Consider the following 56,027-nt stretch of genomic DNA (forward strand, 5'->3'; position numbering starts at 1 on the left):
CGTGGGTCAGGTAAGTGGTGGGGATGAACTGGGTCTGCCCCATGGCGCCGGCCCAGGAGCCGCGCATGGCGTCGGGCTGGATGTCGCCGTTCTGCAGGATCTGTAAGGCGGCGATCAACTGGTCCTGGGCGAATTGCGGGCGGCGGCCTTCGTAGGCGAGGGTGGCCAGCGAGCGGATCACCGACTTGCTGCCCTGGAACTGGCCAAAGTTGCTTTCCATGCCCCACACCGACACCAGCACCGAAATCCAGCCGCTGCAAACCTTCCCCCAATGGCAGGCAGGCTTCCGTCAGCAAGCCCTGCAAGCCGGCATCAGCCCTAGCCTGTTCGACCGCGCCTTCCTGGGTGTCACCCCGGACATGGACGTGATCAAGGCCGACCGCAGCCAACCCGAATTCTCCCGCCCAGTCTGGGAGTACCTGGACGGCGCCCTGTCGCCCCTGCGTGTACGCAACGGCAAGAAGTTGCTGGAGCAGAACGGCGAGCTGCTGAGCCGCATCGAACAGCGCTACGGGGTCGACCGCCAGGTGCTGGTGTCGGTGTGGGGCATGGAAAGCAACTTTGGCCAGTTCCAGGGCAGCAAGTCGGTGATCCGCTCGCTGGCCACCCTCGCCTACGAAGGCCGCCGCCCGCAATTCGCCCAGGACCAGTTGATCGCCGCCTTACAGATCCTGCAGAACGGCGACATCCAGCCCGACGCCATGCGCGGCTCCTGGGCCGGCGCCATGGGGCAGACCCAGTTCATCCCCACCACTTACCTGACCCACGCCGTGGACTTCGACGGCGATGGTCGCCGCGATATCTGGAACAGCACCGCCGACGCGCTGGCCTCGACCGCGCACTACTTGCAAGCTTCCGGCTGGAAGCGCGGCCAACCCTGGGGCTTCGAAGTGCAGGTACCCGCTGGTTTCGACTTCTGGCTGGCCGACGGCAGCCAGCGCAAGAGCGTCAGCGAGTGGCTGCAACTGGGCGTAAAACTACCGGCAGGCACCCAGCTGCCGGCCAACAGCAGCCAGCTGTCCGCCGCCCTGCTGCTGCCCGCAGGCGCCCGTGGCCCGGCGTTCCTGGTGCTGGACAACTTCCGCGCGATTCTCAAGTACAACAACTCGTCGTCCTATGCACTGGCGGTGAGCCTGCTGGGCGATCGGTTCTATGGCTGGGGTTTCATTGCTGGCAGCTGGCCGAAGGACGACCTACCCTTGAGCCGCAGCGAGCGTATCGAGCTGCAGACCCTGCTCAATGCCAGCGGGCATGAAGCGGGTAATCCGGACGGGATCATCGGCGCCAACACCCGCAAAGCCATCCGCAATGCGCAGCAGGCGCAGGGCTGGCCGGCGGATGGGTATCCGACGCACAAGCTGCTGGATAGCCTGCGCCGCTAGTGGAATACGGGGGCCGCTCTGCGGCCCTTCGCGGGCAAGCCCGCTCCCACAGGCACTGCGCTTAGCCCTTGTGGGAGCGGGCTTGCCCGCGAAGGGCTGCAAAGCAGCCCCGGCCAGTTCAAGCCTTGAACAGCGCCTGTTCCAGCACCAGGCTTTGCTCGCTGGCATCCAGCCTCACCCGCGCCCCCAGCGGCAAGCACACATTCGGGTCGCAATGCCCGCTGCGCCAGCCGGCCAGCACCGGCACCCTGAGCGGCGCGAAGATATCCAGCAGCAAGGGGGTCATGGCCGCCACCGTCACCCCGGCAAAATCCCCCACCAGCACGCCACGCAAGCCTTGCAACTTGCCAGCCAGACGCAGCTGGGTCAGCAGGCGATCCACCCGGTACAACGGCTCGTTGACGTCCTCGATGAACAGAATGCCGCCTTCGCAATCGAGCTCGGCCACCGTCCCCAGCGTCGCCCCGAGCATCGACAGGTTGCCCCCGACCAGCCGCCCGCTGGCCACACCCGGCACGATCGTATTCAGTGGATAGGCTGCCGGGTGGCCGATGGCATCGCCCTGCCCCAACCGCCCGCCAAGCTGCTCGAGCAGCGAGCTCACCGTCGGTTCCTGCTTGCCACCCAGCAGGTCGGCATTGAGCATCGCGCCATGGAAGCTGACCAGCCCGGCATGCCGGTTGAGCACCGCGTGCAGCGCGGTGATGTCGCTGTAGCCCACCAGCGGCTTGGGGTTGCGGCGAATCAGCTCGACATCGAGCGCATCCAGCAGGCGCATGCTGCCGTAGCCACCGCGCATGCACAGGATGGCGTCGATCTGCGGGTCGCCGAAAGCCTCGTGCAGGTCCTGCAAACGCTGCTGGTCGCTGCCCGCCAGGTACCCATCGGCCTGGTTGACCCCTGGGTAGATACGGCACTGATGCCCGCGGCTTTCGAACCACCGGCGAGCCTTGTCGGCGTCCAGCCGTGCCGGCCCCGCCGGTGCGACGATGGCGAACCGGGCATTGGCGGATAGCGCCCTGGGCAGCAGGGGCTCAACGGTCTCCAGGCAATTCATCGCGCTACTCCTTGTAGCTTGTCACTTCAAACATGCAGCTAAAAAAAAGCCGATGCCGCCTCTCGGCGCGCATCGGCATGTTCATCTCAAGCCCGTATCAGAGCTTGATCTTGGCTTCGTGAGCCTGCTGGTCGGCGTGGTACGAAGAGCGCACCAGCGGGCCGGAAGCGACGTTCTTGAAGCCCATCTTGTAACCTTCCTCGGCGAACCAGGCGAAGGTGTCCGGGTGCACGAAGCGCTGCACCGGCAGGTGGTTGCGCGACGGTTGCAGGTACTGGCCGAGGGTGAGCATGTCGATATCGTGCTCGCGCATGCGGTGCATGACCTCGATCACTTCCTCGTCGGTCTCGCCCAGGCCGAGCATCAGCCCGGACTTGGTCGGTACGTGCGGGACCATCTGCTTGAACTTCTGCAGCAGGTCCAGCGACCAGTCGTAGTCCGAACCCGGGCGCGCGGCCTTGTACAGGCGCGGGACGGTCTCGAGGTTGTGGTTGAACACGTCCGGCGGGGTCTGGGCGGTGATTTCCAGCGCTACATCCATGCGGCCGCGGTAGTCCGGCACCAGGGTTTCCAGCTGCACGCCCGGCGACAGCGCGCGGATTTCGCGGATGCAGTCGGCGAAGTGCTGGGCACCGCCGTCACGCAGGTCGTCGCGGTCCACCGAGGTGATCACCACGTACTTCAGGCGCAGGTCGGCGATGGCCACGGCCAGGTTCTTCGGCTCGTCCAGGTCCAGTGGCTTCGGTCGGCCATGGCCGACGTCGCAGAACGGGCAGCGACGGGTGCAGATGTCGCCCATGATCATGAAGGTGGCGGTGCCACCGGAGAAGCATTCGCCCAGGTTCGGGCAGGAGGCCTCTTCGCACACGCTGTGCAGCTTGTGCTTGCGCAGCAGCTGCTTGATACGGTCGACTTCCGGGGATACCGGGATGCGCACGCGAATCCAGTCGGGCTTTTTCGGCAGTTCTTCGGTGGGGATGATCTTCACCGGGATGCGCGCCACCTTTTCGGCGCCGCGCAGCTTCACACCCGCTTCGACTTTCTTCGGAGCCTGGCGTGGGGTGACGTCTTGCGTCGGGATCAGGTTCGGCACGGCTTCTTGCACAGTTGTCATAATCAGTCGATTCCGCCCGTCAGGGTCGTCTGCTCAGCATAGTCGAGGTGCCTGACCAGCTGTCCGCGCAGCCTTGTCCTGACCTCGTCAAGTTCGATCGGGCCTGCCAGGTCGCGCAGCTGGGTCATGGCCAGCCCCGCATACCCACAGGGGTTGATTCGGCGGAATGGCGCAAGGTCCATGTCCACGTTCAGAGCAAGGCCGTGGAAGGAACGACCATTGCGGATTCGAAGGCCGAGGGACGCGATCTTCGCGCCATCGACGTAGACGCCAGGGGCGTCGGGTTTGGCCGCCGCCTGCACGCCGTAGCTGGCGAGCAGGTCGATCAGCGTCTGCTCGATGCGGCTGACCAGCTCACGCACCCCGTACCCAGAGCGGCGCACGTCCAGCAGCAGGTAGGCGACCAGCTGACCGGGGCCGTGATAGGTGACCTGGCCGCCGCGGTCGGTCTGCACCACCGGGATGTCGCCAGGGACCAGCAGGTGCTCGGCCTTGCCGGCCTGGCCCTGGGTGAACACCGCCGGGTGCTCGACCAGCCAGATTTCGTCCTGGCTGTCCGGGCCGCGTTGCTCGGTAAAACGACGCATGGCCTCCAGCACCGGTTCATAGGGCTGCAGGCCAAGCTCGCGGATACCGAGAACGCCAGGCATCACAGCACCATTTTCACGATGCCGGTGGCCCGCAGGGCGCTGTTGATGTCGTGCAGCTGGTTCTCGCTTTCGGCCACGATGTGCAGTTGCACCGTGGTGTACTTGCCTTCCTTGCTCTGGCGCTCGGCCAGCGTCGACAGGTCGACCTTGGCGTGCTTGCTGAGGATTTCGATCACGGTGTCGCGGAAACCGACAACGGTGTCGCCGATCACCTTGATCGGGTAGTCCTCGCAGGGGAATTCGATCTTGTGCGACTTGACGTCTTCTTCGCTCATGGCGGTAACGGCCTCGTAAGCCGTGGCAGCAACAGCGCCCCCGCCTGGTTCACGGGGGCGTTGCAGGTCACGTATCAGTTGAACAAACCGTAGAAGAACAGGCGGATGCTATCCCACATACGGCCGAAGAAACCAGCTTCCTCCACACCATCGAGGGCGATGAGGTCGGCGCTGTGAACCACTTTCTCGTCCAGTTTGACTTCCACTTTGCCGATCACGTCACCTTTGGCGATGGGCGCGGTCAGCTGCGGGTTCATGGTCATCGAAGCCTGGAGGCGTTTCAATTGGCCTTTAGGCATGGTCATGGTCAGGTCGTTGGCCAGGCCGGCTTTCACCTGGTTGGTCGCGCCTTTCCATACCTGGGCTTGCGTCAGCTCGGTGCCCTTCTGGTAGAAGGTCTGGGTTTCGAAGAAGCGGAAACCGTAGGTCAGCAGCTTTTGCGTCTCGGCGGCACGCGATTGCTCGCTGTTGGTGCCGAACACCACGGCGATCAGGCGCTGGCCGTCACGTACGGCGGAGGCGACCATGCAGTAGCCGGCTTCGTCGGTGTGGCCGGTCTTCAGGCCGTCGACGGTCTTGTCGCGCCACAGCAGCAGGTTGCGGTTGGGCTGCTTGATGTTGTTCCAGAAGAACTCTTTCTGCGAGTAGATGGCGTAGTGCGCAGGGTCTTCGTTGATGATCGCGCGCGCCAGCAGGGCCATGTCGTGGGCCGAGGAGTAGTGCTCCGGGTTCGGCAGGCCAGTGGGGTTCATGAAGTGGCTGTTGGCCATGCCAAGATCCGCGGCGGTCTTGTTCATCATGTCGGCGAAGGCGTCTTCGCTGCCGGCGATGTGCTCGGACAGGGCGACCGAAGCGTCGTTGCCCGACTGGATGATGATGCCGTGCAGCAGGTCGCTGACGGTGACCTGGGTGCCGACCTTGATGAACATGCGCGAACCACCGGTGCGCCAGGCGTTCTCGCTGACGGTCACCGGGTCGTTCTCGCCGATCTGGCCGCGACGGATGTCGAGCGTCGCGATATAGGCGGTCATCAGCTTGGTCAGGCTGGCTGGCGGCAGGCGCTCGTCACCGTTGTTCTCGACCAGCACGTTGCCGCTGGACGCGTCCATGAGTACGTAGGACTTGGCGGCCAGTTGTGGCGGTGCCGGCATCATCTGCTCGGCCGCGAAGGCGACGGGCGTGATCAGCAGCAGAACAGGCAGGCAAAGTCGTTTGGCAAGGTTGGTGATGTTCATCCGTCTCTCGTAAATCGCTAATGGTCTGATGTTCCGTGGGCCACGTCGTGTGCCCTACGCCCCGTCAGTCTGGTTATATGGCCTGTGGCCTGGCCCGCAAAAGTGCGACCTAATGCCGCTGCGGGCAAAAGCGGGCATTGTACATGGCAACGCCCGGTAATTCATGAACAAACCGACAGGTCGGCGTCGTCTGTTTCGCCGACTTCGAATCAGGCGCGCTCCCTGTAGGAGCGGCCTTGTGTCGCGAAAGGGCTGCGAAGCAGCCCCGGCGATATCTGCGGTGACGCTGAAATCTGGGGCCGTTTCACGGCCCTTTCGCGGCACAAGGCCGCTCCTACAGTAAGCGCACAGCCTTCAGTCGGTGACTACTTTGGCTTGACCCAGATTGGCCAGGCGAATGCTGTCCTGGGCCTGCTGGATCTCGCCCTGGCTGTTGATCGGCCCCAGGCGCACGCGGTGCAGCGTCTGCTGGTTGCGCACGACGGAGCTGATGAACACTGGCGCACTGACCATGGTGCTCAGTTTCGAACGCAGCAGCTCGGCGGCATCCGGGTTGGCGAAGGCGCCCACCTGCAAGATGCTGCCACCGCTGCTGTTGGGCACATTGTTGCCACTGACCTGCACCGGTACCACCGGCGCCGCGTGCTGCTGCGGTGGTGGGGTCCACTGCTCGACACGCCCGGTGCTGGCGGCGATCGGCTGGGCCTGGGCCACTTGCGGCTCCTTGAGCATCAGCGGTGGCTGCTGGCCGCGCTGGGCCCACCATTGCTGCGGGTCGATGCCCTCGACGCGCACGTGGGCGGTGCCACTTTCGGCATAGCCGAGCTTCTTCGCCGCCGCGTAGGACAGGTCGATGATGCGGTCGGAATAGAACGGGCCACGGTCGTTGACCCGCAGGATCACGCTGCGGCCGTTGGCCAGGTTGGTCACCCGCACGTAGGCCGGCAGCGGCAGGGTCTTGTGCGCCGCGCTCATGCCATACAGGTCGTACAGTTCGCCGTTGGCGGTGTTCTGGCCGTGGAACTTGGTGCCGTACCACGACGCGGTGCCCTCGGCGCGGTAGTTGCGCGAGTCCTGCATGGGGTAATAGGTCTTGCCCAGCACGGTGTACGGGTTGGCCTTGTAGTTGCCGGTATGCACCGTGGGGGTGGCGTCGGGGATCTTGTTGACGTCCACGTCCCACCAGGGCGCGCCGTCCTTGTGGGCGCGGTTGATGTCCAGGCCCGGCTGGGTGCGCACGGTGTTGCCGCTGCTTTGCGGGGTGGGGCGGCTGGAGGAGCAGCTGACCAGCAGCATGCCGACGGTCACGCAGGTCAGCAGCTTGAAGGTGTTGCCAGAGATGATCGCGCGCATTAGTTGACGCCCCGTGCTTGAACCAGCTGTTCGGCGAGCTGATGCACCGCCATGGCATACATCACGCTGCGGTTGTAGCGAGTGATCGCATAGAAGTTCTTCAGGCCCATCCAGTACTCGGGGCCGCTGTCGCCTTCCAGGCGGAAGGCGGTGACCGGCAGATCATCGCGCAGCGCATCATCGCCCGACCAGCCCAGCGCCCGCAACTGGGCAACGGTCTTGGCCGGCTCGATGCCGGTGGTCAAGCCCTCGTCGGCGCGCGCGCCGCTGACCCGCGCGCGCTTGACCACGGGCTCACCGGCCACCCAGCCATGGCGCTTGAAGTAGCTGGCCACGCTGCCGATGGCATCGTCAGGGTTGGTCCAGATATTGATGTGGCCATCGCCGTCGAAGTCCACTGCGTAATGGCGGAAGCTGCTCGGCATGAACTGCGGCAGGCCCATGGCGCCGGCGTAGGAACCCTTGAGCGTCAGCGGGTCGAGTTGCTCGTCGCGTGCCAGCAGGAGGAACTCGCGCAGCTCCTTGCGGAAGAACTCGGCCCGCGGCGGGTAGTCGAAGCCCAGCGTCGACAAGGCGTCGATCACCCGGTAATTGCCGGTATTGCGGCCAAAGAACGTCTCTACACCGATGATCGAGACAATGTACTGCGCCGGCACGCCATATTCCTGCTCGGCACGCGCCAGTACCGCCTCGTGCTGGCGCCAGAAGTCCACGCCACGGGCGATGCGCGCGTCGGTGATGAACATCGGCCGATATTCTTTCCACGGCTTGACCCGCTCGGCAGGGCGCGAGATCGCATCGAGGATCGCCTGCTTGCGCTGCACCTCGCTGAATACGCCCTGCAGCTGTTCGCTGGCAAAGCCATAGTCACGGGTCATTTCGCCAATGAACTCGGCCACCTTGGGTGAACCGTCGTAGTCGCCGGCATGAACCTGCGGGACAGCGCCGAACAGGCCCAACGCACCGATCCACGGTGCCAGTCGGGCAGCCCAGCCACGCACTGCTTGCATTGAAATCTTCACCTTTTTCAAACTTGCGCGATCCACTTGCGGTGTGTGTGGATCGACATCAGAACGCCAAACGCTGACAGCAGCGTCACCAACGAAGTTCCGCCATAGCTGATGAAGGGCAGCGGCACACCCACCACGGGCAACAGGCCGCTGACCATACCGATATTGACGAACACATAAACAAAGAAGGTCATGGTCAGGCTGCCTGCCAGCAGCTTGCCGAACAGCGTTTGTGCCTGGGCGGTGATCATCAGCCCGCGCCCGATCAGCAGGATGTAGATCAGCAGCAGCATGCAGATGCCCACCAGGCCGAATTCCTCGCCGAGCACGGCGATGATGAAGTCGGTGTGGCTCTCGGGCAAAAAGTCCAGGTGCGACTGGGTACCCAGCAGCCAACCCTTGCCGAACACGCCGCCCGAACCGATGGCCGCCTTGGACTGGATGATGTTCCAGCCGGTGCCCAGCGGGTCGCTTTCCGGGTCGAGGAAGGTCAGCACGCGCTGTTTTTGATAGTCGTGCATGACGAAGAACCACATGGCCACCGCCACCGGCACTGCGGCGGCGAGCACGCTGATGATCCAGCGCCAGCGCAGCCCGCCCATGAACAGCACGAAGGCACCGGAGGCGAGGATCAGCAGCGCCGTGCCCAGGTCTGGCTGGCGGACGATGAGGATGAACGGCACGCCGATCATCACCAGGCTGATCGCCACGTGCTTGAGGTGCGGCGGCAGGGTGCGCTTGGACAGGTACCAGGCGATGGTCGCCGGCATGATGATCTTCATGAACTCCGAGGGCTGGAAGCGGATCACCCCGGGGATGTTGATCCAGCGCGTGGCACCCATGGCGTTGTGGCCCATCACGTCCACCACCACCAGCAGGAACACCCCGGCCAGGTACGCCAGCGGTACCCAGCGCGCCATGAAGCGCGGCTCGAGCTGGGCGATGATGAACATCGACACCAGGCCGATACCGAACGAGCTGGCCTGCTTCATCAGCAGGTCCCAGTTCTTGCCGCTGGCCGAATACAGCACGAACAGGCTGCCGGCGGCCAGCGTGAGCAGGATGAGCAGCAAGGGGCCGTCGACATGGATGCGCTGCAGGAAGCTGGCGCGGCGGCGCATCACGTCCTCGCTGGAGAGCATGCGATCGAAATTGTTCTTCACGGGGCCGTTTCCTGGGCGACTGTGGCGGGGCCGAACTCGGGTTTGAGGCGGCCATTCTCGTCGAGCAGCCAGGCGTCCATCACCTGGCGTACCACGGGGGCGGCGACACCGGAGCCGGACTCGCCGTTCTCGACCATCACCGAGACCACGATCTTCGGGTCTTCGGCAGGGGCGAAGGCAACGAACAGGGCGTGGTCGCGGTGGCGCTCCTGGAGCTTGTTGCGGTCGTACTTCTCGCCCTGCTTGATCGCCACCACCTGGGCGGTGCCGCTCTTGCCGGCGATGCGGTATTGCGAACCGATGGCGGCCTTGCGCGCGGTACCGCGGGCACCGTGCATCACCTGCTCCATGCCGTGGGTGACCTTGGCCCAATCGGACTTGTCGCGCAGTACGATGTTGTCCATGGGGTTTTCATCGACCGGCGGCTGGCCTTCGATGGTCTTGGCCAGGTGCGGGCGGTTCCACACGCCCTTGTTGGCGATCAGCGCGGTGGCCTGGGCCAGTTGCAAGGGTGTTGTCTGCATGTAGCCCTGGCCGATGCCGAGGATCAGCGTCTCGCCGGGGAACCAGGCCTGGCGGCGGGTGGCGCGCTTCCACTCGCGGGAAGGCATAAGGCCTGGGGATTCTTCGAACATGTCCAGCGAGACCTTCTGGCCGATGCCGAACTTGTTCATGTAACTCGATAGCCGATCAATACCCATCTTGTGCGCAAGATCGTAGAAGTACGTATCGTTTGACCGCATGATCGCCACATCCAGATCCACCCAGCCATCGCCGGTGCGGTTCCAGTTGCGGTACTTGTGGTCATAATTGGGCAGTTGGTAATAGCCGGGGTCGAACACCCGGCTGGAGGCCGTCACCACGCCACTGTCGAGGCCGGCGATGGCCACGGCCGGCTTGATGGTCGAGCCCGGCGGGTACAAGCCGCGCAGCACCCGGTTGAACAGCGGCCGGTCGATCGAGTCGCGCAGCTCGGCATAGGCCTTGAAGCTGATGCCGGTAACGAACAGGTTGGGGTCGAAGCTCGGCTGGCTGACCATCGCCAGCACCTCGCCGGTGCGCGGGTCGAGGGCCACGATGGCACCGCGACGCCCACCCAGCGCCTGCTCGGCGGCTTCCTGCAGCTTGATGTCGAGGCTCAGGACAATGTCCTTGCCAGGCTTGGGGTCGGTGCGCTTGAGCACGCGCAGCACCCGGCCACGGGCGTTGGTCTCGACTTCTTCGTAGCCCACCTGGCCGTGCAGTTCGGGCTCGTAGAAGCGCTCGATACCGGTTTTGCCAATGTGGTGGGTGCCGCTGTAGTTCACCGGGTCGAGGGTCTTGAGTTCTTTCTCGTTGATCCGCCCCACGTAGCCCACCGAGTGGGCGAAGTGCGCACCTTGCGGGTAATGGCGCACCAGCTGCGCGGCCACTTCCACGCCGGGCAGGCGGAACTGGTTCACGGCGATGCGGGCGATCTGCTCTTCATTGAGCTCGAACAGAATCGGCACAGGCTCGAACGGCCTGCGCCCCTGCTTCATGCGCTTCTCGAACAGCGCGCGGTCATCAGGCGTGAGCTCCAGCACCTCGACGATCACATCCAGCACTTCCTGCCACTTGCCGGGGTTGCCGGCGCGTTCGCGGGTCATCACCAGGCTGAAGCTGGGGCGGTTGTCGGCGACGATCACCCCGTTGCGGTCGAAGATCAACCCGCGGGTCGGCGGGATCGGCTGCACGTGCACCCGGTTGTTCTCCGACAGCGTGGAGTGGTAGTCGTACTGGATGACCTGGAGGTAGTAGAGCCGCGCGATCAGCACGCAGACGAGCAGCACCACCGCCACGGCGCCCACGACGACGCGGTTACGCACCAGGCGGGCGTCTTTCTCATGGTCCTTGAGGCGGATCTGCTGCGGCATCGGGCGGGCTTACAGGTTCATTTGTGGTAGGGGTGCCCGGACAACACGGTCCAGGCGCGGTAGATCTGCTCGCCGATCAGTATCCTTACCAACGGGTGCGGCAGTGTCAGCGGCGACAGCGACCAGCGCTGTTCGCTGCGCGCGCACACCTCCGGCGCCAGCCCTTCCGGGCCGCCCACCATCAGGTTGACCGTACGCGCATCCAGGCGCCAACGGTCCAGCTCGCCCGCCAGTTGCTCGGTGCTCCACGGCTTGCCATGGACCTCGAGCGTGACGATGCGTTCCCCGGGCTGCACCTTGCTCAGCATCGCCTCGCCCTCCTGACGGATCAGGCGGGCGACATCGGCGTTCTTGCCGCGGGTGTTCAGCGGGATTTCCACCAGCTCCAGCGCAAGCTCCGGGGGCAGGCGCTTGGCATACTCATGCCAGCCTTCCTCGACCCACTTGGGCATGCGCGAGCCGACCGCGATCAGACGCAGACGCACGGCGCTTCCTTATTCCCGGTCTTTGAGCTTGTCGGTGAAGTAGTCGCTGGCGTTTTCCGGGCTGTGGTGCTTGGCATCGGCAGCACGGCTCTGCTCTGCACCCAGCCACAGGCGCTCGAGGTCGTAGAACTGGCGGGCAGCGGCGGTCATCATGTGCACGATGACGTCGTTGAGGTCCAGCAGCACCCAGTCGCTGTCGCCCTTGCCTTCTTCGCCCAGCGGCTGCGCGCCCTGTTTCTTGACCGTCTCGCGGACCTTTTCCAGCATCGCGTTGATCTGGCGGTTGGAGGTACCGGTGGCGATGATCATGTAGTCGGTCAGGCTGTGCTTTTCACGCACGTCGATGACCTGGATGTCCTGGGCCTTGACGTCTTCCAGCGCGGCGATGGTCAGCTTGACCAGTTCTTCGCCACTGATGCCGTTGATTTTCTGCTTGGTCATATAAAACTCGTTCAACTCATTGATTGAGGCGCCCACGGGCGCCGTCAGGTGGACGCACGGTACAGGCCGTGCGCCTCGATGTAGGCCAGTACTGCGTCCGGCACCAGGAACCGCACCGACTTGCCGCTGGCCAGCAGCTGTCGGATCTGCGTGGCGGACACCGCGAGCGGCGTCTGCCAGACGAACGAAATGTGCCCCGCCGGGCCGGACATGGCGGTGGGATCGCTCTCCGAGCGCGCAGCCAGAAGGTTGCGCAGCTCGTCAGGGGGTTCGACGTCAGCATCCGGGCGTTGCAGCACCAGGATGTGACAGTGTTGCAACAACTCTTCCCAGCGGTGCCAGCTGGGCAGGCCGCAGAACGCGTCCCAACCCATGATCAGGAACAACTGGTCGTGCCCGTTCAGCTCGGCACGCACCGATTCGAGGGTGTCGATGGTGTACGACGGCTTGTCGCGCGCCAGTTCTCGGTCGTCCACGCTCAGCTGCGGCACACCCTGCACCGCCTCACGCACCATGGCCAGCCGGTCCTGCGCCGCCACCTGGGGGGTGTCGCGGTGCGGCGGGCGGGCGTTGGGCAGCAGGCGCAGTTCGTCCAGGCGCATGAACTCGGCCACTTCCAGCGCGCTGCGCAGGTGGCCGATATGCACCGGGTCGAAGGTTCCGCCGAGAATGCCGACGCGCCGCACTGCCACAGGCTCGCTCAACTCAGCACGACCCCTGGCCGCGCAGCTGGCCGTCGCCGATCACCACGTACTTCTCGCAGGTCAGGCCTTCCAGGCCGACCGGGCCACGGGCGTGCAGCTTGTCGGTGGAGATACCGATCTCCGCGCCCAGGCCGTACTCGAAGCCGTCGGCGAAGCAGGTCGGGGTGTTGAGCATGACCGACGCCGAGTCGACCTCGGCGATGAAGCGCCGGGCCTGGCCCTGGTGTTCGGTGATGATCGAGTCGGTGTGGTGCGAGCCGTAGTGGTTGATGTGTTCGATGGCCTGCTCCAGGCCGTCGACCACGCGGATCGACAGGATCGCGTCGAGGTATTCGGTGTGCCAGTCGTCTTCTCTGGCGGGTTTGCTGTCGATGATGGCCTGGGTGCGCTCGCAACCGCGCAGCTCCACGCCCTTCTCCTGGAAGCGGCGGGCCATTTCCGGCAGGAAGCGCTCGGCCACGCGCTGGTCCACCAGCAGCGTTTCCATGGCGCCGCAGATGCCATAGCGATAGGTCTTGGCGTTGAAGGCCACCCGCCAGGCCTTGTCCAGGTCGGCGTGCTCGTCAACGAAGACATGGCAGATGCCGTCCAAGTGCTTGATCACCGGTACCCGCGCGTCGCGGCTGATGCGCTCGATCAGGCCACGGCCACCGCGCGGGACGATCACGTCGACGAACTCCGGCATGCTGATCAGCGCGCCCACGGCTTCGCGGTCGGTGGTCTCGACCACCTGCACCACCGCTGGCGGCAGGCCGGCCTCGGCCAGGCCACGCTGGATGCAGGCGGCGATGGCGCGGTTGGAGTGGATGGCCTCGGAGCCGCCACGCAGGATGGTGGCGTTGCCCGACTTGAGACACAGGCTGGCGGCGTCGATGGTCACGTTCGGACGCGACTCGTAGATGATGCCGATCACCCCCAGCGGCACGCGCATCTTGCCGACCTGGATGCCCGACGGGCGGTAGCTCATGTCGCGGACGGCGCCGACCGGGTCCGGCAGGCTGGCCACCTGGCGCAGGCCGGTGATCATGCCGTCGATACGGGCGGGGGTGAGCGCCAGGCGGTCGAGCAGCGCCGGCTCCAGGCCATTGGCGCGGCCCTTGGCGAGGTCCTGTTCATTGGCTGCGGTGAGCTCGGCGCGGGCGCCGTCGAGGGCGTCGGCGGCGGCCTGCAGGGCGCGGTTCTTCTGCGCGGTGCTGGCACGGCCGATCACGCGCGAGGCTTCACGGGCGGCGCGACCCAGGCGGGTCATGTAGTCAAGAACGGACTCAGTCATGGGCTCTGTGTCTTGGCAAAGGGGAAATCGGCTGATTATAACTGGCGCGCTCGGGTACGCCCAGCGGCGGGTGGCGGATGGTAGAAAATGGCGACCTTCACCAGTAGGAAAGATGTAACTGCCCGTATCGGAATTTTCTCCCATCCTTCGCGAGGCAAGCCCGCGCCCACGCCATCATTGGGCATCGGGCGTCTTCGTGGGAGCGGGCTTGCCCCGCGATGAGCCCTGCCTGATTCAGCCTCGATTAAGCCATTCATTGCTATCATCCCCGCCTTTATCGCCACGAACCGCCCGCATGCCCGAACCAGTCCCCTGCCCGGCCCGCGCCCTGCCCGACAGCTTCTTCGACCGCGATGCCCAGACCCTCGCCCGCGAGCTGCTGGGCAAGGTCATCCGCCACCGCCACGGCAACCTCTGGCTGGCGGCGCGGATCATCGAGACCGAGGCCTACTACCTGACAGACAAAGGCAGCCACGCCTCGCTCGGCTTCACCGAAAAACGCAAGGCACTGTTCCTCGATGGCGGGCACATCTACATGTATTACGCCCGCGGCGGCGACTCGCTGAACTTCAGCGCCCAAGGCCCGGGCAACGCGGTGCTGATCAAGTCGGCCTACCCCTGGGTCGACGCCCTGTCCGACGACAACAGCCTGGCGCAGATGCAACTGAACAACCCCGACGCCAGCGGCAACCTGCGCCCGCCCGAGCGCCTGTGCAATGGCCAGACCCTGCTGTGCCGGGCCCTGGGGCTGAAGGTGCCGCACTGGGATGCCCAGCGATTCGACCCCGAACGCCTGTATGTCGAGGACTGTGGCATCCCTGTACCGCGGGTGATCCAGGCCGCCCGCCTGGGCATCCCCCATGGTCGCGACGAGCACCTGCCCTATCGCTTCGTTGACGCAGCGTACGCCCGCCACTGCACGCGCAACCCTCTGCGCCGTGGGCAGGTCGAAGGCAAAGACTTCCACATTCTCGTACAAGGAAACTGACCCATGGGCCAATGGCTCGACAGCCTGACCGCCTGGCTCGGCGCCAACCCGCAGTGGCTTGGCCTGGCTATCTTCGTGGTGGCCTGCGTGGAATGCCTGGCCATCGCCGGCATCATCGTGCCCGGCACGGTACTGCTGTTCGCCGTGGCCGTGCTGGCCGGCAGCGGCGCGTTCACCCTCGGCGAAACCCTGCTGCTAGGGTTCCTCGGCGGCGTGCTCGGCGACGCGATCTCCTACGGCGTGGGCAAGTACTTCCACCAGAACATCCGCCGCCTACCACTGCTGCGCAGCCACCCCGAGTGGATCGGCAGCGCCGAAACCTACTTCCAGCGCTATGGCATTGCCAGCCTGCTGGTGGGCCGCTTCATCGGCCCGCTGCGGCCGATGCTGCCGATGGTCGCCGGCATGTTCGACATGCCCCTGCCGCGCTTCATCGCCGTCAGCCTGGTGGCCGGCGCTGGCTGGTCGGTCGCCTACCTGCTGCCGGGCTGGGCCACCGGCGCGGCCATGCGCCTGCCGTTGCCGGAAGGGTTCTGGCTGGATGCCGGGATCGTCGTCGGCACGCTGGCCGTGCTGATCGGCCTGAGCCTGAACAGCAGTATCCGCGACCAACGCCACGGCACCCGCCTGATCGCCGCCCTGAGCGGCGTGGCGGTGGCAGCGCTGTTCATCGGCTGGCCTTACCTGAGCGAATTCGACCAGGGTGTGATGACCCTGGTGCAAGAGCATCGCAGCCAGGTCATCGACGGCGCCGTGGTGCTGGTGACCCGCCTGGGCGACTTCCGCACCCAGTTCTTCCTCGGCGGGCTGCTGACCGGGTTGTTGCTGCTGGCCCGCCAATGGCGCCATGCGCTGTTCGCAGGTGCCACGCTGATGGGCACGGCTATCGCCAATGGCACGCTGAAATGGTTGTTCGCTCGCGCCCGCCCGGAAGTGCTGAGCGACCCGCTGACCAGCTACAGCATGCCCAGCGGCCACAGCTCGGCGGCGTTCGCGTTCTTCCTGGTGCTGGCGGTGCTGGCCGGGCGCGGGCAACCACCGCGCATGCGCCTGACCTGGGTGATGCTGGGGTGCCTGCCGGCACTGTCGATCGCCCTGTCACGGGTGTACCTGGGCGCGCACTGGCCGACCGATATCCTGGCCGGCGCGCTGCTGGCCTGCTGCGTGTGTGCGGCGAGCTTGACCCTGGTGCAGTATCGCCAGCCGCTGACGGCGTTGTCGCTGCGGGTGTGGTGGTTGGTGCTGCCGGCCTGCATCGCCTTGCTGGCGTTCTTTGCCCTGCATGCGCTGCCCAAGGCGTTGTTGCGTTACCAATATTGAAATCGCGGCGCCTGATTCGCCGCGGTCCGTCACCACGGCAAGCCGATTTGTGTCTTGCGCGGCCTCTGTAGGAGCGGCCTTGTGTCGCGAAAGGGCCGCAGAGCGGCCCCAGCGATATTGGGCGTACTCCAGATCCTGGGGGCGCTGCGCACCCCTTTCGCGACACAAGGCCGCTCCTACAGGTTATGCGCAAGCCCTTTGAAAGCGGCTTCAGCCGCGAAGGGGCCAATGAAGCATTCAGGCAAACAACTCACCCTGGATCCGCTCCAGCAACGCCTGGATCGCCTCCAGCCGTTGCTGCGGTGAATCGATCGCCAGCAAATCGAGCTTGTCTTCTTCCATGAACGGCAGCAGGTACGCCAGCTGGTTGCCCAGCGACTGCCGCCCGTCCACGTCACGCGGCATGTCCAGCGCCTCGACCATCGGGTGTTCGCCAAGCGCCAGCAGCAACGCCAGCAGATCGTCGTCCTGTTCCATCAACGCGCTGTCCGGCTGATCGGGCAGCCACTGCACCTGCCCGACCAGCAACTGGTCCTTCTGCACCTCGGTCTGCTCGACCGTGAAACGCCTGACACCTTCGACGCGAATCCCCAGCAGGCCGTTGTCCTGCTGCACGAAGTCGCGAATCAGCGCTTCGCAACCGATCGAGGCCACGACAGGTGGTGCCTTGCCCACCTGCTCGCCTTCGAGGATGCACACCACGCCAAAGCCGGTGCCCTGTTTCATGCAACGGCCAATCATGTCCAGATAGCGCGCCTCGAAGATCTGCAAGTCGAGCAGGCATCCGGGAAACAGCACGGTATTGAGCGGAAACAGCGGGAGCGTCATGTCTATTCCTCAAGCCACCAGGCTGACCGCCAACGGCAGGAACACCGCCGTGGCCACCCCCATCAGGCTCATCGCCAGCGCGGCGAAGGCGCCGCATTCGTCACTTTCCTGCAAGGCCACCGAAGTACCCACCGCGTGGGCGGTCACCCCCAGCGCCATGCCCCGGGCTTCGGGGCTGAGCACACCGCAGCGGCTCAACAGCGCCGGGCCGAAGATCGCCCCGATCACCCCGGTGATCAGCACGAACACCGCCGCCAGCGCCGCCACGCCACCGATCTGCTCGGCCACCAGCATGGCGATGGGCGAGGTGACCGATTTCGGCGCCATGGTCATCAGGATCATGTGCTCGGCACCGAACCACCACCCCAATGCCAGGCAGGCCACTGTTGCGAACACCCCTCCGACTACCAGCGTAGTAAATGTCGGCCAGAACAGCTGGCGGATGCGCCGCAGGTTGAGGTACAGCGGCACCGCCAGGGCCACCGTGGCCGGGCCCAGCAGCGTGCCCATGATCTCGGTGCTCTTGCGGTATTCGGCGTAGTCGATGCCACACGCCAGCAGGATGCCGATCACCACCAGCATCGACACCAGCACCGGTTGCAGGAAGATCCAGCGGGTCTTCTCATAGGCTGCCAGCACCAGCTGGTAAGCCGCCAGGGTGATACCGATACCGAACAACGGATGGCGGATGACCGCCTCCAGCGCGCCGTGCCAGTCGAGGTTCATGGCTGCTCCTCATGCTTGCCCTGGCGATGGATCAGCTTCTGCATCAGCACCCCGACGACGACCAGGGTGACCAGACAGGAGATCAGCAACGCCCCGGCGATGGCCCAGAAGTCCGCAGCAATGTCTTTTGCATAGACCATCACCCCCACCGCCGGTGGCACCAGCAGCAACGGCAGGTAGCGCAGCAGGCTGCTGGCGGCCTCGTTGAGCGGCTTGCCGACCTCGCCGCGAATCATCAGGAACGCCAGCAACAGCAGCAGGCCGATGATCGGCCCGGGCAGGATGTGCAGGAACAGGTGATTGATCGCCGTCCCCAGCAGCTGGAACAGCACCAGCCAGGTCAAACCACGCAACAGCATACGGACCTCCTGAAAGCAGGCGGCCATTATAGGCACGCCCGGCAGGCGTCTATAAGGCGATATTCGCCGAAAAACGGGCAACTTGACTGAAACGGTTCGTCGTGATGATCTTGCACCTTCGTACCAAATGACAATCAGGAGTGTCGCGATGCCTTATGTACCGGTTACAGAGCTTTCGCAGTACGTTGGTAAGGAACTGGGACGTTCCGAATGGCTGAAGATCGATCAGCAGCGCATCAACCTGTTCGCCGAGGCCACCGGCGATTTCCAGTTCATCCATGTCGACCCGGTCAAGGCCGCCAAGACCCCGTTCGGCACCACCATCGCCCATGGTTTCCTCACCCTGTCGCTGATCCCCAAGCTGATGGAAGGCATCCTCGTGCTGCCCGAAGGGCTGAAGATGGTGGTCAACTACGGCCTGGACAGCGTGCGTTTCATCCAGCCGGTGAAAGTCGACAGCAACGTGCGGTTGAAGGTCGACCTGCACGAAGCCACCGAGAAAAAGCCCGGCCAGTGGCTGCTCAAGGCCACCGTCACCCTCGAGATCGAAGGTGAAGAGAAACCGGCCTACATCGCCGAACCACTGTCGCTCTGCTTCGTCTGACGCTGATTCTGTGGGAGCGGGTTCACCCGCGAAGCGAGCGGTGATTGCCCCCTCGCCTTCGCGGGTAAACCCGCTCCTGCAGACGCCCTCTCATTCACGCCCCCCTCCATCTGCTGGCATACTCGGTGCATCGTTCGTCCGGACTTCACCATGCGCCCACTGCTCCCCCTCACCCTGATCCTGCTGCTCGCCGCCTGCGGCGACGGCGAACCGCTGTCGCCACCCGACGCGCGCCTGCCCGATGGCGGCCGCTACCGGGGCCAGGTGGTCAATGGCCTGCTGCAGGGCGAGGGGCGCATCGACTACCCCAACGGCAGCTGGTACGCCGGCACCTTCAAGGATGGCCAGTGGCATGGCCAGGGCGAATGGCACGGCAGCAACGGTGAGGTGTACCGCGGCCAGTTCGACGCCGGCCTGTTCCAGGGCCTGGGTGACCTCACCACCCCCGGCAGCCACTACGCCGGCACCTTCAAGCACGGCCGGCGCGATGGCGAAGGCGCGTTAAAGCAGCACGACCAGACCTACCGCGGCCAATTCAAGGACGACCAGTACGACGGCGCCGGCCAGCTCGACCTGGCCGACGGCAGCCGCTACCAGGGCCTGTTCGCCAAGGGCAAGCCCAATGGCGCCGGGGTACGCAGCGATGCCAGCGGCAACCAGTTCAGCGGTCATTTCATCGACGGCGAGCTGCAGGGCGCGGGCACCTACGACAGCGTCGAGGGCGAGCAATACATCGGCGAATTCAAGGACAACCGCCTGGAGGGGCGCGGGCGCTACGAGAGCGCCGACGGCGACGTGTGGATTGGCCAGTTCAAGGATGGCTCGCTGGTGGGCGAAGGCGAACTGCTGGGCAGCGATGGCAGCCGCTACAAAGGCGGCTTCCGCGACTGGCGCCTGAACGGCAACGGCACCTTGCAGCTGGCCGACGGCAGCCGCTACATCGGTGGCTTTGCCGACGACGCCTACCAGGGCCATGGCCGCTTGATCCATGCCGACGGCCAGGTGGAAGGCGGCTACTGGGTCAACGGTGTGCGGGTGCGCGACGAAAAGGGCACGCTGCTCCCCGACCCACTCGACCTCGCCCTGCTCAACCAGGGCAAGCTGCTGGACGAAGCGTTGGCCAAGGTGCCGCGCTCGGCCCCGCCCGTGCAACTGTACAGCCTGGTGGTGGCCGGCGACGGCCAGCAGAGCGTGTTCATGCGCGAGGCCGACTACGTCAGCAACATGCTCAAGGTGCGCTTCGGCGCCCATGGCCAGGTGACCCTGGTCAACCACCGCGACCACCTGGCCGACCGCCCCATGGCCACCCGCGAGAACCTCACCCGCGCCGCCCGCACGATCGCCGAGCGCAGTGGCCCGGAAGACCTGGTGTTCATCTACCTGACCAGCCACGGCAGCCAGGACCATCAGCTGGTGCTGGACCAGCCGCGCCTGCAACTGGCCGACCTGACCGCCGACGAGCTGGCCAGCGCCCTGGCGCCGCTCAAGGAGCGCGACAAGGTGATTGTCATTTCCGCCTGCTATTCCGGTGGCTACATCGCCCCGCTCAAGGACGACCGCACACTCATCATGACCGCCGCACGTCCGGACCGGGTATCCTTCGGTTGTTCGGAAGAGGCCGACTTCACCTACTTCGGCGACGCGCTGTTCGCCCAGGCACTGAACCAGACCGACGACCTGAAACAGGCGTTTGAACTGGCGCGCCAAAGTGTTGCCGAACGAGAACGAAGGGAAGGTTTCGACGCCTCCGAGCCGCAGCTCTGGGCGCCGCCTGCGGTGATCTCGCACTGGCAGCGCCTGCGCCGGCTACAGGCCGAACAAGCCTTGCGCAATGAAGCACAACCAGCGGCGGGGCCACAGGCAAAAACACCTGGCGCCCACTAAGCTGTGTGTAACAAGGGAGAGACATCATGTACTTGACGCCTCAGCATGTCCTGCTTGCCGGTGCCACGGGTCTTACAGGTGAACACCTGCTCGACCGCCTGCTCAACGAACCCACCATCAGCCGTGTGCTGGCGCCGACTCGCCGGCCGCTGGCCGAGCACCCGCACCTGGAAAACCCCGTGGGTGACCCGGCCGTGTTTCTCCCGCAACTGGCTGGCCGCGTCGATATCGCCTTCTGCTGCCTGGGCACCACGCTCAAGCAGGCAGGCTCGGAAAACGCCTTCCGCGCGGTCGACCTGGACATGGTCGTGGCCTTCAGCAAGCGCGCCCGCGAGATGGGCGCGCGCCACCTGCTGGTGATCAGCGCCCTGGGCGCCGACCCGAAGTCGTCGGTCTTCTACAACCGGGTCAAGGGTGAGATGGAAGAGGCGCTCAAGCAGCAGGACTGGCCGCAGCTGACCATCGTTCGGCCTTCGCTGCTGCTGGGCGAGCGCATCGAACCACGACTGGGCGAGCGCATGGCGGCGCCCTTTGCCCGGCTTATCCCCGGCAAGTACCGCGGGATCGAAGCCTGCACCCTGGCTCGGGCGCTGTGGCGGTTGGCGCTGGAGGAAGAAGACGGGATTCGGATCGTCGAATCGGATGAGCTGCGCAAGCTCGGCAAGAAATAGCAGGTTCGCCGGCAAAGCCGGCTCCCTAAGGCTTGCACGACTCCTGTAGGAGCGGCCTTGTGCCGCGAAAGGGCTGCATTGCAGCCCCAACCATTTGTGGAGCTCAATCGATCACTGGGGCCGCTCTGCGGCCCTTTCGCGGCACAAGGCCGCTCCTACAAGACTGCACTTCACCAGATGGGGCCGATTTACCGGCGATTGGTATCTAAAGCCCGCCGGTGGCGTTGAAGCCTATCCCCGCCGCCGTCAGCAACGACAACGGCAGCAGCAAGGTATCCAGCAGCGCGCTCCCCGGCAGGTCCAGCCCCGGATAGGCCGGCGCCAGCGCCCCGAAATGATCTTCCGGGCAGCACCCACCGTTCATCACGTACAGGTCGAGCCGCGTGCCGGCATACACCACCGGCGCCCCCGGCTTGTTGGCATCCAGGGTACGCACCGTGGCGCAACCGCCAAGCTGGCCCAGTACCAGCAACGCCAGCAACATCCGCCTCAATCGTCGACCCCGAAGTGGTGCTCACCCCAGCGCGGCAACATGTCCTGCGGGATGTTCAGCAGGTTGAGAATGCGCGCCACGACGAAATCGACCAGGTCGTCGATGGTCTGTGGCTGGTGATAGAAGCCTGGCGCTGCCGGCAAGATCACCGCCCCCATCTGCGACAACTTGAGCATGTTCTCCAGGTGGATGGTCGAGAACGGCGCCTCACGCGGCACCAGGATCAACTGGCGACGCTCTTTCAAGGTCACATCGGCGGCGCGTTCGATCAGGTTGTTGCAGGCGCCGGTGGCAATCGCCGACAGCGTGCCGGTCGAGCACGGCACCACCACCATCGCCGCTGGCGCGCCGGAGCCCGAGGCTACCGGCGACATCCAGTCTTCCTTGCCATACACGCGGATCTGCCCGTCGGCGGCGCCAGTGTATTCGGTGAGAAACGCCTGCATCGCTTGCGGTTTGGCCGGCAGCGTCACGTCGGTCTCGGTGGCCATCACCAGCTGCGCGGCCTTGGAGATGAGGAAGTGCACCTCGCGGTCCTCACGCACCAGGCAGTCGAGCAGGCGCAAGCCATACTGCGCCCCGGAGGCGCCGGTCATGGCCAGGGTGATGCGCTCGGGCCCGCTCACTTCAGGGCCTCGGCCAGCTTGCCGTGCAGGCCGCCGAAGCCGCCGTTGCTCATGATCACCACGTGGGTGCCGGGACGAGCCTGGCCCTTGATGCGCTCGATGATCGCCTCGAGGCTGTCGGCCACGATGCTCGGCACCTTGCACTGGGCCGCGGTACCGGCCAGGTCCCAGCCCAGGTTGGGCGGCGCGTACCAGATCACCTGGTCGGCATCGTTGACGCTTTCCGGCAGGCCGTCACGGTGGGCGCCGAGCTTCATGGAGTTGGAACGTGGTTCGATCACCGCGATCACCGGCGCCTCGCCCACGCGCTTGCGCAGGCCGTCGAGGGTGGTGGCGATGGCGGTGGGGTGGTGGGCGAAGTCGTCGTAGATGGTCACGCCCTGCACTTCGGCGACCTTCTCCATGCGCCGCTTGACGCTCTTGAACGCGCTCAAGCCCTCGATGCCCATGGCCGGAGCCACGCCGACATGACGGGCGGCGGCCAGGGTGGCCAAGGCGTTGGCGACGTTGTGCTGGCCGGTCAGCGCCCAGTCCACCACACCTTGCGCCTCGCCTTCGAACAGTACCTCGAAGCGCGAGCCGTCGGCACTGAGCAGGCGCGCCTGCCACTGGCCGCCCTTGCCGGTGGTCTGCACCGGGGTCCAGCAGCCCATGCCGATCACCCGCTCCAGGGCCTGCTCGGTGGTCGGATGGATCACCAGGCCTTCGCTCGGGATGGTGCGCACCAGGTGGTGGAACTGCCGCTCGATGGACGCAAGGTCCGGGAAAATGTCGGCATGATCGAACTCAAGGTTATTGAGGATCGCGGTACGCGGGTGGTAGTGGACGAACTTCGAGCGCTTGTCGAAGAAGGCGCTGTCGTATTCGTCGGCCTCGACCACGAAGAACGGTGTATCGCCCAAGCGGGCCGACACCGAGAAGTTCTGCGGCACGCCGCCGATCAGGAAACCCGGGCTCATGCCGGCGTGTTCCAGCACCCAGGCCAGCATGCTGCTGGTGGTGGTCTTGCCGTGGGTACCGGCCACCGCCAGCACCCAGCGCCCTTGCAGCACATGGTCCGCCAGCCACTGCGGGCCGGACACGTAGGGCAGGCCCTTGTTCAGCACGTACTCCACCGCCGGGTTGCCCCGCGACATGGCGTTGCCGATCACCACCAGGTCCGGGGCCGGCTCCAGCTGTGCCGGGTCATAACCCTGGGTGAGCTCGATGCCCTGGGCTTGGAGCTGGGTGCTCATGGGGGGGTAGACATTGGCGTCGGAGCCGGTGACACGGTGGCCAAGTTCCTTGGCCAGCACTGCCAGCGAACCCATGAAAGTGCCGCAAATACCGAGAATGTGAATGTGCATGGTCGACCTCGCAAAACGTCGACGCAGGGTAGCCCAGGGCGAGGGAAATCGCACCCGCTGTTTCGTTCAGCCAGCCCTGGCGATGCCGTGTTTGCGCAGTTTTCGATACAAGGTATTGCGGCTGATCCCCAGGTGCTCGGCGACATGGGTCATGTGCCAGCGGTTGGCCTCCAGGACGGCCAGCAATGCATCACGCTCGGCATGTAGGAGCGGCCTTGTGTCGCGAAAGGGCTGCGAAGCAGCCCCAGCGGAATCGGCATCACCCACAAGATCCTGGGGCCGCTCTGCGCCCCTTTCGCGACACAAGGCCGCTCCTACAGGAACCGAGGCGCTACGGATGATGGCGGGGAGATCAGCGAGCTCGATATGGGACTGTTCGCACAACGCCACCAACGTGCGCAGCACGTTACGCATCTGCCGCACGTTGCCCGGCCAGGCGAAATCCAGCAGCGCCTGGCGCGCCGCAGGCTCGATGGCCACCGCCTGCCCTTCGGCTTCCTGTCGCAGCAAGAAGTCCAGCAACTGCCCCTTGTCACTGCGCTCGCGCAGCGCTGGCAACGCCACTTCCAGGCCATTGAGGCGATAATAAAGGTCTTCGCGGAAGCCGCCCTGTGCCACCCGCTCCAGCAAGTCCCGGTGCGTGGCGCTGATGATGCGCACATCCACCGCCTGGGGCTCACCACCAATCGGTACCACCTGACGCTCTTCCAGTACCCGCAGCAACCGAGTCTGCAAAGCCAGCGGCATGTCACCGATCTCGTCCAGCAACAAAGTGCCGCCATCGGCCTGCAACAGCTTGCCGCGCATGCCTTCCTTGCGCGCCCCGGTAAAGCTGCCGCCGCGATAGCCGAACAGCTCGCTTTCGATCAGGCTTTCCGGGATCGACGCACAGTTGATCGCCACGAAGGGTTTGTGCCGGCGGGCGCTGGCCTGATGCACGGCCTGGGCGAAGGCTTCCTTGCCGCAACCGGTCTCGCCCCGCAGCAACAGCGGTACATCGCGCTCGAACACCCGCACGGCGCGGCGAAAATCATTTTGCAGGGCCGGGTCGAGCAAGCAGATGCCGGGCTCGCCGGGCTGGGGCAACGCTGCTGGCACCGACCAGACGGGTGTATGCGCCTTGCCACGCAAGCTGGCGTACACCTGCCGGCCATCACGCGTATGCAGTGGCCACGCCGTGCTGCCTTGCGCCGTGGCGCGACTGAACAGTTCGTCATGACTACAGGCAAAGAACCGATCAACCGGTTTGCCCAGCACACCACCGCGAATGCTGCCCAGCAGGTTCAGCGCACTCTGGTTGGCCGCGCAGATACGCCCGTCGCCGTCGAACGCCAGCAAGCCCTCGCTGAACAACCCGACCGATTCGGCCTGCAGGTGGAAACGCAGCAGCCAGTGCTGCTCGAAGTGGCGCAGGAAGTAACAGCTCTCGATCATCTTCGCCGAAAGATTGACCAACGCCATGGTGTGGAACTGGCTCTGGCGCGACACATCGGGCCGCGCCGACGACACATCGAGCACCGCCAGCAGCTCGCCGTGGGGGTCGAACACCGGGCTGGCCGAGCAGGTCAGCCCGGTATGACGGCCACGGAAGTGCTCGCCCTGGTGAATGGTCAGCGCCTGGCGCTCGACCAGGCAGGTGCCGATGCCATTGGTGCCCTCGCGCGCCTCGCTCCAGTCCGCACCCAGCCACAGCCCGGCGCGTTCGAAGCTGCGCCGTTCGCTGGGCGCGGTCACGCAATTGAGGATCACCCCACGGGCGTCGGTGAGCAGCACCGCATGCCCGCTGCCGGACAACTGCTGGTGCAAGCTGGTCATTTCGTTGTCGGCGATCTGCAGCACCTGGTGCAGGCGCTCGCGGCTCTCCAGCAGGCGACCGTGCTCGAGCACCACCGGAGCCTGAGCCCGCGCGGGGTCGAGGTGGTAGTCCTCCAGGCAACGCAGCCAGGAACGGGCAATGGACGGGTCGCTGCCCGGCCCGCTGGCCTGGCCGTGGGCGACGGTCAGCACTTGCTGGGCATGACGGCTGAACGGATTGCTCTGCATGTGTTGTTGTTCTCCGCAGATAGCACGTTGCGCCAGCATCCTCCAGGCGCCAACGCATTGCAATGCCGGGCTGACCACCGAGTCACCGGTTGTGCCATGAACGGTACAAAGTGTCACCCGGCCCGTACCAGCGCTGGCACAAGGCCCTTCCAGCCTACTCATTGAACTGACCCAAGTCATTGATCCACAAGGGGCAGCCGGCGCTGGCCCGACCTTTGCTCTACGCTTGGTAACTCCGCAACAATCACAACGACCAGGAGACACACCATGCGTTACGCACATCCCGGTACCGAGGGCGCCAAGGTCAGCTTCAAGACCCGCTACGGCAACTACATCGGTGGTGAGTTCGTTCCTCCGGTAAAGGGTGAGTACTTCACCAACACCTCGCCGGTGAACGGCCAACCGATCGCCGAGTTCCCCCGCTCCACCGCCGAAGATATCGACAAGGCGCTCGACGCCGCCCACGCCGCCGCCGATGCCTGGGGCCGCACATCCGTGCAGGACCGCTCCAACGTGCTGCTGAAGATCGCCGACCGCATCGAGCAGAACCTCGAACTGCTGGCCATCACCGAAACCTGGGACAACGGCAAGCCGATCCGCGAAACCCTCAACGCCGACATTCCGCTGGCCGTCGACCACTTCCGCTATTTCGCCGGCTGCATTCGCGCCCAGGAAGGCGGCGCCGCCGAGATCAACGAAAACACCGTGGCCTACCACATCCACGAACCGCTGGGCGTGGTCGGGCAGATCATCCCGTGGAACTTCCCGCTGCTGATGGCCGCCTGGAAGCTCGCCCCGGCCCTGGCCGCCGGCAACTGCGTGGTGCTCAAGCCCGCCGAGCAAACGCCACTGGGCATCACCGTGCTGCTGGAGCTGATCGGCGACCTGCTGCCCAAAGGCGTGCTCAACGTGGTGCAAGGTTATGGCCGCGAGGCCGGTGAAGCCCTGGCCACCAGCAAGCGCATCGCCAAGATCGCCTTCACCGGCTCCACCCCGGTGGGCTCGCACATCATGAAATGCGCCGCCGAGAACATCATCCCGTCCACCGTCGAGCTGGGCGGCAAGTCGCCGAACGTGTACTTCGAAGACATCATGCAGGCCGAGCCGAGCTTCATCGACAAGGCCGCCGAGGGCATGGTGCTGGCGTTCTTCAACCAGGGCGAAGTGTGCACCTGCCCGTCGCGGGCGCTGGTTCAGGAGTCGATCTACCCGCAGTTCATGGAAGTGGTGATGAAGAAGGTGCTGCAGATCAAGCGCGGCGACCCGCTCGACACCGACACCATGGTCGGCGCCCAGGCCTCGCAGCAGCAGTTCGACAAGATCCAGTCCTACCTGAAGATCGCCCAGGAAGAAGGTGCCGAGCTGCTGACCGGCGGCAAGGTGGAAAAACTCGAAGGCTCGCTGGCCACCGGCTACTACATCCAGCCGACCCTGCTCAAGGGCAACAACAAGATGCGCGTGTTCCAGGAAGAAATCTTCGGCCCGGTGGTCAGCGTCACCACCTTCAAGGACGAAGCCGAAGCCCTGGCGATCGCCAACGACACCGAGTTCGGCCTCGGCGCCGGCGTGTGGACCCGCGACATCAACCGCGCCTACCGCATGGGCCGTGGCATCAAGGCCGGCCGTGTGTGGACCAACTGCTACCACCTGTACCCGGCGCACGCCGCGTTCGGTGGCTACAAGAAGTCCGGCGTTGGCCGTGAAACCCACAAGATGATGCTCGACCACTACCAGCAGACCAAGAACCTGCTGGTGAGCTACGACATCAACCCGCTGGGCTTCTTCTAAACCGCGTCGCGCCCTTCGCGGGCAAGCCCGCTCCCACAGGTATGCGCACCCCTGTGGGAGCGGGCTTGCCCGCGAAGAGGCCAGACCTGCAACCCCAGAAAACCATGGCGGCCACCCTGTTGTAACCGCTCTGGCTCGCTTCCTGCAGTACCTATCACCATCGGCCCGGACCCCTTCCGGCCACCAAGAAGAAAAACAGGTGAATCCATGCCAAGCGATCAATCCGCCGGCGCGCCGGCAAGCTCCTCCGTCGACTTCGAAAAGGTCGGTTCCGACTACTTCCAGCAACGTGAACTGAAAAAAGGCGCCGCCGGCTGGGTGCTGCTGGTAGGCCTGGGCGTGGCCTACGTGATCTCCGGCGACTACGCCGGCTGGAACTTCGGCCTGGCCCAGGGTGGCTGGGGCGGCATGTTCCTGGCCACCTTGCTGATGGCCACCATGTACCTGTGCATGTGCTTCTCGCTGGCCGAACTGTCGTCGATGATCCCCACTGCCGGTGGCGGCTACGGTTTTGCCCGCAGCGCGTTCGGGCCCTGGGGCGGTTTTCTCACTGGCACCGCGATCCTCATCGAATACGCCATCGCCCCCGCGGCCATCGCCGTGTTCATTGGCGCCTACTGCCAGTCGCTGTTCGGTATCGGCGGCTGGATGATCTACCTGGCGTTCTACATCATCTTCATCGGCATCCACATCTTCGGGGTCGGTGAGGCGCTCAAGCTGATGTTCATCATCACCGCCGTCGCCGCCATCGCCCTGGCGGTGTTCCTGATCGCGATGGTGCCCCATTTCGATGCAGCCAACCTGTTCGACATCGCCAAGACCGATGCCGTTGGTGCAAGCAGCTTCCTGCCGTTCGGCTATGTCGGCGTGTGGGCGGCGATTCCCTACGCGATCTGGTTCTTCCTCGCCGTCGAAGGCGTGCCGCTGGCCGCCGAGGAAACCAAGAACCCGAAACGCGACCTGCCGCGCGGCCTGATCGGCGCGATGCTGGTGCTGCTGGCCTTCGCCCTGCTGATCCTGGTGGTCGGCCCTGGTGGCGCAGGCGCAGAAGCCCTCAAGGCCTCGGGCAACCCGCTGGTCGAGGCGCTGTCGAAAGCCTACGGTGGTTCCACCTGGATGGGCGGCTTCGTCAACCTGGTGGGCCTGGCAGGCCTGATCGCCAGCTTCTTCTCGATCATCTACGCTTATTCGCGGCAGATCTTCGCCCTTTCCCGCGCCGGCTACCTGCCGCGCAAACTGTCCGAAACCAACAAGAGCAAGGCCCCGGTGCTGGCCCTGGTGATCCCCGGGATCATCGGCTTCGCCCTATCGCTGACCGGCCAGGGCGACCTGTTGATCCTGGTGGCGGTATTCGGCGCTACGCTGTCCTATGTGCTGATGATGGCCGCGCACATCACCCTGCGCATCCGCCGGCCGAAAATGGAGCGCCCGTACCGCCCCCCCGGCGGCATCTTCACCTCGGGCGTGGCCCTGGTGCTGGCCTGCATCGCCGTGGTCGCCGGCTTCCTGGTGGACCCACGGGTGGTGATTGGCGCAGCGGTGATCTACGGCGTGCTGATCGCCTACTTTGCGTTCTATAGCCGCCATCACCTGGTGGCCGGCACCCCGGAAGAGGAATTCGCCGCGATCCAGAAGGCCGAAGAGGCCCTGCACTGATCGTCGACTTACGCCGCAGGCCCGCCCTGCGGCGCTTTGGAGATTCTGTATGGCAAGTTTCGTACACACGGTAGGCCACCAGCTCTACCGTTTCGACAGCCTCAAGGACGTCATGGCCAAGGCCAGCCCGGCGCGTTCGGGCGACTACCTGGCCGGAGTCGCCGCCAGCAACGACGGCGAACGGGTCGCCGCGCAGATGGCCCTGGCCAATATCCCGCTCAAGCACTTTCTCAGCGAAGCGCTGATCCCCTACGAAGACGATGAAGTCACCCGGCTGATCATCGACAGCCACGACAGCAAGGCCTTCGCCCCGGTCAGCCACCTGACCGTGGGCGGGCTGCGCGACTGGCTGCTCAGCGAGCAGGCCGACGAGCACAGCCTGCGCGCCCTGGCCCCCGGCCTGACGCCGGAAATGGCGGCGGCGGTGTCGAAGATCATGCGTGTGCAGGACCTGGTGCTGGTGGCGCAGAAGATCCGCGTGGTCACCGCCTTCCGCGGCACCATGGGCCTGCGCGGGCGGTTGTCCACGCGGCTGCAACCCAACCACCCCACCGACGAACCCGCCGGTATCGCCGCCAGCATTCTCGACGGCCTGCTGTACGGCAATGGCGACGCCATGATTGGTATCAATCCGGCCACCGACAGCATCGCCTCGATCTGCGATTTGCTGGTGATGCTCGACAACATCATCCAGCGCTACCAGATCCCCACCCAGTCCTGCGTGCTGACCCACGTCACCACCAGCATCGAGGCGATCAACCGTGGCGTGCCGCTGGACCTGGTGTTCCAGTCGATCGCGGGCACCGAGGCGGCGAATGCCGGCTTCGGCATCAACCTCAACGTGCTGCAGGAAGGCTACGAGGCGGGGCTGTCGCTCAAGCGCGGTACCCTCGGGCAGAACCTGATGTACTTCGAAACCGGCCAGGGCAGCGCCCTGTCGGCCAACGCCCACCACGGCGTCGACCAGCAAACCTGCGAAACCCGCGCCTATGCCGTGGCCCGGCATTTCAAACCGTTCCTGGTCAACACCGTGGTCGGCTTCATCGGCCCGGAATACCTCTACAACGGCAAGCAGATCATCCGCGCCGGCCTCGAGGACCACTTCTGCGGCAAGCTGCTGGGCGTACCGATGGGCTGCGACATCTGCTACACCAACCACGCCGAAGCCGACCAGGACGACATGGACACCCTGCTGACGCTACTGGGCGTGGCCGGGATCAACTTCATCATGGGCATCCCCGGCTCCGATGACATCATGCTCAACTACCAGACCACCTCGTTCCACGATGCGCTGTATGCACGACAAACCCTGGGCCTCAAGCCCGGGCCGGAATTCGAAGCGTGGCTGGAACGCACCGGCATCTTCACCCAGGCCGATGGCCGTGTGCGCTTCGGCGACAACCTGCCGCCAGCCTTCCGCCACGCGCTCGCGCAGCTGGCCTAGGAGCGCCCATGGACCGACATACCCCCACCGAGCAAAACCCCTGGCTGGCCCTGCGCACCCTCACCCCGGCGCGCATCGCCCTGGGCCGCACCGGTATCAGCCTGCCGACCAGCGCCCAACTGGACTTCCAGTACGCCCACGCCCAGGCGCGCGATGCCGTGCACCTGCCCTTCGACCATGCCGGCCTGCGCCAGCAGCTCAGCGATCGTGGCCGCGACAGCCTGCTGCTGCACAGCGCCGCCAGCGACCGCAACCAGTACCTGCAACGCCCCGACCTCGGCCGGCGCCTGCACGCGGACTCCGCCCGGCAACTGCGCGAGCACGCCCTGGCCAACCCGGCGGGCGTGGACCTGGCCATCGTCGTCGCCGACGGTTTGTCGGCACTGGCCGTGCACCGCCACACCCTGCCCTTCCTCAGCCGCTTCGAGGAGCAGGCCGCCGCCGACGGCTGGACCAGCGCCCCCGTGGTGCTGGTGGAACAGGGCCGGGTGGCGGTGGCCGACGAAGTGGGTGAATTGCTGGGTGCGCGCATGACGGTGATGCTGATCGGCGAACGCCCGGGGTTGAGCTCGCCCGACAGCCTGGGCCTGTACTTCACCTACGCCCCCAAAGTCGGCCTGACCGACGCCTACCGCAACTGCATTTCCAATGTGCGCCTGGAGGGCCTGAGCTATGGCATGGCCGCCCATCGCCTGCTGTACCTGATGCGCGAGGCCTGCAAACGCCAGTTGTCGGGGGTGAATCTGAAGGATGAAGCCGAGGTCCACAGCATTGAAAGTGACAATACGGGCAAAAAAAACGGAAACTTCCTACTCGGAGAAGGGTAAAAAACATGTCACGGAAGTCGGATTGCACTTGTAGGCTGCTTTAGGCAGCATGCAGTTGACTGCTGGCAATCCGCCGTATCCCCCTAAATGGACACAGAGGCCCGCACATGCGAATCATCAAGGCAACCCTGGAGCACCTCGACCTGCTCACGCCGTTGTTTGTGAAGTACCGTGAGTTCTATGGCCAGCTGCCTTACCCGGACAGCTCCCGCAGCTTCCTGGAAAAGCGCCTCAAGCGCGGCGAATCGATCATCTACCTCGCCCTGCCCGTGGACGACGACAGCAAACTGCTAGGGTTTTGCCAGCTCTACCCGAGCTTCTCGTCGCTGTCGCTCAAACGTGTGTGGATTCTCAACGACATCTATGTCGCCGAAGACTCGCGGCGCATGCTGGTGGCCGACCACCTGATGCGCGAAGCCAAGAAGATGGCCAAGGAATCGAACGCCGTGCGCATGCGCGTCTCCACCAGCAGCGACAACGAAGTGGCGCGCAAGACCTACGAGTCCATGGGTTTTCGCAAGGACACCGAGTTCGAGAACTACATCCTCCCCATCAGCCAGGATTGATGCCAAGCGCTGCGCGAGGCTGCTCTCACAGGACTGCACAGTTGTAATTGATGTGGCTGGGCCTTGTGGGAGTCACTGCCTTGCTCACAATTCAAAGATCTGGCGCGACCCTGTGGGAGCGGGCTTGCCCGCGAACACGGGCGCAGCCCGTGCCAGGCTCCGCCGCCCCACAGGGTATACGTGGCATTGCGATCTCATTAGTCCGCCGTAACCCCTCGCTACAAACTGTGCGGGCACAATCGCAACATCGCCGTATAATCCCGCTCCAGTCATGTGTGAAAAGTTACCTCCCCTCAGGTAAGCCTGCCCACGCCCAAGACGCCGTCCGTCATCGCGCGCCCGTAGAAGCGGGTCAAGAACACAGGTGCTGTACATGGATTTCAACCCGCTGGACCTTATCCTGCATCTCGATGCCTACCTCGACCTGCTGGTCACCAACTACGGTCCGTGGATCTACGCCATCCTGTTCGCGGTGATCTTCTGCGAGACCGGCCTGGTGGTGATGCCCTTCCTGCCGGGCGATTCGCTGCTGTTCATCGCCGGCGCCGTGGCCGCAGGCGGCGGCATGGACCCCGTGCTGCTTGCCGGGCTGTTGATGGCGGCCGCAATCCTTGGTGACAGCACCAACTACGTGATCGGGCGCACGGCGGGGGAACGGCTGTTCAGCAATCCTGGGTCGAAGATCTTCCGTCAGGACTACCTGCAGCGTACCCACGAATTCTATGCACGCCACGGTGGCAAGACCGTCACCCTCGCCCGCTTCCTGCCGATCCTGCGCACCTTCGCGCCGTTCGTCGCCGGCATCGCCCACATGCATTACCCGCGGTTCCTCGCCTTCAGCGTGGTCGGTTCGCTGCTCTGGGTCGGCGGCCTGGTAACCCTGGGCTTCTTCTTCGGCAACGTGCCGTTCATCAAGCAGCACCTGTCGCTGATGGTGGTGGGCATCATCGTCCTGTCGCTGGTACCGATGATCCTCGGCCTGCTGCGCGGCCGCCTCGGCCGCACGGCCAAAGCCCACTGACCGCGGCATGTGGTCGTTCAGCGCCTGGCGCCGCCGGCGCACCCTGGCCCGCTATCCGGTGGACGCGGCGCTGTGGCAGGCGATCCGCCAACGCCTGCCGCTGCTCGACGGCATCAGTGACGAGGAAGACCGGTGGCTGCGCGAAGCCTGCGTGCTGTTCCTGCACGACAAGCACCTGACGGCGTTACCCGGCGTCGAGCTCGACGACGAGCAACGCCTGTTCCTCGCCGCCCAGGCCCAGCTGCCTCTGCTGCACCTGGGCGAGCTGAACTGGTACCAAGGCTTCCACGAGCTCATTCTCTACCCCGACGACTTCCTGAGCCCCCAGCGCCATCGCGATGCCAGCGGGGTGGAACATGTGTGGGATGCCGAACACAGTGGCGAAGCCTGGCAGCAAGGCCCGGTGATCCTCGCCTGGCCGGGTGTCCTGGCCGGCGGTGGCTGGGAAGCCTACAACCTGGTCATCCACGAACTGGCGCACAAGCTCGACATGCTCAACGGCGATGCCAATGGCCTGCCGCCACTGCACAGCGGCATGCCTGTCGAAGACTGGGCCGCCGCCATGCAGCAGGCCTATGACGACATGAACCGCCAGCTCGACGCCGATCCGGACGCCGAGACCGCCATCGACCCTTACGCCGCGGAGAACCCGGCGGAATTCTTCGCGGTCACCAGCGAGTACTTCTTCAGCGCGCCCGACCTGCTGCACCAGGCTTATCCTAAGGTCTACCAACAGTTGACGCTGTTCTACCGCCAGGACCCGCTGACCCGTCTGGCACGCCTGCAAGCCGAACATCCGGACTACCGCGAAAGCCACGCCTGACAGGCCCGCACATCAGGCGGGGCGTGGCACGCCCTGTCGGAATGTGCCTATAATCGCGCCACTTTTTTGATCAAACACGGGGGCACAGCCCAATGAGCTACAGCAATATTCCAGCGGGCAAAGACCTGCCGAACGACATCTACGTCGCCATCGAGATCCCGGCCAACCACGCGCCGATCAAATACGAGATCGACAAGGACTTCGACGCGCTGCTCGTCGACCGTTTCATGGCCACCCCGATGTTCTACCCGGCCAACTACGGCTTCATCCCGCAAACCCTGGCCGACGACGGTGATCCGCTGGACGTGCTGGTCGTCACCCCGTACCCGGTAGCCCCAGGCTCGGTCATCCGCGCCCGTCCGGTCGGCGTGCTGAACATGACCGACGACGGCGGCGGCGACGCCAAGGTCATCGCCGTCCCGCACGACAAGCTGTCGCAGTTGTACGTCGATGTGAAGGAATACACCGACCTGCCGGCCCTGCTGATCCAGCAGATCGAGCACTTCTTCGCCAACTACAAGGATCTGGAGAAGGGCAAGTGGGTCAAGATCGAAGGCTGGGAAGGCGCCGACGCCGCCCGCGCCGCGATCACCAAGTCGGTCGCTGCCTATAAAGGCTGAGCCTGACCTGCAAAAAAGCCCTGCTCCGGCAGGGCTTTTTTGTGTCACCGCAGAAAGCCCTACATCGTCCTAGGAAAATCCCTGCAAAAGCCGATAGTTCCCACAAGATGGATCGGCATCACGTTCATTTCCGCACAAATCCCATGGCGATAGACTCGACGCCATGAATACATCCGGTGACCGCCTCAAAGCACTGCTGCAGGAGTGCAACCTGACCTGCTCCGACTTTGCCGCCCAGCGCAACGTGACGCCGCAACACGTCAACAACTGGTTTAAACGCGGCGTACCACAGGCCCGGCTCGACGAAATCTCCGACCTGTTCTGCGTGCACAAACGCTGGTTGCGCATGGGCGAAGGTCCCAAGCATCCCGACCCGCTCAAGACCGCTTGCCAGCCAACGCTGCGCAACGAAGCGCCGCCCCCTTTGCTGGCGCTGGATACCGGCCAGGTGCAGTTGCCACTCCACCGGCTGGAACAGGGTTGCCTCGAACCGGTCAGCGGGCTTTACCAAACCATTCCCCGGCAGGCCCTCGACAGCGTGCGAGTCACGCCAGACAACGCCTTCTGCATCGGCATGCCCGCCAGCAACATGGCCCCGCAACTCCCCCTGGGCACGCTCCTGGCCATCGACAGTAGCCTCACCCAGGTGGTCGAAGGCGAGTGCTACGCCCTGCTGCACAATGGCAGGCTACGCGTGCACCAACTCAGCCAAGGCCCGCACAACGCGTTGTGCCTGCACAGCCATGACCGCCTCAACCACCCCGTCGAACGCTACACCGCAGCGCAACGCAAGGCACAGAACCTGCAAATTCTCGGCTGGGTGTTCTGGTGGGCCTGCTTGCGCCCGCAGCGGCCGTGCTGAAACAACTCGCACCACTTTTTGCTGGGCATCACTGGCCGGCCCTAGTATGCTACGCCGCACATCACGCCCCCTGATGGTGCAAGCCGCATTCCAGAGGGCCTGGCGACGCCTCACACAGCCGTCCGCCATCTTTTTCAGGCCATGTTGCCAACCGTTTAAGGCGATTGCGGCCCATCAAAAATGAGCCAAGACCGTCCCCAAGAAGCCGGCCACAAGCCGGCTTTTTAATGCCTGCCGCACTCCCATACCGCGAAGCGCTCAAGCGGCTGGGCTCGCCATCACCCCCTGCCCATACACATTCTCGCAAGCCTCAGCATGCAGGCCGCGCGCGGTCGGGCAGCTCAACTCGAGCCGGCGTCGAGTAAAACCACGCTGCAGCAGCCAGTACCAGCGCCGGCGCTCCCCCAGTGTCAGCCCGGTGTTCACATAACCGGCCAGGTGCAGCCTGGGCAGCAGCGTGCGAAGGTCGCCCTGCATGTTCACCCGCAGGTGCGTCAAGCGGCCCGCAGGCAACAGCGCCACCTCATCAACTTCCGGGCATTGGCTATCTTCGAGGGTCAGGTCCAGCCGCCGCTCGTGTGCGGACACCTGAAGCGCAGCGCCAACCGCCCCCAAAGCGCCGGGCGCTACGGAGCCGAAGCGGTCGAACAGGCCATCGAGCCACCCAGGGTAGACATCATCCGTTTTCACCCGCGGTATCGGCTGCCTCTGCAAGGGCAGCACAGCAAGGACGGCGCTCTCCCTGCCCTGCGTCAAGGGTGAATCGACATAGTCCAGCAACAACCCCGTGGTGATGAACCCCAGCGACAAGGCCAGGCGCTGCGACCACGCATGGCTGGACACGGCCTTGATGGTCAACAGCGCCATGCGCTGCTGGCGGGCGTACTCACACAGGCGCCTGCCCATCAGGCCGGCCAAACCAGCGCCCCTCGCCGAAGGGTGAACCACGATCATCGCAAGCTCTGCGCAGCCTTGATCATCCGGCATTTGCCTGAGCATGGCATGGCCCACCAGCCGTTCCCCCTGCCAGGCGACGACACTGTGCCATTGGCGTGTCTCGTTGTATTGACGAAACACCGACGGCAGGTAGACCTCCGGGTAGAAATAGTTCGCCCCGTAAACCGTCTTGAACAGTTCGCAGAGGTGGGGCGCATCACTTGCCCGAAACGCCCGGACGACGGTCATGACACTGCACCCTGGGCAGCCTGGCCATAGCTGCGCCGGTCGATGACTCGCAACAGCTTCCCGGTCCGCCCATTGGTCACGATATCTGCTGGCCGACACCACTGTATGCCGATACGCAGCGCGCCTTGAGACACCAGCTCGGACAGGGCGCTGTCCCGCGCCTGCAACTGCGCAATCAGGTCGTGCGCCTGCTGCGGGTCTGCATCATGGGCGATACGCAGCGTCACTCGGTCAACGCCACCTGCCTGCTCGATCAACAGCTGCCATTGGCAACGCCCCAGCCGCGCCTCGATCAATTGCGCCAAGTCATCCGGAAACAGCGTTGCATAGCCGACCCGCACGCGATGCCCCAGGCCACTGCGCCCCTGCAGGATGAATGCTCGCCCTGAACCGCCCGCAGGCTCGCACCAGGCCGCCAGGTCCCCCACCGGATAGCGGATCACTGGCATCAACGTGCGGCCCAGGTCCGTCACCAGCAGCACCCCGGTACGGCCCGGTTCCTCGATGGGTACCCCCGTGACCTCATCAACGATTTCGACCAGGGTCTCAGGCTCGAAAGCCCGATGCTCGCCCTGCTCGCCCACGGCAACACTGGCCCCGATCAGACCGGCGTCGACACTGGCACAGCCGATCGAGGCAACCCGCGCATTGGAAAACACGGCCTCGAACACATGAAGCTGCTCTTCGAACACACTCTCTCCGCCGTACAGCACTGCCCTGATACCCGGCAGCGTCTCCCCCGCCTGCGCCAGCGTCGAGGCGTACTGCAGCAGCTTTCCTGGGACGCCCACCAGCACGTTGATCCCGTGCTGCTTGATCTGCGCTGTCAACACATCTGGCTCGACGATGCCCGTGAAGGGGAACTCACAGACAGGTGTCCGCGAGCACGACATCGCGCCATGGGCGAACAGGAAGCTGGCATACAGATCACCGGCAAAAAACAGGTTGGCGACCCGATCCCCGGGTTGCAGCAAGGGGTGCAGGCTGCGCCCGAAGGCAGCGGTGAACCGCGCCCATTCGTCATGGCTGTAGACCGAATACTTGCCACCGCCAGTGGTGCCACCGGTCTTGAACACAATGGCATCCGTCATCGGGCCCGTCAGAACAGGCCAATCGCTCAACACCTCGGCCTTGTGCCAGTACGCGCCAGGTTCCACCAACGGCAGGTCCGACAGGGCCCACCCCTCAAGAGGAAGATCCTGGTAGAGCTGCGCGTAGTACGCAGAATGCGCCCGTGCGAAATCGACCAGCCGCTTCAGGCTGTGCGAAACGCTCATGGTGCGCCCTCCCCGTCACTGTGTTCAGCCAGGGTTTCGAGGGGGAAATGACGTTTGTCGATCACCAAGGGCGTCTTGCCAGACTGCGGGCTGCGCTCGAACGCCTCGGGCGAGCGCTGGCAGACCAGCAGCTCCAGCAAGCCGTCCTTCACCCCCTTGCCCAGATCAGGGTCGCTCAATACCCTGCCCCTGACATCGGCCGGCTCGCCAGCGACCAACAGACGAATACGCTCCGGCCCCTGCGCCGGGCTGTGCTCCAGAAGCAGCTGGGCAGGCACTTGTGCCAACAGCGCCAGTTGCTGCGGATTGATGAACAGCGAGCCGACACGCACCAGGCTGCCGTGACGCCCCAACAGCTCGAAACGTGGTTCGAGCGAGCCGCAACCACACGGCGCGGGCACCCAGCGCCCGCTGTCACCGATGTCGTAGCGTTCGATCTTCTGGCCCTCCCGGGCTCGGGAGGTGAACAACAGGCGCCCGGCCTGCCCCGGCGCAACGGGTTCGTCGCGCTCATGGGCGACGATCTCCAGCGACTGGGTGCTGGTCATCAGATGGAACACGCCTTGCGGGCTGCTTCGGCAGCCGTAGCCCAACGGCCCGGCATCCACCGAGCCATAGAGCGCCGAGTGAATCACCTCGACACCAAAACCGCGCAACACCGCCCGTTGCTGCTCGGCCATGTGCTCCCCGCCCAGCAGGACCTTGCGGATGCCACCATAGGCGCGCAAGGCTTGCGCCTCGCGACAGAACAGCTGGTACACCGTGGAGGGCATGCCAAGCAGGGTGTCGATGCCCTGGCTGACAATCAACCGCGCCACCTCGCTGTAGTCGTCGCCCTCGGGGCCTCCCATGGGGTAGTGCCTGGCCCCCAGCTTCTCCAGCACACTGAAGAAGCTCAGCAGGCCGCCATACAGGTTGCCCGCATACATCAGGTTGAGTACCCGGTCTTTGGCAGGGTCCAACCCGGCGGCGAACAGACCGTCCGCGGCGGCCTGCATCTGCCGCTGATAATCCCGATAGGTGTAGCCGGCCAGCTTGGGCACACCGCAGCTGCCACCACTGCGGAAGAACAACTGGGCGCCAGGGCTCATCGCCCCTCCTGCCAATGCGTCCCTGCCCATGATGGGCTGGCCCCCGGCGAACTGCACCGGTGTGCCGGGCACGTCCAGCGTCGCCGTACCGGGCAGGCAATCCGCCAGCGGACTCACCGAAACCCGGCGCGCCAGCATGCTCAGTGCATAGACGCCATCGTGCGGCTCGCCGCTGTAGCCGGCGTGCATGTGTTCCACTGCCGTCACGCGATCGACCCCCGCCGCCAGCAAACGCTGGCTGAGCTCGGCGAAATCAGTTGCCGGCGCCACCAGGCCACAGGTTTGCAGATGCCTGCGCCAGGGCAGCAAGACCTCCACCAGTTCCTTGCGCGGTAATGGCCGCAGCAGGATCGTGCGCATCAAGGGCGAAGGCTCGAGCGCCACCTTGAGCTGCAACACGATCTGCCAGCCCTCGCCACGCCAGACCCGACCCGGCACTGACCCGAATACCTGCTCCAGTTCGGCGCAGGCCAGGGCAGTGGTGATTTCGGCAGCCTGCGCCGCGTCAGGCTGGGGCTCAGGCCAGCACGCCTGACGGCGCGCCATCGCCAGTGCGAGGCATTCACCCACTGCCTGCACAGTGGTCTGATCGTCACTATCGACGAAGACGACCTGTGGACTGGAGCACGCTTGCTGATCGAAACGGCAGACCTCGTCAGCCAGCGCGTCCAACGCCGTTGGGTTCAACGCATCGGGCACCAGCCAGGCAAAGCTGATCTTGTGCCCCCAGGGTATCCAGCGGCACCCCGCTGGCAGTTGCCTGCGAATGGCATCCAGGCTGGCATTGCCGCCCCAGGCGGACACACCGTCGGCATAGGGCAGCAACTGGCCGAGCTGATGCTTCGCCACTGGCAGCACAGCCACCTGGCGGGCAATACGGCCCGATGGGTCGCACGCCACGAACGCCTGCAGCAAGCGGGTGGTGCGTCCCTGATCACGGCCGCTCAGACGCAGCCAGTTGATGTTTCCAGCCAGCAACCCCTCGACCACGGCGAAGAAGGGAAGCAGCGGTGCATTGGCCGGGGTGATGTGCAGCACCACCCCCAACGCACGCCAACTTTCGAAGTGGGGGCGCTGGTAATCGATGCGGCGCAGGGAGAACGGGGCAACGCCCAGCTCGTTTTCCACCTTGCCGCGCAAGGCGTCGGCCTGGCAAAAGTGCCGCACCTCATCGCGCGAGGCCACGTCCAGTTCGCCAAGGTAAGTGTCGCAGCGCAGTTTTTCGCTGAACCGTTCGGCACAGGCAATGACCTGTTCGACCGTACACGGGTCGGCCAGCCGCTCTGCCAGTTCGCTCACGGCGAACTCGATGGCCTGCTCCAGCGTCAACTCCGGGTGGTGGTGCCCATCGATGAAATACATGTCAGTTCTCCCGTATCAGTTCGGATGCCGCCAGTGCGCAACTACGGCCGGCATGGGTGCCGGCACGCCCTTGAATCTCGAACCAGTCGGTATCGAGGGCGCAGGGGCATGCGTGGCCAGGAAAGAGCACCGCCATGTCGCTCATCACGATGCTGTGGGCAGGGCTGGAGGTGATGTAGGGCGAGACGAACTGGATGAACCCCGGTTGGCCATAACCCTGCAGGGCGAATGTTCTGAAATGGCGGGTATAGGCGCGGGCGTACACCGGTACATGCAAGCTGTGGTGCTCACATTCGACATAGGGCACGCAATGCTCCACCGCGCCGTAGCCATCGCGGCACCGGGCAGGCGACAGGCCGAGTTGTTCGGCCATGCGCGCCAGCAGTTGCGCCTTGGGCACCTGGCGATCGGCATGGGTTTTCCAGCCGCCACCAAACAAGGCAAGCGAGCCGCCATCGAAGCTCAGCGCCGGCAGGCCCATTTCGCGCATGCGCTCGAGGGTGAACCACATGAACGCGGGAAACCCCAGGATGCGCAACGGCGCATCGTCTTGTGCGAATGCCTGGAGTGCGCGGATCACACCGAAAGGGTCGAACTCCATGCCTTTGCCGTTATGACGCAGCGCATGGAACGAGCGCTTGATGGGGGCGTAGCGACACAGGAACTCATCGGTGTGGGAGGTGCCCAGGGTGATCGTCTCGGCCGGCTCGTAACCCAGGATCAGGTAGTTGCAGGGCTGCCCCAGGGTCTCCCAGCCGTAATGCCGAAATACGCGGTCGACCATACCCTGCGCGGCCCCCAGGCTGCGTTGGTCATAACGCATGCGGCTTTGCTGCCCGGTGGTACCGGACGACGTCAGTTCACGTGCGCCAACCCCGGATTCACTGAGCACCAGGCGCGTCTTGAAGTAATTGGCAAAGATTGGTGGTAGTTGCCCCCAACTGCCATTGGCCACCTTTGCCGGGTCAAAATGTTGGTTGCGCAACCAATCTGCATAGCCCGGGGTCCGTTCGATATGGAAGGCCGTTATTTGTGCCATGGCGGCGTCGAAGAGTCGCTCGACACCGGGATTTAGTGCATAGGGAGTTTCGAGGGCGCACAGTTCGTCCACATGAAGAATATTCAAGTTTCAAGTTCCTTTGATTCAAGAAGAACTGCCGGATTGGCGATGCCAGTGCTCCGTCAACCGCACCGTTCAGCGACGTTGACGCCAGCAACTTGCACTCAGACGAATGACGGGGGTCATTAGCTTTTTGCAGGACAGCCTCAATACCCTTACGACCTTCATATATTCATTTGAATATTTGCTCGAAGTAACTTTAAGCAGATGCATTAATAAAAGTCTTAGGGCCATCCCCATGGCCGCACTAAATATTTCGCCATGCCGTGTAGGACCCTTTTCCAATCCATGGCATCCATTGACTCCATTCGGGTGGGAAACTCTTTTTTACACAGGCAGTACGCTGGTATGCCATGGCCATGGCCATGGCGCTACGCGCAGTCAGGCGTAGCGGGTGGAGTACCTGTCCAAGGTCAATGGCTTGCAGGTGCGCTTCCAGCGCTTCGATGGCCTGGGGCACGGGCCCCTGTTTCCAGCGTCGCTGAGCCAGGTGTTCGACAACCTGGCCCGGTGACACCATAGCCGGTCAGGGGTGCAGGTACTTGAGCACATACAGCGACAGCTCACGGAACACATCGGCCGGAATTTGCTCGTTCAAGGCCTGCGCCTTGCCCAGGGTCGTGCAGCAAGCCTTGAGCATCTTGCCGCGCACCTGCTCGTCGAGCATGCCGGTGTGCACCAGCTGGAAGAATTGCGGGTAGGTACTCGCGGCCTCCTCCTGTGAGCCACGACGGATCTCGAACACCCCGTTGATGTGCGGCGGCTGGAAGAACGGTTGATCTTCGCGGCTCGCCTGCGGCACCAGGCGCAGGTCCGCCGAGCAGACGCTATGACACAGCAGCCTGCTGTCGCGGTCGGTTTCCATGCCGCGCTGGTAGAGGCTGATCTGCGAGCCGGGCGTCCTCAGACAGGCTGCCTCGAACGCATCGATGATTTTCAGGGCATTGGCTTGCGACGATTCGATCTTGCTCAGCGAAACGAAGCGCTCGAGCTTGTCCTCGGCCACGCTTTTCACGCCACGCTCCAGAGTGTTCCAGTGGCCGAACTCCTTCTGGCAGGCGATCAGGTGCAGCTCCAGCTGGTAACCAGCCTGCTGCGCCAGGGCGGGCACGTCGGCGAACGCCACGTCGTCCAGCGCGGTCTCCATGATGATGTCGTAATGGTTGGCCAGCGCATGCTCGAAAATCTTGTTGCCCAGTTGCCAGATGAATTGTTCGGTGTGGGCATAGACATGGCGACCGCCGAGCGATTTCATCGCCTCGTATTGCGGGTGCAGCTTGCGGTACTCCGGGTCGTACAGGCTGACATAGTCGTCGTAGCGCTTGCTCGCCAGTAGTGTCTTGTTCAGCAGATAGGTCTTGCCGGAGCCTTCGGCACCGGCCACCACCAGCATCCTCGGCGTGGGCTTGCCATCCGCGTCGAGGCGCCGCTTGCGCTCGAACAGGCTGGATTCGAGTGCTTCAAAGGCGGTGACTACATCTTCGGGGGTAAAGCTATAAGGCTGGGTCATGATCGTCATTCCTGTTGACTACCCGGGATTGGGTTAGCCAACACGGTAGGGCGAACACAGGTGCCAACTGCGGTAGATAGCGCTGCGCCCGCCTACCCTTTGACGCACACCACCTGCCGCAGGGTGTGCACTACTTCGACCAGTTCACGCTGGGCCAGCATTACCGCATCGATATCCTTGTAGGCCATCGGGATCTCGTCGATCACATCCTTGTCCTTGCGGCATTCCACATGGGCCGTGGCACGCTTCTGGTCCTCGACGGTGAAGCGGCTTTTCGCCTTGGTGCGGCTCATCACCCGCCCCGCGCCATGGCTGCACGAGCAGAACGATTCCTCGTTGCCCAGGCCGCGCACGATGAAGCTCTTGGCCCCCATGGACCCCGGGATGATGCCCAGCTGGCCCTTCTGCGCCGATACCGCGCCCTTGCGGGTGACCAGCACTTCGCGGCCGAAGTGCTGCTCCTTCTGCACATAGTTGTGGTGGCAGTCGACCGCCTCGAGGCTGGCCTCGAACGGCCTGCCCAGTACCTTGCGGGTGGCCGCGACCACCGCCTGCATCATCAGCTCGCGGTTGTGCCGGGCGAAGTCCTGGGCCCACTCCACGGCCTGCACATAGTCGGCGAAATGCCGGCTGCCTTCCTCGAAATAAGCCAGGTCCCGGTCCGGCAAGTTGACCATGTGCTGACGCATGTCGGCCTGGGCCAGCTCAATGAACAGGTTGCCGATGGCGTTGCCCACACCCCGGGAGCCACTGTGCAGCATGAACCAGACCCGGTCGGCCTCGTCCAGGCAGACTTCGATGAAGTGATTGCCGCCACCCAGGGTGCCCAGATGGTGGCGGTTGTTGGTTTCCTCCAGGCGCGGGTAGTTGTCGGTGATGGCCTTGAAACGCCCAGCCAAACCACGCCATTGCTGGTCAGCGTGCTTGGGTACGTCGTCCCAGGCGCCTTGGTCGCGGCGGCCGAAGGTCTTGCCGTGGGGCACGGCCTGCTCGATCGCGCTGCGCAGGCCGTGCAGGTTGTCCGGAAGGTCGCGGGCAAGCAGCGAGGTGCGCGCGGCGATCATGCCGCAGCCGATATCCACGCCCACCGCCGCCGGGATGATCGCCCCCACGGTGGGAATCACGCTGCCGATGGTCGAGCCCTTGCCCAGGTGCACGTCCGGCATCACCGCCAGGTGCTTGAAAATGAACGGCATCCTGGCCGTGTTCATGAGCTGCTTGCGGGCATCGTCCTCGACCGGCACACCGTCGGTCCACAGTTTGATCGGCTTGCCGCCGGCGACTTGCAAGGTATCCATGTTGTCTGTTCCGTTGAGCCACAGCCGCCATGATACCGCCGAAGGTCGTAGACCGGCCGCTTGCCAGCGGGGTGGCAGCGTGCTGTATGCTTGCCCGGTCTTCAGGGCGGGGTGAAAGTCCCCACCGGCGGTAAATCGAAAGATGAGCCCGCGAGCGCCCCGGCCATGCCGGGGGTCAGCAGATCTGGTGCGACTCCAGAGCCGACGGTCATAGTCCGGATGAAAGAAGGCGTTTGGCAGGGGCCGTCAGGGCGCCCCTGCGCGCGCGTTTTGTTCGCCCCGAGACGTTCATCGATCATTCACGAGGAGCGTTTCATGTCCCCCATGCCACACAAAGCATTCCCCAACGTCACCGCCGCCATCGCCGCCTTCCAGGCCGGGCGCCCCGTGCTGCTGCTCGACGACGACGACCGCGAGGACGAAGCCGACATCGTCGCTGCCGCCGAAAACCTTTCGCTGCAGACCATGGCCATGATGATTCGCGATTGCAGCGGCATCGTCTGCCTGTGCCTGGACGAAGCCACCGTCGACGCCCTGCAACTGGCGCCGATGGTGCCGAACAACCAGGCCCGCCACGGTACCGGCTTCACCGTCACCATCGAGGCGGCCGAAGGCGTCAGCACCGGCGTGTCGGCCCAGGACCGAATCACCACCATCGAGGCCGCGCTGCGCTCTACCGCGCAACAGCGGCACATCGTCAGCCCGGGCCATGTGTTCCCGTTGCGCGCCCGCGACGGCGGCGTGCTGACCCGCCGCGGCCATACCGAAGGCTCGGTGGACCTGGCACGCCTGGCCGGCCTGCGCCCGGCGGCGGTGCTGTGCGAGCTGATGAACCCCGACGGCAGCATGGCCCGCGGTGAACAGGTGGCGGTGTACGCGCGCCAGTACAACCTGCCGGTGCTGACCATCGAGGAACTGGCGCGGTATCGCGAAGCGATGCTGGCGCTGGAGGCCGAACCGGCCTGAGTCCTTCTAGCGGCCCGATCGCCTGGTAGAAGCGGCCTTGCCGGGGCGCCAGATCGGTCGGAAAGGGCTGCGAAGCGCCCCCAGGATTTCAAGCACGTCTCAGGACTGCCGGGGCCGCTTTGCGGCCCTTTCGCGGCACAAGGCCGCTCCTACAGGACTGCGGCGAAAGACAGTCGCTCATCTATCCCCAATTTGCTCCCCCTGCCCCGCTCTGCTAGTGTCGCGCCGTTCTGAATACCACCGAGACCGTCGCCATGGCCCGCAAAAAAGCCTCCATCGATTTCGAGCAATCCCTCGCCGACCTGCAAGCCCTGGTCGAGCGCCTGGAGAACGGCGAATTGTCGCTGGAAGAGTCGCTGGCCGCCTTCGAGCAAGGCATCGCCCTGACCCGCGACTGCCAGGGCGCCCTGGCCCAGGCCGAGCAGAAGGTGCAGATCCTGCTGGAACGTGACGGCGAACTGGCCGCGCAGCCGTTCGATACGGAGCCAGAGGCATGATCGCCCAGTACCAGGCCAGCGCCCAGGCGCGGGTCGACGCGGCCCTCGAACCACTGTTCCAGGCCCCGTCCAAAGAGCTCGAACGCCTCTACGCCGCCATGCGCTACAGCGTGATGAACGGCGGCAAACGCGTGCGCCCGCTGCTCGCCTATGCCGCCTGCGAAGCCCTGGGCGCACCGCTTGAACAGGCCAACGGCGCCGCCTGCGCGGTCGAACTGATCCACGCCTACTCGCTGGTGCACGACGACCTGCCGGCGATGGACGACGACGACCTGCGCCGCGGCCAGCCGACCACCCACAAGGCCTTCGACGAAGCCTGCGCCATCCTGGCCGGCGATGGCCTGCAGAGCCTGGCCTTCAGCGCCCTGCTCGATGCGCGGCTGAGCCCGCAGGCCGACGGCATCCGCTTGCAGATGGTGCAAACCCTGGCCAAGGCCGCCGGCCCTGCCGGCATGGTCGGCGGCCAGGCCATCGACCTGGGTTCGGTGGGCATCAAGCTCGACCAGAAAGCCCTGGAATACATGCACCGGCACAAGACCGGCGCGCTGATCGAAGCCAGCGTGCGCCTTGGCGCCCTGGCCAGCGCCCGCGCCGAGCAGGCACAGCTCGACGCCTTGCAGACTTATGCACAGGCCATCGGCCTGGCCTTCCAGGTGCAGGACGACATCCTCGACGTGGAGAGCGACACCGCCACCCTCGGCAAGCGCCAGGGCGCCGACATCGCCCGCGACAAACCGACCTACCCGGCACTGCTCGGGCTGGACGCGGCCAAGGCCTATGCCCTTGAGCTGCGCGACCAGGCGCTGAGGGCGCTTGAAGGTTTCGGTGACAGCGCCGAGCCGCTGCGGGCGCTGGCCCGGTATATCGTCGAACGCCGTCACTAAAGGCAGCAGATGCACCTGTGGGAGCGGGCTTGCCCCGCGATCGCATCGCGGGGCAAGCCCGCTCCCACAGGGAACAACAGTGCCGAAACCACACCCGTCTGAATGGGCAGCTTTTCCCACAATGGGGTAAACTGCCGCGTCTTCAAACCTATAACGACTCGCCTGATGCCCACGACGTTTCAAGAGATCCCCCGCGAACGCCCGGTCACGCCGTTGCTCGACCGCGCCGACACGCCAGCTGGCCTGCGCCGCCTGGCCGAAGCCGACCTGGAGAGCCTGGCCGACGAGTTGCGCCAGGAGCTGCTCTACACCGTGGGGCAGACCGGTGGGCATTTCGGCGCGGGCCTGGGCGTCATCGAGCTGACCATCGCCCTGCACTACGTCTTCGACACCCCGGATGACCGGCTGGTGTGGGACGTCGGCCACCAGGCCTACCCGCACAAGATCCTCACCGGGCGGCGCAACCGCATGCTGTCGCTGCGCCAGAAGGACGGCATCGCCGCCTTCCCGCGCCGTAGCGAAAGCGAGTACGACACCTTTGGTGTCGGTCACTCCAGCACCTCGATCAGCGCCGCGCTGGGCATGGCCATCGCTGCCCGCCTGCAGAACGACCCGCGTAAATCGATTGCGGTGATCGGCGACGGCGCGCTGACCGCCGGCATGGCCTTCGAGGCGCTGAACCACGCCCAGGAAGTGAACGCCGACATGCTGGTCATCCTCAATGACAACGACATGTCGATCTCGCGCAACGTCGGCGGGCTGTCCAACTACCTGGCCAAGATCCTCTCCAGCCGCACCTACGCCAGCATGCGCGAAGGCAGCAAGAAGGTGCTGTCGCGCCTGCCCGGCGCCTGGGAGATCGCCCGCCGCACCGAAGAATACGCCAAGGGCATGCTGGTGCCCGGCACCCTGTTCGAAGAGCTGGGCTGGAACTACATCGGCCCGATCGACGGCCACGACCTGCCGACCATGATTGCCACCCTGCGCAACATGCGCGACCTCAAGGGCCCGCAGTTCCTGCACGTGGTCACCAAGAAGGGCAAGGGCTTCGCCCCGGCCGAGGTCGACCCGATCGGTTACCACGCCATCACCAAGCTCGAACCTGCCGACAAGCCAGTCGCGCCGAAAAAACCGAGCGGGCCGAAGTACTCTGCGGTGTTCGGCCAGTGGCTGTGCGACATGGCCGCCGCCGACAATCGCCTGGTGGGCATCACCCCGGCGATGAAGGAAGGCTCGGACCTGGTCGACTTCAGCGAACGCTACCCGGAGCGCTACTTCGACGTGGCGATTGCCGAGCAGCACGCGGTCACCCTCGCCGCCGGCATGGCCTGCGAAGGCGCAAAACCGGTGGTGGCGATCTACTCCACGTTCCTGCAACGCGGCTATGACCAGTTGATCCACGACGTGGCGGTGCAGGACCTCGACGTGCTGTTCGCCATCGACCGCGCCGGCCTGGTCGGCGAGGACGGCCCGACCCACGCCGGCGCCTACGACCTGTCGTACCTGCGCTGCATCCCCGGCATGCTGGTGATGACCCCGAGCGACGAGAACGAGCTGCGCAAGATGCTCAGCACCGGCCACCTCTACAAGGGCCCGGCAGCGGTGCGCTACCCGCGCGGCACTGGCCCCAACGCGCCGATCAGCGGCGACCTCGAGCCGCTGGAGATTGGCAAGGGCGTGGTGCGTCGCCGGGGCAGCAAGGTCGCCTTGCTGGTGTTCGGCGTGCAGTTGACCGAAGCGCTCCAGGTTGCCGAGCAGCTCGACGCCACCGTGGTCGACATGCGCTTCGTCAAACCGCTGGACGAAGCGCTGATACTGGAAATGGCCGCCAGCCATGAGCTGCTGGTGACCGTCGAAGAGAACGCCATCATGGGCGGTGCCGGCGCAGCGGTTGGCGAGTTCCTGGCCCGCGAGGCAGTGGTCAAGCCGTTGCTGCACCTGGGCCTGCCGGACATCTATGTCGAGCACGCCAAGCCTGCGCAGATGCTCGCCGAGTGCGGGCTGGATGCCGCCGGGATCGAAGCCGCCGTCAAAGCCCGAATGGCCAAGCTCGGCCTGTAAGACCCTTTCGCGGGCAAGCCCGCTCCCACAGGATTTCCACAGCTCTTGAGTACTGTGCATTACCTGTGGGAGCGGGCTTGCCCGCGAATGCTCTGGAACTGCCCGTGAATAAATCAGCCTGTGCCGCACTCCTGTGCACCCCCACCTTCTTGCTGGCCGCCGAACCCACCCGCGACGACGCCCTCAAGCTCCCCGACGTGCTGATCAGCGCCAGCCGCCAGGTCGAAGCGCGCAGCGCCACCAGCGCCGCCAACACGGTGTTCACCCGCAACGATATCGACCGCCTGCAACCGTCCAGCGTCACCGACCTGCTCAGCCGCGTGCCCGGCGTGCAGGTGGCACCGACCGGTGGCCGCGGTAGCCTGCCCGGCATTTTCATCCGCGGCACCAAGACCGCCCAGAGCCTGGTGCTGGTCGATGGCGTGCGCATCGCCAACGCCACCTCCGGCGACAGCGGCCTGCAATTCCTCGACGTCGACCAGATCGAACGGGTGGAAGTGCTGCGCGGTTCGCGCTCGGCCATTTATGGCAGCGATGCCATTGGTGGCGTGATCCAGATCTTCACCCGCCGTGGCGACGGCCAGGGCCTGCAACCCCGCCTGCGCCTGGCCGCCGGCAGCAACCAGACCTGGCAGCGCAGCCTGGGGCTGTCCGGCGGTGACGGGGCGACCCGCTTCAACCTCGGCGCCAGCCTGGACGAAACCGCTGGCATCGATGCGACCGGGCCGTCATTCGCCAGCGACGGCGACCATGACGCCTACCGCGACCGCTCGCTGAACTTGAGCCTGAGCCATGTGTTCAACGAACGCTTCGAGGCCGGCCTGAACCTGCTCGACAGCCGTGGCCGCAACGAGTACGACAACCCGTTCGGCCGTTTCGACCCGGTCACTTTCGCAAGCTTCGGCCAGAAGCCCTACACCGACTTCACCGTCAGCAGCCTGGGCACCTATCTCGACGCCCAGCTCAACGACGCCTGGCACTCGCGCCTGGAGCTGGGCCACAGCGAAAACCGCGACGACAAGCGCGACAAGCTCAGCGACGAACGCCAGGTGTTCAACACCTACCGCGACCAGCTGACCTGGCAGAACGACTTCATCCTGGATGCACGCAACAGCCTGCTGCTCGGCGGTGACTGGTACCAGGACCGGGTCCACGCCAGCACCGATTTCGACGAAGACAGCCGCTGGAACCGCGCGGCCTTCGCCCAGCATCGTTACACCGGCGAGTGGTTCTCCACCGAACTGGGCGTGCGCCGCGACCAGAACCAGCAGTTCGGCGGCCAGACCACCTGGAGCGGCAGCCTCACCCTGCCGGTCAACGAGGCCAACGACCTGCTGCTGTCGTACAGCGAGGGCTTCCGCGCACCGACCTTCAACGACCTGTACTACCCGCAGTACAGCAACCCGGACCTTACGCCTGAGCGCTCGAAAAGCTACGAGCTGCAATGGCGCAGCCAGCTGACCGCCGACAGCCGCCTGGAGGCCTCGCTGTACCGCACCGACCTGCGCGACGCGATCATCTTTGGCGCCGACTCGGTGCCGCGCAATGTGGCGTCGGCGCGTATCAACGGTTTCGAGATGAGCCTGGCGCAACGTTGGGGCGAATGGCGCAGCCAGCTGGGCCTGGCGCTGATCGACCCACGCGACCGCGACACCGGCCACACCCTGGCCCGCCGTGCCCGACGCACGCTGAGCCTGGACCTCGACCGGCAGTTCGACCGCTTCAGCCTGGGCGGCAGTTGGCAGGCCGTCAGCAGCAGCTACGACGACGAAGCCAACCGCAATGCCATCGGCGGCTATGGCCTGCTCGGCCTGCGCGGCAGTTGGGCGGCGAGCGATGAAGTGAAGCTGGAGATGAAGCTCGACAACCTGCTGGACAAGCAGTACAGCCGGGCGCTCTACAGCTTCGACGGCAGCCAGTACGGCTACCGCGAAGAGGGTCGTACCTGGCTGCTCAGCGTCACCTGGACGCCGGCGCTGTAGCATCGAGCAGCGCGCACAAGCGGGCGGTGGCCTCGATCATCTGCCCGCTGGGCCGCTCCAGGCCCTTGTCCGGCACCACCAGCAGGCGGTCACCCGCCACGGCGTTCAGTGTCGGCCAGGCGCGCCAACTGATCAGCTGGGCCTGATCGCCGGCCAGGATCACTTGCGGGTCGCGCAGCAGCACCGACTCTACGCTCACCTGCGGCGCCGGCTGGCTCAGGTCATCGAACACGTTGCGCGCCCCGCACACGCGCAAGGCATCGCTGACCACCTGGCGCCCACCCAGGGTGTACAGCGGCTTGTCCCACACCTGGTAGAACACCCGCAACGGCGTTTCGCGCCGGTAGCGCTCGCGCAGCCCCTGCAAGCGTTCACGCAGGCTTGCCGCATACACACGGCCTTGCCGGTCGCGCCCAAGACGCTGGGCGATGGCTTCGATCTGCTCGATCAACTGGTCGAGGTCGCCGGGCTCGGCGCTGAAGGTGGCGATGCCGAGCCTTCGCAACTGGTCGCGCTGGGCCGGCACCACGCTGCCGGGCCAGAGCAGCAGCAGATCAGGCTTGAGGCTGAGCAGGCGCTCCATGTCCAGTTGCCCATGGCGGCCCACCGAAGGCAGGCCCTGCAGCGATGCCGGGCGTTCGCCGCCATCGAGCAGGCCCACCAGCAGATCCTGCGCCTGCAGCTCGACGACGATCTCGGTCATTGAAGGCGCCAGGCTGACCACCCGCGGCTGCACCTCGGCCAGGGCGCCGAAGCTCAACAGAGAGAACAGAAGCAGCAGCGCGCGCATCAGCCGAGCTGACGCGGAATACGGTAGAGGTACACCAGCACCACGGTGGATATCGCCAGGAGGATCTGTGGCACCGCATCCAGCCCCACCAGCACCGACAGCGCGGCGACCCAGGCCGGGAAGCAGCCATACAGCATGGCCAGGCGGCGCACCCGCGCCAGCTCGATCCACGCAGCGGGTTCTTCGCCAGTGCCCAGCGCCTTGTCGGTGGCGATCAGTGCCCGCTTGTAGGCGCCAAAGCGCGGCAGGCTGAGGAACATACTGGCGGCGCCGCCGATGAACAACGGCATGGCCAGCACCGGGATCAGCGGCTCGCCGCCGCCGAAGGCCCAGGCCATCACCGGCAGTGGCAGCAGGCCCATGGCCAGGTACTGCCACCAGGCCAACGCCAGCCGACGCTTCACCTCGCTACGGGTCACGCCTGGGGCACCTCGCCCTGGTGCTTGTTGCCCATCATGTGGCCCAGCTTGTCGGCCTTGGTGGCCAGGTACAGGCGGTTGTGCGGGTTGTGGCCAGTGTGCAGCGGCACGCGCTCGGCGACCTTGATGCTCATGTCGGTCAACGCTTTGACCTTGCGCGGGTTGTTGGTCATCAGCCGCAGCGAGGTGACGCCCAGGTGTTCGAGCATCGGCAGGCACATGGCATAGTCGCGCTGGTCGGCGGCGAAGCCCAGGCGTTCGTTGGCCTCGACGGTGTCGGCACCGCCATCTTGCAGCTCGTAGGCACGGATCTTGTTCAACAGGCCAATGCCACGGCCTTCCTGGCGCAGGTACAGCAGCACGCCACGGCCTTCGCGGGCGATGGCCTGCAGCGCGGCGTCCAGTTGTGAACCGCAGTCACAACGCTGGCTGAACAGCGCATCGCCAGTCAGGCACTCGGAGTGCAGACGCCCCAACACCGGCTCACCGTCGGCGATATCACCCAGGCTGAGCACCACATGCTCACGGCCGGTGGCTTCATCGAGGAAACCATGCATGGTGAAGATCGCGTAGGGGGTCGGGAGTTTGCAAGCGGCGACAAAGACGACGGGCACGTTGTGCTCCTGGAAAGTAGGAATATTCAGATCGGCCGATTGTATCAGCAGCCCGGCGCCCGTGCGCAGGCGGAATATCGCCGCTTAAGATCGAAAAGTTCGATGCTTATGGTGCCTGACCAAACCCTCAGGCCCACCGCTGTCTCTGTAGGAGCGGCCTTGTGTCGCGAAAGGGCTGCGCAGCAGCCCCGGCGATTTTGTGACATGGACGAAATCTTGGGGCCGCTCCGCGCCCCTTTCCGACCGGTCCGGCGCCCCGGCAAGGCCGCTCCTACAGAGGTCCAAGGCCAACCGTCAATGCGGCTGGCTGTTGGCGCTGAACGGATACGGCTGCTTCCAGCGCTCGAAGATCGGCTTCAGCTCGCCGCTGCGCACCAGCTGCTCCATTCGCTGGTCGAACAGGTCACGCAGGGCCTTGCCCTGCTCGCTATGGGTGAACGCCAGGTACAGCGGCAACTCGGCGACATGGGTACTGCGAAAACGCGCCGGGTCCGGTGCCTGGCCCATCACGTACTCGACTTCGGTCTGTGCATCGATGTAGAAGTCCACCCGGTCGTGCTCGAGCATCGGCAGGATGCCCTCGCGGCGCTGCACTTCGCGGAACTCGTGCACGTTGGGCAGGTAGCTGGCGTAGTCATAGCCACGCACCCAGGCCAGGCGATACTGGCCCAGGTTGTCCAGCGTGGGCTGCGGCTTGTCGGCCAGACCCAGGGCGTAGATATGGTCCATGTCGAAATGCCAGCGCGGGTAGAGATTGTCTTCGTTCTCTTCCTTGTACGAGCCGACCCAGGCGTCCGCCTCGCCACGCTTGACCAGGCCTACCGCGCGGCTGTAAGGCGCGCTCTGGGTCTTGACCTTGACCCCCGCCGGTTCGAACACCTTGCGCAGCACGTCCCAGGCCAAACCACTGCCGTCGGCATTGGTGTAGTCGAGCCACGCCTCGCTGACCAGGCGCACCTGCTTGTCCTGCGCCATGGCGCCAGGGGCCGCGACGAGCAGCATCAATGCCAGCAAAACACTCCGAACACCCATCGCAACACTCCTTGTTTCAGGCCACCGCCCACACCAGCACCTGCATGCCCAGCCAGGCGAACACGCCAGCCAGGATATCGTCGAGCATGATCCCGAACCCGCCATGCACATGGCGATCGACCCAGCGGATCGGCCAAGGTTTGAGGATGTCGAAGAAACGGAACATCAGGAACCCCGCCAGCAGCCATTGCCAACCTTCCGGCACCAGCCACAAGGTGATCCACATGCCGACGATTTCGTCCCAGACAATGCCCTCATGGTCGTGCACGCGCAAGTCGTTGGCCACCTTGCCGCACAGCCACACACCGAACAGCATGCTGACGCCCAGCAGCAGCCAGTAACCCCAGTCGGGCAGCATCTGCCACAGCGGGATGAACGGCAGCGCCACCAGCGAACCCCAGGTGCCGGGGGCCTTGGGCAAGGTGCCGGAGCCGAAGCCGAAGGCGATGAAGTGCCACGGGTTGCGCCAGACCGAAGGCGGAACGAACTCCGCAGGCACCTGGTTGGGGTGGTCGGTCACGGTGTCTCCCTGAAATGTTGATAGCCCCGCTGTTGCGGGGTGATGTCCTGGCCCTGGGCATCGCGCAGGGTCACGCCCTGGCCTTCGAGCACACGGCCGATCACATGCACGGTGCTGCCCAGGGATGAAAGTGCGGCTTCTGGCGCGGTGAACGCCAGCACGTAGTCGTCGCCACCGGTGAGCGCCGCGTGCAACGCCGCTTCAGGCCCGAGGAAGGCTTGCAGGGCAGAAGACACCGGCACCTGCGCCAGGTTCACCTGCAACGCCACGCCGGAGGCCTTGGCGATATGCCCGCAGTCGGCCAACAGGCCATCGGAGATATCCAGCGCCGCCGTGGCCCGGCCACGCAGACGCTCGCCCAACACCAGCTGAGGCAACGGTGCCCAGTAGTGTTCCAGCAGCGGCGCGGCCAGATCGGCCGGCGCCTCACGCTCCCCCAGCACCAGCGGCAACGCCCCGGCCGCATTGCCCAGTGGGCCGCCCACGCACAGCAGGTCGCCCGGGCGGGCGCCGCTGCGGCGCAGCGCCTGGCCCACCGGCACACGGCCGAACACGGTCACGGTGATGCTCAGCGGGCCACGGGTGGTGTCGCCGCCGATCAGGTGGATGCCACAACGCCCGGCCATGCGCCCCAGGCCGTTGGAGAAGCCGGCGAGCCAGTCGCGGCCGACGTCAGGCAGGGTGAGTGCAAGGGTGAAAGCCACGGCCGTGGCGCCCATGGCCGCCAGGTCGCTGACCGCCACGGCCAGCGAACGCTGGCCGAGCAGCAACGGGTCGCAGACGGCGGGGAAATGCACACCGGCCACAAGCGTGTCGGTGGAAATCGCCAGCTGCTCGCCGGCGGGAATATCCAGCAGGGCGCAGTCGTCGCCGATGCCCAGGGCCACACCTTCGCCGCCCTGCGCACAAGGCGCGGCGGCGAAGTAATGGCTGATCAGCTCGAACTCACCCATGGCTCGTCAGCGCCGTTATCAGCGCTTGTTCGCCTTGACTTCCGCGTCGCGCAGGATCGGCGCGAGCTTGTCCAGCACACCGTTGACGAACTTGTGGCCGTCAGTGGCGCCGAAGACCTTGGCCAGCTCCACGCCTTCGTTGATCACCACGCGGTACGGTACGTCGACGCGCTTGATGAACTCCCAGGTGGACAGGCGCAGCACGGCGAGCTCGACCGGGTCGAGTTCATCCAGTGCCAGGTCCAGGCAGGGTGCCAGGGCCTTGTCGATTTCGCCCTTGATCGCCGGCACACCGTGCAGGATCTCGCGGAAATAGGCGCCGTCGATATCGGTGAAATCGTTGTCGACCCGGAACTGTGCCTCGATCTCGTTCAGCGAATGCTGGGCCATGTGCCACTGGTAGAGCGCTTGCGTGGCGAGCTTGCGGGCTTCGCGACGCTTGGCGCTCTTCGAGGGCTTGCCGGCATCCGCAGGTTTTGGATCGCGCGGGTTGAAACGATCGCTTTCGTCGCTAATCACTTGGCCTCCAACTGCGCCAGCAGGCTGACCATTTCCAGAGCGGACAGGGCAGCTTCGGCACCTTTGTTGCCGGCCTTGGTGCCGGAACGCTCGATGGCCTGTTCGATGGAGTCGACGGTCAGCACGCCGAAGGCCACCGGAACACCGAACTCCATGGACACCTGGGCCAGGCCCTTGGTGCACTCGCCCGCCACGTATTCGAAGTGCGGGGTACCGCCACGGATCACGGCGCCCAGGGCGATGATCGCGTCGTAGTTACCTTGCTGGGCGACTTTCTGTGCCACCAGCGGGATTTCGAACGCGCCCGGGGCACGGATGATGGTGATGTCGCTTTCGCTGACGCCGTGGCGTACCAGGGCATCGACTGCACCGCTTACCAGGCTTTCGACGACGAAGCTGTTGAAGCGGCCAACCA

The 56,027-nt window shown here is 65.1% G+C and carries 54 protein-coding genes, 1 pseudogene and 1 riboswitch (1 of these 56 running past the window's edge); of the genes and pseudogenes, 20 read left to right on the plus strand and 35 right to left on the minus strand.

The window, feature by feature from the left end; all coding sequences use genetic code 11:
• Positions 1-220, minus strand: a 220-nt coding sequence (locus IX761_RS18550; protein ID WP_416366802.1) for a lytic murein transglycosylase, incomplete at its 3' end; no start/stop codon positions are given.
• A 4-nt stretch (positions 221-224) separates the two neighbouring features.
• On the opposite strand from IX761_RS18550, the pseudogene IX761_RS18555 reads away from it, so the two are divergent.
• Positions 225-1,382: pseudogene (locus tag IX761_RS18555) on the plus strand (lytic murein transglycosylase); the annotation flags it as partial.
• A gap of 118 nt (positions 1,383-1,500) precedes the next feature.
• Here the strand turns inward: IX761_RS18555 and IX761_RS18560 are convergent.
• From IX761_RS18560 to IX761_RS18620, 13 genes are all read right to left on the minus strand, one after another.
• Positions 1,501-2,439 (minus strand): S66 peptidase family protein, encoded by a 939-nt coding sequence (locus IX761_RS18560; RefSeq protein WP_194791020.1) that lies wholly within the window; start codon positions 2,437-2,439, stop codon positions 1,501-1,503.
• 97 nt (positions 2,440-2,536) lie between these two features.
• Positions 2,537-3,553, minus strand: a complete 1,017-nt coding sequence (lipA, locus tag IX761_RS18565; protein ID WP_228533708.1) for a lipoyl synthase — start codon at positions 3,551-3,553, stop codon at positions 2,537-2,539.
• Between the two features lie 2 nt (positions 3,554-3,555).
• Entirely contained in the window at positions 3,556-4,203 is a 648-nt protein-coding gene (gene lipB, locus IX761_RS18570) for a lipoyl(octanoyl) transferase LipB (RefSeq protein ID WP_194791021.1), read from the minus strand.
• Positions 4,203-4,478: a DUF493 domain-containing protein gene (locus IX761_RS18575; RefSeq protein WP_011535839.1), complete on the minus strand. Its 276-nt coding sequence runs from the start codon at positions 4,476-4,478 to the stop codon at positions 4,203-4,205. Before IX761_RS18575 ends, lipB begins: the two co-directional genes overlap by 1 nt.
• Before the next feature lie 74 nt (positions 4,479-4,552).
• Positions 4,553-5,713: a D-alanyl-D-alanine carboxypeptidase family protein gene (locus IX761_RS18580; RefSeq protein WP_194791022.1), complete on the minus strand. Its 1,161-nt coding sequence runs from the start codon at positions 5,711-5,713 to the stop codon at positions 4,553-4,555.
• A gap of 354 nt (positions 5,714-6,067) precedes the next feature.
• Positions 6,068-7,066 carry a septal ring lytic transglycosylase RlpA family protein gene (locus IX761_RS18585; protein ID WP_194791023.1) on the minus strand — a complete coding sequence of 333 codons (999 nt, stop codon included), beginning with the start codon at positions 7,064-7,066 and terminating at the stop codon, positions 6,068-6,070.
• The gene (gene mltB, locus IX761_RS18590; RefSeq protein WP_194791024.1) at positions 7,066-8,076 is read right to left on the minus strand and encodes a lytic murein transglycosylase B; all 1,011 of its coding nucleotides are present in this window, start codon (positions 8,074-8,076) and stop codon (positions 7,066-7,068) included. The genes IX761_RS18585 and mltB overlap by 1 nt, the downstream gene beginning before the upstream one ends.
• Positions 8,077-8,093: 17 nt before the next feature.
• The gene (gene rodA, locus IX761_RS18595) at positions 8,094-9,197 is read right to left on the minus strand and encodes a rod shape-determining protein RodA (protein WP_194791081.1); all 1,104 of its coding nucleotides are present in this window, start codon (positions 9,195-9,197) and stop codon (positions 8,094-8,096) included.
• A 38-nt stretch (positions 9,198-9,235) separates the two neighbouring features.
• Positions 9,236-11,134, minus strand: coding sequence for a penicillin-binding protein 2 (gene mrdA / locus IX761_RS18600; protein ID WP_194791025.1), 1,899 nt, complete (start codon positions 11,132-11,134; stop codon positions 9,236-9,238).
• Between the two features lie 17 nt (positions 11,135-11,151).
• Positions 11,152-11,619 (minus strand): 23S rRNA (pseudouridine(1915)-N(3))-methyltransferase RlmH, encoded by a 468-nt coding sequence (gene rlmH, locus IX761_RS18605; protein ID WP_023631106.1) that lies wholly within the window; start codon positions 11,617-11,619, stop codon positions 11,152-11,154.
• Between the two features lie 9 nt (positions 11,620-11,628).
• A complete protein-coding gene (rsfS, locus tag IX761_RS18610) occupies positions 11,629-12,060 on the minus strand; it encodes a ribosome silencing factor (protein WP_194791026.1) in 432 nt (143 codons plus the stop codon).
• A 44-nt stretch (positions 12,061-12,104) separates the two neighbouring features.
• Complete coding sequence (nadD, locus tag IX761_RS18615) at positions 12,105-12,764, minus strand: nicotinate-nucleotide adenylyltransferase (RefSeq protein ID WP_194791027.1); 660 nt, start codon at positions 12,762-12,764, stop codon at positions 12,105-12,107.
• 1 nt (position 12,765) lies between these two features.
• Positions 12,766-14,037, minus strand: coding sequence for a glutamate-5-semialdehyde dehydrogenase (locus tag IX761_RS18620; RefSeq protein WP_194791028.1), 1,272 nt, complete (start codon positions 14,035-14,037; stop codon positions 12,766-12,768).
• 295 nt (positions 14,038-14,332) lie between these two features.
• On the opposite strand from IX761_RS18620, the gene IX761_RS18625 reads away from it, so the two are divergent.
• Both IX761_RS18625 and IX761_RS18630 read left to right on the plus strand, forming a co-directional pair.
• Positions 14,333-15,025 (plus strand): DNA-3-methyladenine glycosylase, encoded by a 693-nt coding sequence (locus tag IX761_RS18625; protein ID WP_194791029.1) that lies wholly within the window; start codon positions 14,333-14,335, stop codon positions 15,023-15,025.
• A 3-nt stretch (positions 15,026-15,028) separates the two neighbouring features.
• Entirely contained in the window at positions 15,029-16,345 is a 1,317-nt protein-coding gene (locus tag IX761_RS18630) for a bifunctional DedA family/phosphatase PAP2 family protein (protein ID WP_194791030.1), read from the plus strand.
• A gap of 237 nt (positions 16,346-16,582) precedes the next feature.
• Here the strand turns inward: IX761_RS18630 and IX761_RS18635 are convergent, their stop codons facing one another.
• The 3 genes from IX761_RS18635 to IX761_RS18645 are packed head-to-tail and all read right to left on the minus strand — an operon-like array spanning position 16,583 to position 18,258.
• Entirely contained in the window at positions 16,583-17,173 is a 591-nt protein-coding gene (locus IX761_RS18635; RefSeq protein ID WP_194791031.1) for an LON peptidase substrate-binding domain-containing protein, read from the minus strand.
• A gap of 9 nt (positions 17,174-17,182) precedes the next feature.
• The gene (locus IX761_RS18640; RefSeq protein ID WP_194791032.1) at positions 17,183-17,899 is read right to left on the minus strand and encodes an LrgB family protein; all 717 of its coding nucleotides are present in this window, start codon (positions 17,897-17,899) and stop codon (positions 17,183-17,185) included.
• Entirely contained in the window at positions 17,896-18,258 is a 363-nt protein-coding gene (locus tag IX761_RS18645; RefSeq protein ID WP_194791033.1) for a CidA/LrgA family protein, read from the minus strand. The genes IX761_RS18640 and IX761_RS18645 overlap by 4 nt, the downstream gene beginning before the upstream one ends.
• A 148-nt stretch (positions 18,259-18,406) precedes the next feature.
• Here IX761_RS18645 and IX761_RS18650 point away from each other — a divergent pair, with 148 nt between their 5' ends.
• The 3 genes from IX761_RS18650 (at position 18,407) to IX761_RS18660 (ending at position 21,417) form a co-directional block, all read left to right on the plus strand.
• Positions 18,407-18,862, plus strand: coding sequence for a MaoC family dehydratase (locus IX761_RS18650; protein ID WP_194791034.1), 456 nt, complete (start codon positions 18,407-18,409; stop codon positions 18,860-18,862).
• A 150-nt stretch (positions 18,863-19,012) separates the two neighbouring features.
• Positions 19,013-20,746 carry a C13 family peptidase gene (locus tag IX761_RS18655; RefSeq protein ID WP_194791035.1) on the plus strand — a complete coding sequence of 578 codons (1,734 nt, stop codon included), beginning with the start codon at positions 19,013-19,015 and terminating at the stop codon, positions 20,744-20,746.
• A gap of 26 nt (positions 20,747-20,772) precedes the next feature.
• On the plus strand, positions 20,773-21,417 hold the full coding sequence (locus tag IX761_RS18660; protein WP_194791036.1) for an oxidoreductase: 645 nt from the start codon (positions 20,773-20,775) through the stop codon (positions 21,415-21,417).
• Between the two features lie 205 nt (positions 21,418-21,622).
• On the opposite strand, the gene IX761_RS18665 is transcribed toward IX761_RS18660, so the two are convergent.
• From IX761_RS18665 to IX761_RS18680, 4 genes are all read right to left on the minus strand, one after another.
• Entirely contained in the window at positions 21,623-21,901 is a 279-nt protein-coding gene (locus IX761_RS18665; protein ID WP_416366803.1) for a YceK/YidQ family lipoprotein, read from the minus strand.
• Between the two features lie 5 nt (positions 21,902-21,906).
• The gene (gene ubiX / locus IX761_RS18670) at positions 21,907-22,536 is read right to left on the minus strand and encodes a flavin prenyltransferase UbiX (RefSeq protein WP_194791038.1); all 630 of its coding nucleotides are present in this window, start codon (positions 22,534-22,536) and stop codon (positions 21,907-21,909) included.
• Positions 22,533-23,882, minus strand: coding sequence for a UDP-N-acetylmuramate:L-alanyl-gamma-D-glutamyl-meso-diaminopimelate ligase (gene mpl, locus IX761_RS18675; protein WP_194791039.1), 1,350 nt, complete (start codon positions 23,880-23,882; stop codon positions 22,533-22,535). The genes ubiX and mpl overlap by 4 nt, the downstream gene beginning before the upstream one ends.
• 66 nt (positions 23,883-23,948) lie before the next feature.
• Positions 23,949-25,925 carry a sigma-54-dependent Fis family transcriptional regulator gene (locus IX761_RS18680; protein WP_194791040.1) on the minus strand — a complete coding sequence of 659 codons (1,977 nt, stop codon included), beginning with the start codon at positions 25,923-25,925 and terminating at the stop codon, positions 23,949-23,951.
• A gap of 267 nt (positions 25,926-26,192) precedes the next feature.
• On the opposite strand from IX761_RS18680, the gene IX761_RS18685 reads away from it, so the two are divergent.
• The 9 genes from IX761_RS18685 to IX761_RS18725 all read left to right on the plus strand — a co-directional run bounded on the left by IX761_RS18685 (position 26,193) and on the right by IX761_RS18725 (position 35,532).
• Entirely contained in the window at positions 26,193-27,713 is a 1,521-nt protein-coding gene (locus IX761_RS18685) for an aldehyde dehydrogenase family protein (protein WP_194791041.1), read from the plus strand.
• A 207-nt stretch (positions 27,714-27,920) separates the two neighbouring features.
• On the plus strand, positions 27,921-29,369 hold the full coding sequence (eat, locus tag IX761_RS18690) for an ethanolamine permease (protein WP_194791042.1): 1,449 nt from the start codon (positions 27,921-27,923) through the stop codon (positions 29,367-29,369).
• Positions 29,370-29,418: 49 nt separating this feature from the next.
• A complete protein-coding gene (locus tag IX761_RS18695) occupies positions 29,419-30,813 on the plus strand; it encodes an ethanolamine ammonia-lyase subunit EutB (RefSeq protein WP_194791043.1) in 1,395 nt (464 codons plus the stop codon).
• An 8-nt stretch (positions 30,814-30,821) separates the two neighbouring features.
• The gene (eutC, locus tag IX761_RS18700) at positions 30,822-31,640 is read left to right on the plus strand and encodes an ethanolamine ammonia-lyase subunit EutC (protein WP_194791044.1); all 819 of its coding nucleotides are present in this window, start codon (positions 30,822-30,824) and stop codon (positions 31,638-31,640) included.
• Positions 31,641-31,747: 107 nt separating this feature from the next.
• The gene (locus IX761_RS18705) at positions 31,748-32,206 is read left to right on the plus strand and encodes a GNAT family N-acetyltransferase (protein WP_125462452.1); all 459 of its coding nucleotides are present in this window, start codon (positions 31,748-31,750) and stop codon (positions 32,204-32,206) included.
• Between the two features lie 373 nt (positions 32,207-32,579).
• Entirely contained in the window at positions 32,580-33,227 is a 648-nt protein-coding gene (locus IX761_RS18710; RefSeq protein WP_194791045.1) for a DedA family protein, read from the plus strand.
• Between the two features lie 7 nt (positions 33,228-33,234).
• Positions 33,235-34,050: a zinc-dependent peptidase gene (locus IX761_RS18715; protein WP_194791046.1), complete on the plus strand. Its 816-nt coding sequence runs from the start codon at positions 33,235-33,237 to the stop codon at positions 34,048-34,050.
• Positions 34,051-34,142: 92 nt separating this feature from the next.
• Positions 34,143-34,670, plus strand: coding sequence for an inorganic diphosphatase (gene ppa / locus IX761_RS18720; protein ID WP_194791047.1), 528 nt, complete (start codon positions 34,143-34,145; stop codon positions 34,668-34,670).
• A 163-nt stretch (positions 34,671-34,833) separates the two neighbouring features.
• Positions 34,834-35,532 carry a LexA family transcriptional regulator gene (locus IX761_RS18725; protein ID WP_194791048.1) on the plus strand — a complete coding sequence of 233 codons (699 nt, stop codon included), beginning with the start codon at positions 34,834-34,836 and terminating at the stop codon, positions 35,530-35,532.
• A 258-nt stretch (positions 35,533-35,790) separates the two neighbouring features.
• Here IX761_RS18725 and IX761_RS18730 read toward each other — a convergent pair whose 3' ends face one another.
• The 6 genes from IX761_RS18730 to IX761_RS18755 all read right to left on the minus strand — a co-directional run bounded on the left by IX761_RS18730 (position 35,791) and on the right by IX761_RS18755 (position 44,375).
• The gene (locus tag IX761_RS18730) at positions 35,791-36,717 is read right to left on the minus strand and encodes a GNAT family N-acetyltransferase (RefSeq protein ID WP_194791049.1); all 927 of its coding nucleotides are present in this window, start codon (positions 36,715-36,717) and stop codon (positions 35,791-35,793) included.
• Positions 36,714-37,994 (minus strand): AMP-binding protein, encoded by a 1,281-nt coding sequence (locus IX761_RS18735; RefSeq protein ID WP_194791050.1) that lies wholly within the window; start codon positions 37,992-37,994, stop codon positions 36,714-36,716. The genes IX761_RS18730 and IX761_RS18735 overlap by 4 nt, the downstream gene beginning before the upstream one ends.
• Positions 37,991-40,447 carry an acyl-CoA reductase gene (locus tag IX761_RS18740; RefSeq protein WP_194791051.1) on the minus strand — a complete coding sequence of 819 codons (2,457 nt, stop codon included), beginning with the start codon at positions 40,445-40,447 and terminating at the stop codon, positions 37,991-37,993. Before IX761_RS18740 ends, IX761_RS18735 begins: the two co-directional genes overlap by 4 nt.
• A gap of 1 nt (position 40,448) precedes the next feature.
• Positions 40,449-41,573 (minus strand): acyl-protein synthase, encoded by a 1,125-nt coding sequence (locus IX761_RS18745; RefSeq protein WP_194791052.1) that lies wholly within the window; start codon positions 41,571-41,573, stop codon positions 40,449-40,451.
• A gap of 520 nt (positions 41,574-42,093) precedes the next feature.
• Complete coding sequence (locus IX761_RS18750) at positions 42,094-43,077, minus strand: zeta toxin family protein (protein ID WP_194791053.1); 984 nt, start codon at positions 43,075-43,077, stop codon at positions 42,094-42,096.
• Between the two features lie 92 nt (positions 43,078-43,169).
• Entirely contained in the window at positions 43,170-44,375 is a 1,206-nt protein-coding gene (locus IX761_RS18755; protein WP_194791054.1) for an RtcB family protein, read from the minus strand.
• A gap of 93 nt (positions 44,376-44,468) precedes the next feature.
• Positions 44,469-44,610: riboswitch (FMN riboswitch) on the plus strand.
• An 80-nt stretch (positions 44,611-44,690) separates the two neighbouring features.
• Here IX761_RS18755 and ribB point away from each other — a divergent pair.
• The 5 genes from ribB to IX761_RS18780 all read left to right on the plus strand — a co-directional run bounded on the left by ribB (position 44,691) and on the right by IX761_RS18780 (position 50,765).
• Entirely contained in the window at positions 44,691-45,341 is a 651-nt protein-coding gene (gene ribB / locus IX761_RS18760) for a 3,4-dihydroxy-2-butanone-4-phosphate synthase (protein WP_194791055.1), read from the plus strand.
• A 254-nt stretch (positions 45,342-45,595) separates the two neighbouring features.
• Complete coding sequence (locus IX761_RS18765) at positions 45,596-45,838, plus strand: exodeoxyribonuclease VII small subunit (protein ID WP_194791056.1); 243 nt, start codon at positions 45,596-45,598, stop codon at positions 45,836-45,838.
• Positions 45,835-46,722, plus strand: coding sequence for a (2E,6E)-farnesyl diphosphate synthase (ispA, locus tag IX761_RS18770; protein ID WP_194791057.1), 888 nt, complete (start codon positions 45,835-45,837; stop codon positions 46,720-46,722). Before IX761_RS18765 ends, ispA begins: the two co-directional genes overlap by 4 nt.
• A gap of 165 nt (positions 46,723-46,887) precedes the next feature.
• Complete coding sequence (gene dxs / locus IX761_RS18775) at positions 46,888-48,783, plus strand: 1-deoxy-D-xylulose-5-phosphate synthase (protein WP_194791058.1); 1,896 nt, start codon at positions 46,888-46,890, stop codon at positions 48,781-48,783.
• A gap of 104 nt (positions 48,784-48,887) precedes the next feature.
• A complete protein-coding gene (locus IX761_RS18780; RefSeq protein WP_194791059.1) occupies positions 48,888-50,765 on the plus strand; it encodes a TonB-dependent receptor domain-containing protein in 1,878 nt (625 codons plus the stop codon).
• Here IX761_RS18780 and IX761_RS18785 read toward each other — a convergent pair.
• The 8 genes from IX761_RS18785 to ribE all read right to left on the minus strand — a co-directional run.
• Positions 50,743-51,555, minus strand: a complete 813-nt coding sequence (locus tag IX761_RS18785; RefSeq protein ID WP_194791060.1) for a cobalamin-binding protein — start codon at positions 51,553-51,555, stop codon at positions 50,743-50,745. The genes IX761_RS18780 and IX761_RS18785 overlap by 23 nt on opposite strands.
• Positions 51,555-51,974, minus strand: a complete 420-nt coding sequence (locus tag IX761_RS18790; RefSeq protein WP_194791061.1) for an MFS transporter — start codon at positions 51,972-51,974, stop codon at positions 51,555-51,557. The genes IX761_RS18785 and IX761_RS18790 overlap by 1 nt, the downstream gene beginning before the upstream one ends.
• Positions 51,971-52,588 (minus strand): GTP cyclohydrolase II, encoded by a 618-nt coding sequence (gene ribA / locus IX761_RS18795; protein ID WP_194791062.1) that lies wholly within the window; start codon positions 52,586-52,588, stop codon positions 51,971-51,973. Before ribA ends, IX761_RS18790 begins: the two co-directional genes overlap by 4 nt.
• Positions 52,589-52,882: 294 nt before the next feature.
• Complete coding sequence (locus IX761_RS18800; RefSeq protein ID WP_194791063.1) at positions 52,883-53,620, minus strand: substrate-binding periplasmic protein; 738 nt, start codon at positions 53,618-53,620, stop codon at positions 52,883-52,885.
• A gap of 16 nt (positions 53,621-53,636) precedes the next feature.
• Positions 53,637-54,140 carry a phosphatidylglycerophosphatase A gene (locus IX761_RS18805; RefSeq protein WP_194791064.1) on the minus strand — a complete coding sequence of 168 codons (504 nt, stop codon included), beginning with the start codon at positions 54,138-54,140 and terminating at the stop codon, positions 53,637-53,639.
• Positions 54,137-55,093, minus strand: a complete 957-nt coding sequence (thiL, locus tag IX761_RS18810) for a thiamine-phosphate kinase (protein ID WP_194791065.1) — start codon at positions 55,091-55,093, stop codon at positions 54,137-54,139. Before thiL ends, IX761_RS18805 begins: the two co-directional genes overlap by 4 nt.
• An 18-nt stretch (positions 55,094-55,111) precedes the next feature.
• Positions 55,112-55,612, minus strand: coding sequence for a transcription antitermination factor NusB (gene nusB, locus IX761_RS18815; RefSeq protein ID WP_194791066.1), 501 nt, complete (start codon positions 55,610-55,612; stop codon positions 55,112-55,114).
• On the minus strand, positions 55,609-56,027 hold the 3' portion of the coding sequence (gene ribE / locus IX761_RS18820) for a 6,7-dimethyl-8-ribityllumazine synthase (RefSeq protein ID WP_110993352.1). 58 nt of this gene lie beyond the right edge of the window; 419 of the gene's 477 nt are visible here — the last part of the coding sequence; its start codon lies off the right edge, out of view; it ends in the stop codon at positions 55,609-55,611. Before ribE ends, nusB begins: the two co-directional genes overlap by 4 nt.

It is taken from the genome of Pseudomonas sp. UFMG81 (assembly GCF_015354575.1).
Classification (GTDB): domain Bacteria; phylum Pseudomonadota; class Gammaproteobacteria; order Pseudomonadales; family Pseudomonadaceae; genus Aquipseudomonas.

Excerpts from the sequence above, each read along its gene's own strand:
- IX761_RS18705 (WP_125462452.1), top strand. The coding sequence starts at position 31,748 with ATGCGAATCATCAAGGCAACCCTGGAGCACCTCGACCTGCTCACGCCG.
- IX761_RS18785 (WP_194791060.1), bottom strand. The coding sequence starts at position 51,555 with ATGCGCGCGCTGCTGCTTCTGTTCTCTCTGTTGAGCTTCGGCGCCCTG.
- IX761_RS18580 (WP_194791022.1), bottom strand. The coding sequence starts at position 5,713 with ATGAACATCACCAACCTTGCCAAACGACTTTGCCTGCCTGTTCTGCTG.
- eat (WP_194791042.1), top strand. The coding sequence starts at position 27,921 with ATGCCAAGCGATCAATCCGCCGGCGCGCCGGCAAGCTCCTCCGTCGAC.
- IX761_RS18655 (WP_194791035.1), top strand. The coding sequence starts at position 19,013 with ATGCGCCCACTGCTCCCCCTCACCCTGATCCTGCTGCTCGCCGCCTGC.
- IX761_RS18665 (WP_416366803.1), bottom strand. The coding sequence starts at position 21,901 with ATGTTGCTGGCGTTGCTGGTACTGGGCCAGCTTGGCGGTTGCGCCACG.
- IX761_RS18725 (WP_194791048.1), top strand. The coding sequence starts at position 34,834 with ATGAATACATCCGGTGACCGCCTCAAAGCACTGCTGCAGGAGTGCAAC.
- IX761_RS18730 (WP_194791049.1), bottom strand. The coding sequence starts at position 36,717 with ATGACCGTCGTCCGGGCGTTTCGGGCAAGTGATGCGCCCCACCTCTGC.
- rsfS (WP_194791026.1), bottom strand. The coding sequence starts at position 12,060 with ATGACCAAGCAGAAAATCAACGGCATCAGTGGCGAAGAACTGGTCAAG.
- IX761_RS18640 (WP_194791032.1), bottom strand. The coding sequence starts at position 17,899 with ATGAACCTCGACTGGCACGGCGCGCTGGAGGCGGTCATCCGCCATCCG.
- eutC (WP_194791044.1), top strand. The coding sequence starts at position 30,822 with ATGGACCGACATACCCCCACCGAGCAAAACCCCTGGCTGGCCCTGCGC.
- mltB (WP_194791024.1), bottom strand. The coding sequence starts at position 8,076 with ATGCAAGCAGTGCGTGGCTGGGCTGCCCGACTGGCACCGTGGATCGGT.
- mpl (WP_194791039.1), bottom strand. The coding sequence starts at position 23,882 with ATGCACATTCACATTCTCGGTATTTGCGGCACTTTCATGGGTTCGCTG.
- IX761_RS18650 (WP_194791034.1), top strand. The coding sequence starts at position 18,407 with ATGCCTTATGTACCGGTTACAGAGCTTTCGCAGTACGTTGGTAAGGAA.
- IX761_RS18620 (WP_194791028.1), bottom strand. The coding sequence starts at position 14,037 with ATGACTGAGTCCGTTCTTGACTACATGACCCGCCTGGGTCGCGCCGCC.
- IX761_RS18645 (WP_194791033.1), bottom strand. The coding sequence starts at position 18,258 with ATGCTGTTGCGTGGTTTGACCTGGCTGGTGCTGTTCCAGCTGCTGGGG.
- IX761_RS18585 (WP_194791023.1), bottom strand. The coding sequence starts at position 7,066 with ATGCGCGCGATCATCTCTGGCAACACCTTCAAGCTGCTGACCTGCGTG.
- lipA (WP_228533708.1), bottom strand. The coding sequence starts at position 3,553 with ATGACAACTGTGCAAGAAGCCGTGCCGAACCTGATCCCGACGCAAGAC.
- IX761_RS18560 (WP_194791020.1), bottom strand. The coding sequence starts at position 2,439 with ATGAATTGCCTGGAGACCGTTGAGCCCCTGCTGCCCAGGGCGCTATCC.
- IX761_RS18680 (WP_194791040.1), bottom strand. The coding sequence starts at position 25,925 with ATGCAGAGCAATCCGTTCAGCCGTCATGCCCAGCAAGTGCTGACCGTC.
- IX761_RS18685 (WP_194791041.1), top strand. The coding sequence starts at position 26,193 with ATGCGTTACGCACATCCCGGTACCGAGGGCGCCAAGGTCAGCTTCAAG.
- IX761_RS18695 (WP_194791043.1), top strand. The coding sequence starts at position 29,419 with ATGGCAAGTTTCGTACACACGGTAGGCCACCAGCTCTACCGTTTCGAC.
- rodA (WP_194791081.1), bottom strand. The coding sequence starts at position 9,197 with ATGCGCCGCCGCGCCAGCTTCCTGCAGCGCATCCATGTCGACGGCCCC.
- IX761_RS18800 (WP_194791063.1), bottom strand. The coding sequence starts at position 53,620 with ATGGGTGTTCGGAGTGTTTTGCTGGCATTGATGCTGCTCGTCGCGGCC.
- IX761_RS18750 (WP_194791053.1), bottom strand. The coding sequence starts at position 43,077 with ATGACCCAGCCTTATAGCTTTACCCCCGAAGATGTAGTCACCGCCTTT.
- IX761_RS18630 (WP_194791030.1), top strand. The coding sequence starts at position 15,029 with ATGGGCCAATGGCTCGACAGCCTGACCGCCTGGCTCGGCGCCAACCCG.
- IX761_RS18660 (WP_194791036.1), top strand. The coding sequence starts at position 20,773 with ATGTACTTGACGCCTCAGCATGTCCTGCTTGCCGGTGCCACGGGTCTT.
- dxs (WP_194791058.1), top strand. The coding sequence starts at position 46,888 with ATGCCCACGACGTTTCAAGAGATCCCCCGCGAACGCCCGGTCACGCCG.
- IX761_RS18755 (WP_194791054.1), bottom strand. The coding sequence starts at position 44,375 with ATGGATACCTTGCAAGTCGCCGGCGGCAAGCCGATCAAACTGTGGACC.
- IX761_RS18575 (WP_011535839.1), bottom strand. The coding sequence starts at position 4,478 with ATGAGCGAAGAAGACGTCAAGTCGCACAAGATCGAATTCCCCTGCGAG.
- IX761_RS18740 (WP_194791051.1), bottom strand. The coding sequence starts at position 40,447 with ATGTATTTCATCGATGGGCACCACCACCCGGAGTTGACGCTGGAGCAG.
- thiL (WP_194791065.1), bottom strand. The coding sequence starts at position 55,093 with ATGGGTGAGTTCGAGCTGATCAGCCATTACTTCGCCGCCGCGCCTTGT.
- IX761_RS18625 (WP_194791029.1), top strand. The coding sequence starts at position 14,333 with ATGCCCGAACCAGTCCCCTGCCCGGCCCGCGCCCTGCCCGACAGCTTC.
- lipB (WP_194791021.1), bottom strand. The coding sequence starts at position 4,203 with ATGCCTGGCGTTCTCGGTATCCGCGAGCTTGGCCTGCAGCCCTATGAA.
- IX761_RS18715 (WP_194791046.1), top strand. The coding sequence starts at position 33,235 with ATGTGGTCGTTCAGCGCCTGGCGCCGCCGGCGCACCCTGGCCCGCTAT.
- IX761_RS18735 (WP_194791050.1), bottom strand. The coding sequence starts at position 37,994 with ATGAGCGTTTCGCACAGCCTGAAGCGGCTGGTCGATTTCGCACGGGCG.
- ribB (WP_194791055.1), top strand. The coding sequence starts at position 44,691 with ATGTCCCCCATGCCACACAAAGCATTCCCCAACGTCACCGCCGCCATC.
- IX761_RS18710 (WP_194791045.1), top strand. The coding sequence starts at position 32,580 with ATGGATTTCAACCCGCTGGACCTTATCCTGCATCTCGATGCCTACCTC.
- ppa (WP_194791047.1), top strand. The coding sequence starts at position 34,143 with ATGAGCTACAGCAATATTCCAGCGGGCAAAGACCTGCCGAACGACATC.
- IX761_RS18765 (WP_194791056.1), top strand. The coding sequence starts at position 45,596 with ATGGCCCGCAAAAAAGCCTCCATCGATTTCGAGCAATCCCTCGCCGAC.
- mrdA (WP_194791025.1), bottom strand. The coding sequence starts at position 11,134 with ATGCCGCAGCAGATCCGCCTCAAGGACCATGAGAAAGACGCCCGCCTG.
- IX761_RS18635 (WP_194791031.1), bottom strand. The coding sequence starts at position 17,173 with ATGACGCTCCCGCTGTTTCCGCTCAATACCGTGCTGTTTCCCGGATGC.
- ispA (WP_194791057.1), top strand. The coding sequence starts at position 45,835 with ATGATCGCCCAGTACCAGGCCAGCGCCCAGGCGCGGGTCGACGCGGCC.